Origin of the sequence: Caenimonas soli (assembly GCF_013155545.1) — a bacterium.
Classification (GTDB): domain Bacteria; phylum Pseudomonadota; class Gammaproteobacteria; order Burkholderiales; family Burkholderiaceae_C; genus Ramlibacter; species Ramlibacter soli.
In genome coordinates this window covers 275006-328794 of the sequence record NZ_JABJVV010000003.1, presented here as the reverse complement: position 1 = coordinate 328794, position 53789 = coordinate 275006, and the positions used below count along the sequence as shown (strand labels likewise).

The following is a 53789-nucleotide window of genomic DNA, read 5'->3' as shown; positions in this document are numbered from 1 at the left end:
CGGCTACGCCGACGTGCTGGCCGTCGCCTACGGCCATGCGATGAAGTACCGGCCGCAGGAGCCGCTGTGGGAGGGCCGCGACCGCTTCCTGCTGTCACACGGCCACTACGCCATCGCCTTCTACGCCGCGCTGATCGAGGCCGGGATCATTCCCGAGGCGGAACTCGAGACCTACGGCAGCGACGACAGCCGGCTGCCGATGTCCGGCATGGCCACCTACACCCCCGGCATGGAGATGTCGGGCGGCTCGCTGGGCCAGGGCCTGCCGATCGCCGTCGGCATGGCGCTTGCGTTGCGCCACAAGCGCAGCACCGCCTACGTCTACAACTCGATGTCGGACGGCGAGCTCGACGAGGGCTCCACCTGGGAGGCCGCCATGGGGGCGGCGCACCACGGGTTGTCCAACCTGGTCTGCCTGGTCGACATCAACAACCAGCAGGCCGATGGACCGTCCAGCAAGGTGCTGGGCTTCGAGCCGCTGGCCGACAAATGGGCCTCGTTCGGCTGGCACGTCCAGCGGGTGAACGGCAACGACCTGCAGGCCGTGGTGGCTGCATTCGACAGTGCCCGCTCGCCGCAGGGCGACAAGCCCAAAGTGATCCTGTGCGACACGCTGATGGGAAAGGGGGTTCCCTTCCTGGAGCAACGCGAGAAGAACCACTTCATCCGGGTCGACCCGCCCGAATGGCAGCAGGCCATCCACTACCTGGACCAAGCGCATACCGAAGGAGTCGCGCCATGAGCACCACCACCGAGAAGAAACCGCGGCTGACCACCTCCGCGATGATTGCCTCCATTGCCTCCGAAGGCCAGCGCGTCAAGGCGGCGCCCTTCGGCAAGGCGCTGGTCGAATTGGCCGCCACGCGGCCCGAGATCGTGGGGATGACGGCGGACCTCGCGAAATACACCGACCTGCACCTGTTCGCCCAGGCCTATCCCGATCGCTTCTTCCAGATGGGCATGGCGGAGCAATTGCTCATGGGCGCCGCCGGTGGCATGGCCAAGGAAGGCTTCATCCCGTTCGCGACCACCTACGCCGTCTTCGGCACGCGCCGCGCGTTCGACTTCGTGCACCAGGTGATCGCCGAGGAAAACCTGAACGTCAAGCTGTGCTGTGCGCTGCCCGGCCTGACAACCGGCTATGGCCCGAGCCACCAGGCCTGCGAGGACCTCGCCCTGATGCGGTCGATCCCCAACATGATGGTGATCGATCCCTGCGATGCGCTCGAGATCGAGCAGATGGTGCCCGCCATCGCCGCCCACCGCGGGCCGGTCTACATGCGGCTGCTGCGCGGCCAGGTGCCGCTGGTTCTCGACGAATACGGCTACCAGTTCGAGCTGGGCAAAGCTAAGCTGCTACGCGAAGGCAAGGACGTGCTGGTGATCTCGTCGGGCATCCTCACGATGCGCGCCCTGGAAGTGGCGAAGGCGCTCGCGGTTGATCAGATCGACGTCGGCGTGCTGCACGTGCCGACCATCAAGCCGCTCGACACGGAGACAATCGTGCGCGAAGCCGGGCGGAGCGGCCGGCTGGTCGTCGTCGCGGAGAACCATTCCGAGATCGGGGGCCTGGGCGAGGCGGTGGCCACCGCTTGTCTGACAGAGGGCGTGGCGCCCCGCTTCCGGCGCATCGCGCTGCCCGACGCCTTCCTCGACGCGGGCGCGCTGCCCACCCTGCATGACCGCTACGGCATCTCCGCCGAGGCCATGACCGCGACCATCAAGGGCTGGCTGCGCTAGAGGACTACCCGCCATGTCGAACCACGAGCTCGCCCCGCTTGCCAGCGCCATCCGCTTCCTCTCCATCGATGCCATCGTCCAGGCCGCCGAAGGGCACCAGGGCGTGCCGCTGGGCATGGCGGAGATCGCAACGGCGCTTTTCACGCGGCACCTGAAATTCAACCCGGCCGACCCCACCTGGCCGGACCGCGACCGCTTCGTGCTGTCCAACGGCCACGGCTCCATGCTGCTGTATTCGCTGCTGTACCTCACGGGCTACGAAAACATCTCGCTCGACGAGATCCGGCGCTTCCGCGAGCTCGGCTCGCGCTGCGAAGGCCATCCCGAATTGGATCCCGCGAGCGGGATCGAGGTCACCACCGGCCCGCTCGGCCAGGGCATCGCCAACGCGCTCGGCATGGCCGTGGCCGAGGCGTACCTCAACGCCCGCTTCGGACCCGAGCTGGTCGACCACTACACCTATGCGTTCGTGGGCGACGGCTGCCTGCAGGAAGGCGTCGGCCAGGAGATGATCTCGCTCGCCGGGCACCTGCGGCTGGGCAAGCTGATCCTGTTCTGGGACGACAACCGCATCACCGACGACGGCAGCACCGAACTGTCCATCAGCGAGGATGTGGCGGAGCGGTTCCGCGTGGCTGGCTGGCATGTCCTCGAAGTGGACGGCCATGACATCGAGGCGATTTCGCAGGCTACCTCGGCGGCGCGGTGGGACGCGCGTCCCTCGCTGGTCGCGTGCCGCACCGTCATCGCGAGCGGCATCGCGCGCCTGCAGGGACAGCGCGCCGGCCACAGCGGGCGGCTGTTCCCCGAGGACGCTGAGGCAGCGCGGGTCCAGCTGGGTTGGCCGCACGGCCGCTTCGAGGTGCCGGAGCCCGTACTGGGTGCCTGGCGCGACGCCGGACGGCGCAGCCGGGGCGAGTACGACGCGTGGCAGGCTCGCCTGGCCGCGCTCCCCGCGCGCGAACGGGCCGAGTTCCAGCGCGTCCTCGCGGGCGAACTGCCGGCAGGCTGGCGCGAAGTGCTGCACGAATACAAGCGCCGGGCGCCTGCGTCCGATGCAGCGCCGGGGGGCATCCTGATCTCGGCCGAGATCAGCGGGCTGCTCGCCGAGGTATTGCCCGAGCGCATGGTGGCCTGCGCCGACCTCGAAGCGCCCATGAGCCACAAACGCGGCCTGCGGGCGTTCACCCCGGACGACCGCACCGGCTCCTACGTTCATTGCGGCGTGCGCGAGCACGTCATGGGCGCCATGGCCAACGGCATGGCTGCGCATGGCGGCGTGATCCCCCTGAGCCTGACCTACCTGGCGTTCTCCGATTACGAGCGCCCGGCGATGCGTATGGCCGCGTTGATGGGGCTGCCGGTGAAGTTCGTCTTCAGCCACGACTCGATCGGCCTCGGCAGGAACGGGCCCACCCACCAGCCCGTGGAGATCCTGGCGTCGTTGCGCGCCATGCCCAACATGCTGGTGCTGCGCCCCGCGGACGCAGTGGAAGCCGCGGAGTGCTGGGAGGTCGCGCTCGAGCACCGCGGCGGTCCCGTGACGCTGGTCTTCGCGCGCCAGGCTCTGCCGCCGGTGCGAACCGCGCACGTGAGCGACAACCTGTCGCGGCGCGGCGCCTACGTGCTGGCCGAAGCGACGGGCGGAGCACGAGCAGTCACTCTCCTGGCGACCGGTTCGGAGGTGATGCTGGCGCTGCAGGCACGCGTGCTGCTTGAGGCCGATGGCGTTCCCACGGCGGTCGTGTCGATGCCCTGCTGGGAACTCTTCGATACCCAGGATGGAGCGTACCGCGCGACCGTCTTGCCGCCGGGCGGCACGCGTGTGGCGGTCGAGGCCGCGTTGCGCTTCGGCTGGGACGCCTATCTCGGTGAGCGCGGTGGATTCGTCGGCATGCAAGGTTTCGGTGCGTCCGGTCCCGCCGATGCGCTGTACCAAAAGTTCGGCATCACGCCCGCCGCCATCGTCGCCGAGGCGAAGCGTTGCCTCTCCTCAGGCTCCTGACTTGCAGTCAGTGGATCAGCATTCCGCATCGACCAGAGCGCGCATGCGCTGCCAGTGCGCTCCCTCCCAGAACACGCGCCCGCAGACCTGGCAGGTGCTGAAACTGTCGTAGAGCTCGCGCACGAGCGGCGGCAGAAGGTGCTCCACCTGTGCCTTGGCGACGGCATGCAGCGCCGCATTGCAGCCCGGGCAGAGGGTGAACGGGCGGGCGCTGCGCGCGAGTTGTAGCCGCTCGAAGACCTCGCGCAACTGCTGCTGCGGCCGCAGCGCGCGCACATAGCAGCCATGCGTGATGCTTCCCCGCTTAAGCAGGTCGCGGTCGCGCGTCAGCACGATGCGGCCCTGCGCCGCTGCCAGGCGCTCGATCTCGTCGTCGGCAAAGGCGTTGTCGTACAGAGTGTCGAAACCCATCATCCGCAGCAGGCGGGCAAGGGAGCCGAGGTGGGTGTCGGCCACGAAGCGAATGTCGCGCAGTGGCTGTTCGCGCACGCGCAGCAGCGGCTTGATGTCGAACGCCTCGAACTTGGGGTACACGGCCACGCGGTCGCCCTCGCGCAGGAGCGTGCCGAAACCGACCGACGCGCCATTGAGCAGGATCAACTCGACCTCGGTGTGCGGAACGCCGAGCGCCTCGATCATGTGCTTGGTGGTGGCGGCGCGGGCGCAGGGCACGGTGAACTCGCGCCGCCGCCGCTCGGGCGCGAGGAAATCGTTCAGCTCCTCGTAGAAGCGGAAAGTCGCCGTCACCATGCGAGGCATCAGGGTTCGCCGCCGGCCGCTTCCAGCCGCACCGGAATGCGTCGCCGCCCGAAGCCGCGCGAGAACGCGCCGAAGCACCCGGCCACGCGCGCGCCGCAATGCGGGCAGGACGCGCGGGCGTCGAGCGCGCATTCCAGCACCTCGTACCAGTCGCGCCGGATCAGCGGTTCGCCGCAGCCGGGGCAGTAAGTGGTGCCGCCCTCCACGTCATGCACGTTGCCGGTGTAAACGTAGTGCAGGCCGTTGGCGAGCGCGATGGCGCGGGCGCGCTGGAGCGTGGCGGGCGGCGTGGGCGGCCTGTCCAGCATCTTGTAGTCCGGGTGGAAGGCCGTGAAATGCAGCGGCACGTCCGGCCCCAGCTCGCTCGCCACCCAGCGCGACAGCGCTTCGATCTCGCTGGCGTCGTCATTCAGGCCGGGGATCAGCAGCGTCGTGATCTCCAGCCAACACGCCGTCTCGTGCCGCAGGTACTGCAGTGTGTCGAGCACCGGCGCGAGGTGGCCGCCGGTCTGCTGGAAGTAGAAACTCTCGGTGAAGCCCTTCAGGTCGACGTTCGCCACGTCCATCCTCGCGTAGAACTCGCGGCGTGGCTGCGCGTGAATGTAGCCGGCCGTCACCGCCACGCTGTAGAGGCCGAGTGCATGGCAGGCATCGGCGGTGTCCATCGCGTACTCGGCAAAGATCACCGGGTCGTTGTAGGTGAAGGCCACGCTCGCGGCGCCGCTGGCGCGCGCGGCTTGCGCGATGCGCTGCGGCGAGGCGGCGTCCATCAGCCGGTCCATCTCCCGGCTCTTGGAAATGTCCCAGTTCTGGCAGAACTTGCAAGCGAGGTTGCAACCCGCCGTCCCGAACGAAAGCACGCTGGAGCCGGGGAAGAAATGGTTGAGCGGCTTCTTCTCTATGGGATCGAGGCAGAAGCCGGAGCTGCGGCCGTAGGTCGTGAGCACCATCGCGTCGCCGACGCGCTGGCGCACGAAGCACATGCCGCGCTGGCCGTCGTGCAGCCGGCAATCGCGCGGGCACAGATCGCACTGGATGCGGCCGTCGTCCAGACGGTGCCACCAGCGAGCAGGGTGCATCGAAGGGGCTGACCGCCTGGAGTATCAGGACTTGCTCTTGGCGTCCGCTTTCGGCTGCGCCGCAGCCTGCTTGGCAGCGGTCTTGGCCTTGTCGTAAGACGCTTTCGCATCCTTCTTGCAGGTGGCCATAGCGGCGCCTTGCTGGTCCTCGCACTTCTCCTTGGCGACCTCATAGTCGCCCTCGGCCTTCATCAGCCGCACCTTCTCGTCCGCCTTGGCACCCGGCTTGTTCTTGGCGTCGAGCTCGGCCTTCGCGATCTTCTCCTTGGCCTTTGCCTCAGCTTGGCACACGTCCTTCGCGTTGGCCTTCATTCCATCGCAGGCCTTCTTGTCGGCCTTGGCTTGCGTCTCGATCTTGTCCTTTTCGGCTTTGTAGGCGTCCTTGCTCATCGCATCGGCGGCGAAGGCGCTGCCGCCGATGCCGAAGCCAATAGCGACAGCGACAGCGAGAGAGATAACGTGTTTGTACATGGTGGAGCCTTTCGAGTGGAGAAAAGTAACTGCACCATACCAACGCACCCAGGACCACATGCGCCGTCAGCGCGGTACGGCAGTCGTTGTCGGAGCACGATTACAAAGCTCGGCCTTAGATATCAACCGCCCGCCGGCCGAGCGGCCTCAGGCTTCGCCGGGCTTCCAGTCAGGGCTGTAACCGCCAAGGGCTGGGTGGTACATCTCGTCACCGTCATGCTGGGTGAACTCGACGTTGAGCTGGTGCTCCTGCAAGCCGAAAATGTCAATGCAGTGCTGGCAAAGCGCCTTTGCCAGCTCCATCCGCAACTCGGCGGGCCGGCCCCTGCGGATGTCCAGCATGAGCATCGAGACCGGGGCCGGTTCGTCGCCGACTTCGGGAATTCGCCACAGGCCGCCATCGCCCAACTCGCGGATGGCAACGCTGATTCGCCGGATGTCCACGGACATCATGCGGGCGTAAGTCTCACTCATCGCAGCGGCCAACCGCTGCTTGTCGCTGACGGAGTAGCTGCCGGTTACGTCTAGCTGAAGGTAAGGCATATGGACATGTGCACGTGGCCGTCCACTTTAACGGGAACAACGGGGTACTGGAGAAAACCACTCCCAAGATCTAGCATGGCGACATGCAAGCGGGCTACGTCACCCGGACAATGAGCCGCGACGAGGTCGCGCTCGCGATCGAGTGGGCAGCTCAGGAAGGCTGGAATCCCGGCCTGCACGACGCCGAGACCTTCCGTGCCGCCGATCCGCAAGGCTTCTTCGTCGGCACGCTGGAGGGCGAGCCGGTGGCCTCGATCTCGGTGGTCAAGTACGAGCCCGGCTTCGCATTCCTGGGCCTGTACATCGTGCGGCCGGAATGGCGCGGCCGCGGCCTGGGCTGGGCGCTATGGCAGCACGGGATGGCTTCCGCCGCGGGCCGGCAGATCGGGCTGGACGGCGTAGTCGCGCAGCAGCCCAATTACCGGAAGTCAGGGTTCGAGCTGGCCTGGCGCAACGTGCGCTACGAGGGTCGCGGCGGGACGCCCGCCCCCGACGACGCGCGGGTGGTCGACCTCGCCCGCGTGCCCTTCTCCACCGTGTGCGCCTACGACAAGGCGTACTTCCCCGCCGAGCGCACGGCCTTCCTGCGCGCCTGGCTCACACAGCCGGACGCCGCCGCGCGCGGCTGGATCGAGGACGGCCGGCTGCAAGGCTACGGCCTGGTCCGCCGCTGCCGCAGCGGCTGGAAGATCGGGCCCTTGTTCGCCGAACGAGAACGCATCGCCGAGTGCCTGTTCCTAGCCCTGTGCTCCCGGGCGGGCGCCGCGGAACCCGTCTACCTCGACCTGCCGGAGGCGAACGCGGCCGCGGTGGCGCTGGCGCAGCGCCATCACATGCGCAGGGTGTTCGAGACCGCGCGTATGTACACGGGCCGGCCGCCGGCCGTGACCATGCACGGCCTGTACGGGGTCACGACTTTTGAACTGGGTTGAAGCACCACACGCGAAATAAGCCTCAGCCCCGTCGTGCCGCTTCGATGGCAGCGATGTCGATTTTTCTCATCTGCATCATTGCTTCGAAGGCGCGCTTGGCCGCCGCGCGATCAGGATCGGCGATCGCCTCCGTGAGGGCCCGTGGCGTGATCTGCCAGGACAGGCCCCACTTGTCCTTGCACCAGCCGCATTCGCTTTCCTGGCCGCCGTTGCTGACAATCGCGTTCCATAGGCGATCAGTTTCGGCCTGGTCATCGGTCGCGACCTGGAACGAGAATGCCTCGCTGTGCGTGAACTCGGGGCCGCCGTTCAAGCCGAGGCAAGGGATGCCGATGACGGTGAACTCGACCGTCAAGACATCGCCTTGCTTGCCGGCGGGATAGTCGCCAGGCGCGCGAAGGATCACTCCCACGGCGCTGTCCGGAAACGTCTTCGCGTAAAACTGGGCGGCGTCCAAGGCGGTGCCGTCGTACCAGAGGCAGATCGTGTTTTTACTGATCATTTCGTCCTCCAACTCATGACAGGTACGGTTGCTCAGGCTGGCGCACTCGAGAGATAGTCTGCCACGAATCACAAGCGACCGGTTCTCGGCCGCAGTACTACTGGGTAGTGGCAGCGAGCGTCGACACCAGTTGCTTGGCCGCTTTGGTGGTGGCTGCCTTGCCGGTGATCGCCAGCGCCGGCCGATTCTTCAGGATCCGCTCGAAGACTGCCCGCACTTCGTCTGCCGTGATGGTTTCGATCACGGAGATCGTTTCCTTCGTGGACGTGACCATTCCGTGCACGAAGAGCTCTTCGACCGCGCGTTCCATGGTCGCGTAGGTTCGTTCCGAGGAACGCACGCGGGAAACCGCCAGCTGGTTCTTCGCCCGCTCCAAGTGCACCAGGTCGATCAGGCGCGCGTGTTCGCGCAGCAGTTCACCAGTGGCGGTCATCAATTGCTCGAGCTTGTCGGGGGTTGTGACCGCATGCACGAGGAAGTTGAACCAGACATCGCCGTTTTCCGTGCTCGACTCCGCCGTGTAGGCGAGACCGAGTCGTTCACGAATGGTGTCCGTCAGCGGCGCAGACATTCCACCGCCGAACAGGATCGCCGCCACCGATGCGACGAGTCGCCATCGCTGCTGCTGGATCTCTTCGGCCTTCGCTGGCGCAAGGGGGTAAGCCATGTTCACGAAGACCTGCGATACCTGGCTGAACCGCTGTCCCATGGCGCTGCCGATGTACGGTGCCGGCGCGGAAAGCGCCGGCGACATCCCGTTGGTGGATCGGGGCATGCCGGCAAAGAGTTGGCCGGCCTGAGCAAAGAAGGCTTCGACGTCGAAATTTCCCGCTGCGGCAACAACGGTCTTGTCGGCCACGTAGTGAGACTTCACGTGCACGATGAGGTCGTCCCGGGTAAAGCGTTCAATGTTCTGCACGGTGCCAATCACCGGCATACCCATAGCGTGGTCTCCCCAGATGGCGCGGTCCAGCAGCGCGCCGGAGCTCTCCTGCGGATCCTCGAGGTACTCGATGGCTTCCTGACGGATCACCTCCAGCTCCCGCTTCAGTTCGGCTTCAGGGAAGGTGCTGTTCAGGACGATGTCGGCCGTCATCTTCAGGAACTGGTCCACGTGATTGCCCAGACCGGTCATGAAGTAGCCCGTCGTGTCCTTGCTCGTGAACGCATTGACGTCCGCTCCCAGTCGCTCCGCATCCAGGTTGATCGCCTGGACGGATCGGGTGGTCGTGCCCTTGAAGGCCATGTGCTCCAGAACATGGCTGATGCCACTGGTCGCGGGCGTCTCGTCCCGGGAGCCCACCCGCAGGAAGACCCCGACGCTGGCGCTTTGTACATGCGGAAGGCGGATGGCCAGGAGGCGCACCCCGTTGCCGAGTGTCTTGAGAGACGAAGTAATAAGAGTCAAAGCGGACGAGGGCCTTCGAAGTATGGCAAGAGCGCCTTCGCAGCCTCGATGCGCAGGTGCAATTCTATGGTTCGATCATTCATGATCTCGAGCAGGAAGCGTCGGGGATCCGGACTATCGGTAGCCGCTGCCGGTGGCGCCTGAGCAGATCCCGGGGTATCGGCAGGCCTGAGCCGCTCCAATGCCCGCTTCAAGTCGGCGGGTTTCATGCTGTTGAGGCGAGACAACAGGTCTGCCTGCGCATCGGCACCAGGTGGAAGGTCAAGCCAAGGCTCGTCCGCGAACAGTGCTGCCAGGTCCGGCGCCACGAACGCCGACCACCGCCCGGCTGCCCGTTGGGCGGGAGGCAACACCTCGTGCTGCGCGTGCCCTGGCGCGGATGCATCCGCAGAAGGTTTCATTCCGATGTGCTCCTGCGGGATATCGCCGAGATAGCGCCTGCGTAACAAGTCAAGAAATGCAATTGCTTGCGCGACTGAAACGGACTCCGACAAGGAGAACCAGAGCTGGTAGCCGTCGATGCCGGAGACTGCGATCGAAGGGGCGGGCAGTTCCAGATCGACCTGAACGCCTCGCCATACCTTCGCGAGACCATCCCAGCTGGCGGGCCGTGCAAGCTCCAGCACCATCGCCCTCACCCGCCCACCGGGGCCGACGAGGCCAGGCTCTTCAGGATCAGCGGCTTCTCGCTCCATGTCAGGCGAGAGGTAGAGACGTTGCAACTCAGCTTGAAGTCTGTTCATTGCGTTCGACTCTACTCCGTCGAGGGCGGCCTCCGGCGGCTGACGAGCTGGCGTCCTTGCGAAGCGCGGCTTCGTCATGAATTACAACCGGGCCTGGACTTGGCGGCCGGACGTGGCAGACGCGTTCCTTGCACTGCGTGGCCTGGTCACCTCCACCTCGTCGCTGTCACCTCGCGAACAGGCGGTACTTACCTGCGCCACGGCGTCTACGCTGGGCGATTCGTACTGCTCGCTGGCCTGGGGGAAGATGCTTGCTTCGGCTGTCGATCCCTCTACCGCGGCCGCAGTGCTCAGCGCATCCTCCAGCGAGGCCCTCACGCCGCGCGAAGAGGCGCTCGCCGCGTGGGCGCGCAAAGTGGTCGGCAACCCCAACGGCACGACGGCGCAGGACGTGGACGCGTTGCGCGCCGCCGATTGCTCAGAAAGGGACATCTTCGAGGCAACAACCTTCATCGCCTTTCGGCTCGCATTCTCGACCGTCAACGACGCTTTGGGCGTCGAGCCCGATCGGCAGATCGCTGAAGCGGCACCGCCGGAAGTGCAGAACGCGGTGCGCCATGGGCGGGCGAGGGCAAGGCACGCAAGCCTCTACCCTGTCGATTGCTGAGCAGGCCGCCTGCCCCCAGCAGCCTGATGAGCACCTCTGGCTGACCACGTGTTGTGGCGAGTTCCTACAAGGCTGCGAGTGCAGAAAAACGCATGATGTCTCCTTTCACCTACCTCAAAGGGGCGAAAGCATGAAGACCTTGATCATTGCAGCAGCCACCGTGCTGAGCCTTGTCGGCTGCGCGGGCATGACGGGCGCCAGCGGTCCGCAACGCACGGTTGGCCAGGCCGTGGACGACGTGACCATCGGCACCAAGCTGAAGGCGGCCCTCGCGGCCGATCCGGAACTTAGCGCACTGAAAATTAACGTGGACACGACCCAGGGCAATGTTCGCCTTCGCGGCGAGGTGAAGAGCATGGCCCTGCGCCGCAAAGCCGAAGACACAGCGCGCAAGATCGAAGGCGTGAAGTCTGTCGATAACCAGCTGATGATCACGGGATGAGCCTCTAGGTGGCCTCGCCACTCACACGCATCAATCCGCGGTGATCTTCCCCGTCTCGGGCGTGTTGGCCTGTACTACGCCATGTGGCGCCAACAGATCGGCCAGCGCGAAGCTGCGCCGGCCGGCCTCGCGTGCAGCAGACCCTTCACTTCCGCGAAGAAACCTCTTGACTTCAAGTTGACTTGAACTTCTATAGTGCTGACACCGTAGTTCATCAACCCAGGAAGACCATGCCCCATACCCTCGACTCCTTCGCGGCGCGCGTCCGCGAGATCCTGCTGAAGGAAAACAACCCCGGCGGCCGCGAAAAAGTTGCCGCACTCCTGTGCGACGTGTTGAGGGATCGCGCATTCGTCGAAACCCTCTTCGACGAGACTTCGCCGGAACGCAAGGTGCTCTACGAGGACCCGCAGCTGGGCTTCTGCATCCTGGCGCACCGCTACACGGACGCCAAGGACAGCCCGCCGCATGACCACGGGCCTTCGTGGGCGATCTACGGCCAGGCCGACGGAGAGACAGTCATGAGCGACTGGACGCTGGTGGATGCGGCATCCCTCGACCACAAGGTGAAAGAGCTGCGCAAGTACACGCTCACGCCGGGACGCGCTCATGTGTACAACGAGGGTGACCTGCACGCACCCAGCCGGGCTGGGCCGACGCGATTGATCCGCATCGAAGGGACCAATATGGAGCGCGTAGCGCGACGGAAGTACGAACCCGTGCAAGAGTGATCTTCCTTCGTCTGACGAAGATCAAACACGGCGCTCCTAGCTGGCAGCACCATATTTGGGCTTCCGCCGCCGGCGGAGTGGAGCCCCAAATGGATGAACTACTGAGGCAGAAAATCCTGGCATTGATCGATGAGCACAGGATCATGACGATTGCGACGCTGCGCCCCGATGGGTGGCCGCAGGCCACGACGGTCGGCTATGTCAACGACGGCATGACGCTTTGGTTCCTCTGCGGCCTGGAAAGCCAGAAAGCGAAGAACCTGGCGCTAGACAGCCGCGTTTCGATCACGATCGACCACGACACGCCGGACATCATGGCGATTACCGGATTGTCCATGGCGGCGCGAACACACCGCGTCACTGACCGGGCCGAGGCCGAGAAGGTGCTGCGGATGCTGCCGCTCAAGTACCCCGACGCGCCGCCCGGCACCGCAAGCATGCGAATGCCCGCGCCCGAGGAGGTTGCTCTATTCCGGGTAGAGCCCGAGATCATCTCGGTGCTGGATTACACCAAGGGATTCGCCCACACGGACTTGGTAACCTGCTGAGAGAGCAGACGCAGGTCCGCTTCTGGGCCGATAACAGCCCACCTAGGTCCTGCCCCTGAGCGCGCAACGGTAGCACCCCGCGCCGGCAGATGCACAATGATGGCATCGATGAGCAATGCCACCGCCCCCATCTTGCCCTGGCTGTGGATCCCCATCGTGGTCGCTGCCGCCCTTGCGCAGACGGCGCGCAACACGGCGCAGCGCTCGTTGGTAGCGCAGGCCGGCACGCTGGGTGCGACGCTCTCGCGCTTTCTCTACGGCCTGCCGTTTGCGGCGGTCTGGGTACTAACGGTGCACCTGCTGCCGGGGACCGCAGCGGCCATCCCATCGTTCCACACCGGCTACTTCGGCTGGCTGATGCTGGGCGCGGTAGGCCAGCTCGCCGCCACCGCTTGCCTGCTGGCCGCCATGAAGCAGCGCAACTTCGTTATCGGGGTCGCGTACTCGAAGACCGACGCGCTGCAGGTGGCGCTGTTCGCCACCCTTTTCCTGCGCGAGCTGCCCGGCTGGATTACCGTGCTCGCGATGGTGCTCGCCACCGCGGGCGTGGTGCTGCTCTCGGTGCCGCCGAAAGCCGCCTCGGGTGGCGTGCGGGCCTGGTCCGGGCGCGCGGGATGGTATGGCCTGGCCTCCGGGGCCGGCTTTGCGTTCTCGGCGGTGGGATATCGCGGCGCGGCGCTGCAGCTGCCGGACGCATCGGCCTGGCTCATAGGCGGCTGGGGCGTGCTGTGGGCGCAGGCGGCGCAGTCGCTGATGCTGGGCGCCTGGCTCGCGTGGCGCGCGCCGCAGGCGCTACGCGCCACGGCCACGGCCTGGCGCATCTCGATCTTGGCTGGCGGCACAGGCGCGCTGGCCTCGATCGGCTGGTTCACCGCCTTCGCGCTCACCACTGCCGCCAATGTACGCACATTGGGAATGATCGAGGTCGTCTTCAGCTACCTCGTGTCGCACCGGCTGCTGCGCGAGAAGCTCTCGCGCGTGGACCAGGCGGGACTGGCGCTGGTGGGCGCGGGCTTGTTGGCCTTGTGCCTGAAGCTTTGATTTGCGGCGGAGATCACAGGAAAAGCGGGCGCAAGCGATCCGTGGCCATTACTCCGCAGCTTCGGCAGGCGCGACGGACGCACCTGCAATCCCGTGTCTTTTCATAGCTGCATCAATGAAGCCCTGGACCTTCATTTCTTCCACAAATGATCTCAGTGCTGCCAGGAAGGTGTCCACGACCGTGGGAGAGGTCGGCGCACGAACGATCTGCGCCGACTTGAGTTCCCGGGTCAGGTCCTCCGGCCGGATGTCCGGGCTTTCGCCGAGCAGCTCCGCGATCCGCTGAAACAGCACTTTCTTTTGTTCCACGGTGCGGGTGTTGTTCACGGTGATCTGGATGAACACGAGATCGTTGGGCGACCTGCTTCAAAGCTTCGACCGGCGGGAACTCGACACGGTGATCGTCCGCCTGCATGCCGGGCGGAGCGACGGGAAAATTCTTTGCGAAGAAAAATTCTGCTGGTTCGCAGCGCCCAGCTGGCAGCATCGCGCGGGCGAGCCCCTGCCGGTTGCCACGCTTGCCGAGCCCTGCGGCGTGCGTGTGATGGCCGGGCTCGGCGTTGCTGCATTGGCTCCGCGCATGCTGCCATTCGGCGCAGTTGACGTGGGCCCCAAGCTCGGGCTTCCCGATTTACCGCGCCTGCCAGCTCTGCTTCACTCAAGGGTCAAGGACGGCCGCCTTCAGGAGCGCGGTGCGAGGCTAGCCTACCGCAACCCCTCCCACCACTTCCGATTGTCCCCAGCGCCAGCACCACCATGGCCGGTACCGCGACCGCAATTCTTGATTCCCTTCGGGTCATGGCCCCTTGATCAGCATGAGCGCGTGAGGCAGCGAATAGGCCGACGGGATGAAATAGTCCATGGTCGCCCCCAGCAGCACTGCGCAGAAGAGTGCGCCGAGCAAAGGCTTCCAGGTCAGGCGTACCACTGCCGATAACCAGCCCTCGCGCACCACGCGAATCGCGGTTCGGGCCGAGACGTAGCTGAAGGCAAGTTCCACGGCAACGGTGAGCAAGGCTTCCCATCCGAAATAGAGCAATAGCAGGGAACCCGCGCCGAACAGCACAGCGAGGCCGATCAGGAATATGGCGACGACCGGCACCACGACAATCGCACCCTCGTCCGCGCCGGCTGCCACCTCCAACGCCCCCGTGGCGACCTCGCCGAGCACTTCGCCCGAATCGCCCGCCACCGAGAAATCGGCGGACGCGCCGCCGCCGCCGAAATCGCCGCCGCCGCCGGACTGGAACGCCGGGGCTTCGGGTTGCACGCGATCCAGGCCGACGGGCCTGCCGGAGCCGGGGACGGGGATGTCGCCCGGCAGGTCGAGGCCCGCTTCGTCCCGGCCCACCAGGACACCGGCCCACAGGCGCAGCACCAGCAGGTAGCCCAGGTAACCGACGCCCAGGGTGACGAGATAACGCAGCGCCAGCGATTGCGACCCCATCAGCAACTGCATATGGGCGGTTGCCCACATCAGCCCCAGCACCAACAGGCCGATGCACCAGCCATGCAGCCAAAGCCAATGGCGCTTGTGCAGATCGCGGGCGACGCTGCTTTCCCAAAGTCGAACCGATCGCCAGTTCGACAGGTTCTTCATTCCACGACGGCCGGCACCCGCAACGCCAGCCCGCACATCAGCTCGTACCCCACCGTGCCGCCGGCGCGCGCCACCTCGTCGATGGCCAGCACAGCGCCGTTAGCCGCCCGGCCCCACATCGTCACCTCCGCGCCGAAGCCGGCCTCGGGCACCGGCGTCAGGTCCACCGTGATCATGTCCATGCTGACGCGCCCGACCATGCGGGTGCGCACGCCGTCCACCAGCACCGGCGTGCCGGTGCTGCAGTGGCGCGGATAGCCGTCGGCGTAGCCGCAGGCCACCACGCCGATGCGCAGCGGCGCGTCGGCGGTGAAGCTGGATCCGTAACCCACCGTGTCGCCGGGCGCCAGTTCCTGCACGCCGATGATCCGTGTGGCCAGCGTCATGGTCGGCTGCAGATCCCAGTGCGCGATGTCGTGGTCGGGATAGTCCGGCGCGCTGCCATAGACGGCGATGCCCGGTCGGATCCAGTCGGCCCGCACGCCGGGCTCCGCGCCGAAGCGCAGGCTGGCGGCGCTGTTGGACAGCGTGCGCTCGCCGGGCAGGTCGCGCGTGATCTCGTCGAACACGCGCACCTGCTCGGCGATGCCCTTGGCACTGTCGGCATCGCTGAAATGCGTCATCAACGATATCTCGTCCACCTGGGGCAGCGCATCCAGCCGGGTCCAGGCCGAGCGGAAACGGTGCGGGGCAAAACCCAGGCGGTTCATGCCCGAATTCATCTTGAGGAAGACGCGGTGCGGCTGGTTTGTCTTGTGCATGGCCAGCATGTCGATCTGCTCATCGCAGTGCACCGTGTGCCACAGGTTCAGGCGCGAGCACAGCTCCAGGTCGCGCGGCTCGAACACGCCTTCCAGCAGCAGGATGGGCCCGCGCCAGCCCAGTGCCCGCACCCGCTCGGCCTCCTGCAGATCGAGCAGGGCAAAGCCGTCGGCGCCGCGCAATCCGTCGAACACCCGCTCGATTCCGTGGCCGTAGGCATTTGCCTTGACCACGCCCCACACCCTGGCATCGGGCGCGGCCGCGCGCATGCGGGAAAGGTTGTGGCGCAGCGCTTCGCCGTGGATGGTGGCCTGGATGGGACGGGGCATAACCCGATTTTGTCATTACCCCACGTGATATAACCCCTTGTCGCTTGGAGACAGTCCTAAAAATTACCGCCCATCAGCCCGCCTGATGCGCCACAGCCCAGACAATGAAGCGCGGTTTCTACACCCTCATGTCGGCCCAGTTCTTCTCGTCACTGGCCGATCAAGCGCTTTTCGTCGCAGCGGTTGAACTGATCAAGAGTGGCGGCGGAGCCGAATGGCAACGCGCGGCGCTGGTGCCGATCTTCGCCCTGTTCTATGTGATCCTCGCCCCCTGGCTGGGCGCCTTCGCCGACGCCCGGCCCAAGCGAAACGTCATGTTCGTCAGCAACGCCATCAAGGTGGTGGGCTGCCTGATGATGCTGTTCGGCAGCCATCCGTTGATGGCCTACGCCGTGGTCGGCCTGGGCGCCGCGGCTTACTCGCCGGCCAAGTACGGCATCCTCACCGAGCTCCTGCCGGCTTCGCAACTGGTCAAGGCCAACGGCTGGATCGAGGGCCTGACCATCGCCTCCATCATCCTGGGCATCCTGCTGGGCGGCCAGCTGGTGGGGCACGTGATTTCCACCCAATTGCTGGCGGTCGACGTGCCGTTTATCCAGACCGGAATCGATACACCGCCCGAAGCGGCCATCTTCGTTCTGATCTTCATCTACATGGTGGCGGCCTGGTTCAACCTGCGCATTCCGCTCACGGGCGTGGAGATGCGCCCCATGCCGAAGAACCCGCTGGAGCTGGTGCCCGATTTCTGGACCTGCAACTCGCGGCTGTGGCGCGACAAGCTGGGTCAGATCTCGCTGGCGACCACCACGCTGTTCTGGGGCGTGAGCGGCAACCTGCGCTACATCATCCTGGCCTGGAGCGCCGCGGCACTGGGCTACAGCACCACGCAGGCCTCCTCGCTGGGCGGCGTGGTGGCCATCGGCACCGCGGTGGGCGCGATCGTCGCCTCGGTGCGCATGCGCCTGGACGTCGCCACGAAGGTCATCCCCATGGGCATCATCATGGGCGTGCTGATCATCGTGATGAACTTCATCAGCAACGTCTGGGTGGCCGCGCCCTTCCTGATCCTGATGGGCGGGCTGGGCGGCTTCCTGGTGGTGCCGATGAATGCGCTGCTGCAACACCGGGGCCACAACCTGATGGGCGCCGGCCGGTCCATCGCCGTACAGAACTTCAACGAGCAGGCCTGCATCCTGGGCCTGGGCGCGTTCTACAGCCTGTCCACCGGCATGGGCATGTCCGCCTTCGGCGCCATCACCGCGTTCGGCCTGGTGGTTGCCGGCGTGATGTGGCTGATCATGCGCTGGCACCAGAACAATACGGTGAAGTACAAGGAAGAAGTCGACCACCTGCTGAAGATCGCCCGGCACGACAACCCGCATGGCTAGGGTGCCGGCCGGCGCGCTGCCGGCCCTGGCACTCGTCTTCAATGCCTTCATCTGGGGTGTGTCCTGGTGGCCGTTTCGGGTGCTCCAGGAGCACGGCCTGCATCCCTTGTGGGCGACCGCCTTCATCTACCTGGTGTCCCTGGCGTTGCTGCTGGCCTTCAAGCCCGATGCCTGGCGCGGCTTCGGCCGCCAGCCGCTGCTGTGGCTGTTGATGGCCGCGGCCGGCATGACCAACGTGGGCTTCAACTGGGCGGTCACCGTGGGCGACGTGGTCCGGGTGGTGCTGCTGTTCTACCTGATGCCGGCTTGGACTGTGGTGCTGGCCTGGCCCATGCTCGGCGAAAGGCCCACGCCCGTTTCAGCGATGCGACTGGCGCTGGCCATGGCGGGGGTGGTGATCGTGCTCAAGGCGCCCGGCTCGCCCTTGCCCGTGCCCGAGGGCGCAGCGGACTGGCTGGCGCTGGCGGGCGGCTTCAGCTTCGCCTTGACCAACATCCTGCTGCGCAAGCTCCAGCGCGTCCAGGCCGCGCCACGCATCCTGGCGATGTTCGGCGGCGGCGCGCTGATGGCGACGGGCGGGGGCTTGCTGGGCCTGACGCTGGGGGTCGTGGCCGCCCCGCCGCAACCGCAGCTGGCCTGGGCCGGCGTGGGCCTGGCGCTGAGCCTGGGCTTTCTGGCCAGCAACGTGGCCTTGCAATACGGCGCCTCGCGCATGAACGCACATGCCGCGGCGCTGATCATGCTGTCGGAAGTCGTGTTCGCCAGCCTGTCGGCGGTGGCGCTGGGCGCGGCGGAAATGAACGCCCGCACCTGGCTGGGCGGTTCGTTGATCCTGGCGGCCGCCGTCTGGTCGGCCTGGCCGGTGGAGGAAGCACAGGCGCCCGGCCTTGGCGCACAATAGAAATCATGAAGACTATCTACGACTTCGAGGCCCGGCAGATCGACGGCAAGACAGTGCCCTTGAAGAAATTCAAGGACAAGGTGCTGCTGGTCGTCAACACCGCCAGCGCCTGCGGTTTCACGCCGCAGTTCGGTGGCCTGGAGGAACTGCACAAAGCCTACGGCAAGAAGGGCTTGGTGGTGCTGGGCTTTCCCTGCAACCAGTTCGGCGCCCAGGACCCGGGCAAGGACGAAGAAATCGCGGAGTTCTGCCAGCTCAATTACGGGGTCAGCTTCCCGATGATGGCCAAGATCGACGTGAAGGGCCCGGACGCCGATCCGCTGTACCAGTGGCTCAGCGCCGAGGCGCCGGGCTTGCTGGGCAGCAAGGCGATCAAGTGGAACTTCACCAAGTTCCTGGTCGGCAAGGACGGCCAGGTGATCAAGCGCTACGCGCCTAACGATCCCCCCGCGGCACTGGCGAAGGACATCGAGAAGGCGCTCGCCGCTTGAGGCCTTAAGCCGCCCAGCCCTGCTCGCGGGCCCGCGTCTCGTTCAGCCGGGCCAGATCGGCCAGGGTGCGGCCTGGCTCGTCGCGAAAGCGGTCTTCCAGGCTGCGCACATAGGTCACCCGATCGACCCGGAAGCTGCGGAAATCGCTGCGCTGCTCGCACCAGGCCGCCAGCGTCCAGACCTTGCCCCAGTAGAAGCAGCCCAGCGGCCTCAAGGTGCGCTCGCTGGCTTTCTCGCTGAGGTCGCGGTAGTTGATGAAGACCTTGCGCCGCTCCTGCACGGCTTCGCGCAGCGTCTGCAAGGTGCGTTGCGCGCTTTCCGGCAGGCCGCCCTGCGGCGCGTACACGGCGAGCGCCTCGGCCGCCACCCGCGCATCGACCGGCAGCACCGACAAGATCTTGCCCAGCGCATCCTGCGCGCCCTGCGCCATTGCCGGATCGAGCCAGACCTGGGCCATGCGCACCGAAGCCACCAAAGCCTTGGCCTCGTCCTGCGTGAACATCATGGGCGGCAGGTCGAAGCCCGCGCCCAGGCGATAGCCCACGCCGGCCTCGCCCTCGATCGGAACGCCCTGCAGCTGCAAGTCGGCGATGTCGCGATAGATGGTGCGCTCGGACACTTCCAACCGCTGGGCCAGATAGGCGGCGGTGGTCAGCCGCCGCCCGCGGATCAGCTGGATGATGTGGAACAGGCGGTCGGCGCGGCGCATGGAGGGACGTTACTGTGCCGCGGGTCTCCTGACAAGGTGTTGTCAGGAGTCCGACAATGCGTCGTCCAGCACCTCGACCCAGTGCCGCACCGGCGTGGCGGTCCCGCTCTGCAAATGGGTGATGCAGCCGATGTTGGCGGAAATGATGGCCTGCGGCTGCAGATCAGCCAGGTGCCCGAGCTTGCGGTCGCGCAGCTCATGCGCCATCTGGGGATGCAAGACCGAATAGGTTCCGGCCGACCCGCAGCACAGATGCGACTCGTTCAGGGCCACACGGACCGTGAAGCCGAGCTGGCCGAGATAGCTCTCGACACCGCCGCGCAATTGCTGGCCGTGCTGCAGGGTGCAGGGTGGATGGAAGGCCAGCAATCCCGGCGCGGGCTTCACCTTGCCCAGCAATGCCGGCACCAACTCGGGCAGCAACTCGCTCAAGTCGCGCGTGAGCTCGCTGATGCGCCGGGCCTTGGATGCGTACTCCGGGTCGTGTTGCAGGTGATGGGCATACTCCCGCACCGTGACACCGCAGCCCGAGGCGTTCATGACGATGGCTTCGACGCGGCCGCTTTGCACATCGGGCCACCAGGCGTCGATATTGGCCCGCATCTGGGCCCGGCCGCCCTCCTGGTCGTTGAGGTGGAACTTGACCGCGCCGCAACAGCCCGCCTCGCGTGCCACCACGGTCTGTATCCCGGCCGCGTCGAGCACGCGCGCCGTCGCACTGTTGATGTTGGGGGCCATGGCCGGCTGCACGCAGCCGGCCAGCATCAACACCTTGCGCGCATGCTCGCGGGTCGGCAGGCGGCCGGCGTCCCGCCGGGGCGGCACCTTGTCTTTCAGCGCCTGCGGCAGCAAGGGACGCAGCGCCTGGCCCAGCCTCATCGCCGGGCCGAACAAGGGCGAAGTCAGGCCCTCCTTCAGGGCCCAGCGCAGCGCCTTCGAGCCGGCGCCACGCGGCACTTTCTCTTCCACGATCCGGCGGCCGATGTCGGCGAGGTGGCCGTATTCCACGCCGCTGGGACAGGTGCTTTCACAGTTGCGGCAGGTCAGGCAGCGGTCCAGGTGCAGCTGCGTCTTGCGGGTGGGCGCCTCGCCTTCGAGCACCTGCTTGATCAGGTAGATGCGCCCGCGCGGGCCATCGAGTTCGTCACCGAGGATCTGGTAGGTCGGACAGGTCGCGGTGCAGAAGCCGCAGTGCACGCACTTGCGCAGGATGGCCTCGGCCTCGCGGCCCTCCGCCGTGTCCTTGAATTCAGGGGAGAGATTCGTTTGCATGGCGGCTACATGTCGGGATACAGACGGCCGCGATTGAAGATGCCGGCGGGATCGAACTCGCGTTTGAGTTCGCGGTGGATTCGATCCAGCTGCGGCGGCAAGGGAGTGAACCGAAGCACGGCGCTGTCGCGCCCGCCGGCGGGAATGAACAGCGTGGCGTGGCCGCCGGCGCGCAAGGCCGCCTCGCGCAAGCGCGGCGCGTCGGCGGGTTCGGCGCGCACCCAGCGCTGGCCACCGTGCCACTCCATCAGGGGCGGTTCCGGCAGGTCGAGCGCCGGCGCGGTCTGCGGCACCGACAGGCGCCACAGATCGCGCTGCCCGCGCTCCTCGAACCAGGGCAGGCGCTGGTCGCGGCACAAGGTCCAGTCCGGCGCCACCTGGGCGTTGTCCTGGCGCTCGCCACCCAGCGACTTGCATGCAGCCTCGACGGCAGCGACGGCGCCGCGCAAGCGCAGGTACAAGGTCTTGAGCCCGGCGTCATCGACCCAGCAACTGGCGTTCAGCGGCAAGGGCCGGCCGCCCCAGTCGTTCAGCCGGCGCAGGGCTTCCGCCTGGCTCATCTCGAATTTGAGCGTGGCCTCTGCCGGCGCCACGGCCAGCACTTTCAGGCTGACCTCGACAATCAAGCCCAGGGTACCCAGCGCACCGGCCATGAGGCGCGAGACGTCATAGCCCGCCACGTTCTTCATGACCTGGCCGCCGAACGTCAGCGGCTCGCCGCGTCCATTGACCATGGTGAGCCCCAGCACGAAGTCGCGCACCGCGCCGGCGCTGGCACGGGCCGGCCCGCTCAAGCCCGCGGCGACCATGCCGCCCACGGTGGCACCGCCGGAGAAATGCGGCGGCTCGAACGGCAGGCATTGGCCGCGCTCGGCCAACACCGCCTCCAGCTCGGCCAGCGGCGTGCCGGCGCGCACGGTGACCACCAGTTCGGTCGGCTCATAACTGGTGATGCCGGCAAGGGGCCGGGTGTCCAGCAACTCGCCCCGCGCGGGTTCGCCGTAGAAATCCTTGCTGCCGCCACCGCGCAGGCGCAGCGGCGTGCCGCTGTCGGCAGCGGCGCGGATGCGCTCGATCATCGAATCAAGGATGAGGTCCATGCCGTCGATGGTAAGCGTCGCCCGGGCGCGGCCTGGTTGATCTTTTTGAAATCAGTCGCTGACGAAATTCACCGGCAGGCCCGGCACGCCGACCCGCGTCGCGATCACGCAGCCGGACAGCGGCAGTTCCTTCAGTTCCGCCTCGGAGCGGTTGTAGCTGGCGCTGGTCACGTACAAGGTCTTGAGGTCGTCGCCGCCGAAGCAGGGCATGGTGGGGCAGCGCACCGGCAGCGCGACCTCCTCCAGCAGTTGCCCGGCGGGCGAGAACTTGACCAGCCGCTGGCCTTCGAACATCGCCGCCCAGTAGTTGCCCTGGGCGTCCACCGTCGCTCCGTCCGGACGGCCGCCGTAACCCAGCTCGCCGGGCTTCCAGCCCGCCGGCTTGGCCGGAAACTCATGGAACACGCGATGCTTGCTCATCACATTGCTGTGGGCGTCCCAGTCCCAGGCATAGATGAGATGGTGGGGCGTGTCGGCCCAGTACACGGTGGACGCGTCGGGCGACCAGGCCAGGCCATTGGCGATGACCGCGTTGTGCGCCTTCAGCTCGATCAGGGGCTTGGCGCTGGAGTCGCGCAGGTCAATGGAATACAGCTCGGCCTTTCGGGCGTCGCGCGGCTCGTACATGGTGCCGGCCCAGAAACGCCCCGCGGGATCGGCCTTGCCGTCGTTGAAACGGGTGGTGGCGATGTCGTGGCTGAAACGGGCGACGAGGCGGAGCGGGCCGCCCCAGCTGCGCGCGCAGTAGATGCCGTCGCGCAGCGCGATGGCGAGGCCGCCGCCGCGCATGGGCGCGATGCAGCCCGGCTCCATCGGCACAGCCCAGCTTTGTACCTCACCGGTACCAGGGTCCACCCGGCGGATCTGCCTCGCGGGGATGTCCACCCAATAGAGCATGCGTTCCTGCGGATGCCAGAACGGCGATTCGCCCAATTGGTCCGGGGCGGCGACCACGGCGGTCCAGGAATTCATGCCCATGATTGTGCCTCGCCCGCGCCGATGAGGCCCGCCGCAGGTGCAAACCGGTAACATAAGCGCACGCTTGGAATGAAGGCAATGCCAGACAAACAAGAAACCCTATTGGACCCGGCGCCCGACCGACTGGTAGAGGCCGCACGTTATGCCCTGTTGCGGCGGCTGGCCTTTGCCATGCGGCACCATATGGTGGTCCACCTCCAGCCGATCGGCATGATCACCGAGGTGATGGAACGCCGGCTGCAGTCGGCTTCGCCCGACCTGGCGCAGATGCACGAGAGCATGACCAAGATCAACGGCTTCTCGCGCGCGGCCGTTCAGTCCTGCCTGGACGTCGTGTCCTGGCTGGCCCCCGAAAGTGGCGCCGTTGTCGCGCTGGACGAGGGCGTCGGCGAATGCATGGCGCTGCTGCGCAGCGGTTTCAACTTCCGCGGCTTCACGCTCAAGGATGAGGTGGGAAGCGTTTCCTTGCCGGTGGCGCGCGCGGGCTTGCGCAACGTGCTGCCGGCCTGCTTGCTGGCGCTGACCGACCGCGTGACTTCCCCCGCTGACCTGGTGGTATCGGCTCAGCCCGGCTCGGGGCAGGCGATGCTCACCGTGGCCGTCCGGCCCGGCCAGGGCTCGCCGGGTTTTGCCGGCGACGCACCCTACCGGCTGCTGGAGTGGCACGAGGTCGAGGCCCTGGCCCGCGCCGACGGCATCGCAGTCGACCGCAGCGGCGAGCAGGTCCGCCTCACCATCCCGGCCGCCTGAAAAAAAACGGCCCGCAGTGCAAGCACCGCGGGCCGAACATCCAAAGGAGACTTGCTGGTTATCCCGATGCCGGGTTATCGGTTGTAGGCGGTTTCGCCGTGGGACGAGATGTCCAGGCCTTCGCGCTCTTCCTCTTCGGAGACGCGCAGGCCGATCACCAGATCCACGATCTTGTAGGCGATGAAGGCGACGACAGCCGACCAGACCACCGTGGTCAGCACGGCCTGGAACTGGATCCAGACCTGGCCGCCGATCGAGTAGTCGGGGTTGACCTTGTTGGCCACGTAGTCGTACACGCCGGTGCCGCCCAGGGAGGGCGCGGCGAACACGCCCGTCAGCAGCGCACCCAGGATACCGCCGACGCCGTGCACGCCGAACACGTCCAGGGAGTCGTCGGCGCCCAGCAGGCGCTTCAGGCCGTTGACACCCCACAGGCAGATCAGGCCGGCCAGCAGGCCGATCACGAGCGCGCCCATCGGGCCGACGAAGCCGCAAGCCGGGGTGATGGCCACCAGGCCGGCGACGGCGCCGGAAGCGGCGCCCAGCATCGAGCCCTTGCCCTTGGTCAGCGCCTCACCGGAGATCCAGGACAACGTAGCGGCGGCGGTGGCGACCAGCGTGTTCATGAAGGCCAGGGCGGCGACGCCGTTGGCTTCCAGGTTGGAGCCGGCATTGAAGCCGAACCAGCCCACCCACAGCAGCGAGGCGCCAACCATGGTCAAGGTCAGGCTGTGAGGCGTGAGTGATTCCTTGCCGTAGCCGATGCGCTTGCCGATCACATAGGCACCCACCAGACCGGCGACACCGGCGTTGATGTGCACCACGGTGCCGCCCGCGAAGTCGAGCGCGCCCTTGGCCCAGAGCCAGCCGGCCGCTGCCGTGACTTTCTCCAGCGAAGCCGCATCGGTGATCGCGTCCGGGCCGTCCCAGTACCAGACCATGTGGGCGATCGGCAGGTAGCTGAAGGTGAACCAGATGGCCACGAACAGCAGCACCGCCGAGAACTTGATGCGCTCGGCGAAGGCGCCCACGATCAGCGCGCAGGTGATGGCGGCGAAGGTGGCCTGGAAGGCAACGAAGCTCAGCTCGGGAATCACGACGCCCTTGCTGAAGGTCGCGGCGATCGAGTCCGGCGTGATGCCCTTCAGGAAGACCTTGTCGAAGCTTCCCATGAACGGGTTGCCGGCCGTGAAGGCCACGCTATAGCCGTACAGCGTCCACAAGACGTAGATCAGCGCGGTGACCACGAAGACCTGCATCAGCACGGACAGCATGTTCTTGCTGCGGACCAGGCCGCCATAGAACAGGGCCAGGCCCGGGATGGTCATCAGGATCACCAGCAAGGTGGCCACCGTCATCCACGCGGTGTCGCCCTTGTTGGGGACGGCAGCGGGTGCGGGTGCTGCGGCGGCCGGAGCCGACGCGGCGGCGGCCGCGGCAGGGGCAGCAGCAGCCGGAGCTGCCGTGGCTGCCGCCGCGGGCGCCGCTTCGGATGCAGTGGCTGCCGGCGCCGCGGCGGGTGCCGCGGGCGCTTGCGCCAAGGCGGCAGCGCCGCCGGTCAACAGGCCCAGGCCCAGGGCCAGGGAGGCAAGAAGTTTTCTCATGTTCGTCTCTCTGTTGTGAAGGGGGTCGCTGTGGTTACAGCGCCTCCTTGCCGGTTTCGCCGGTGCGGATGCGCACGACCTGCTCGAGGTTGTAGACAAAGATTTTCCCGTCGCCGATCTTGCCGGTGCGGGCGGCCGCCTCGACGGCCTCGATCACGCGGTCGACCAACTCGTCGGCCACCGCCGCTTCGATCTTCACCTTGGGCAGGAAGTCCACGACATATTCCGCGCCGCGATACAGCTCGGTGTGGCCCTTCTGGCGCCCGAAGCCCTTGACTTCGGTCACGGTGATGCCCTGCACCCCGATGCCGGAGAGTGCTTCACGCACTTCGTCCAGCTTGAATGGCTTGATGATGGCCGTTACGAGTTTCATATCTGCTCCTTTGGAAACTTGCAGCTCAGAAGGTTTTCTTGAGGCCCACGACCAGGCCAGCCTTGCCGAGGTCCTTGGTGCCGCTGCCAGGCAACGTGGCGGGGAAGCCGAAATGGTCCTTCCAGTTGGTGCCGACCACACCGCCGCTCAGGACGAGGCCGCTGAAGTCCTTGGCAACCGTCACCGAGTAGTCCATGTAGGTGCCAAAGTTGCGGATCTTCTGCCAGCCGACGTGCGGCACGACGGACAGGCCATTGCCCACGTCGAAGGTGGCGCTCAGGTCCAGGTAGCCGCTGTTCTTGCTGTTGGGGGCGCCGAACAGCGTGGTGAGGGCGTGCGAGTACTTGACCGTGGCCGGGCCGGCGGAAACGGCGCCGTACAGCTCGAACGTATTGGCGTTTTCGCCGGTGGCGTTCTTGTAGTTGTTGTCGACGTACCAGTAGCCCAGGCCACCGACGTCGTACGAGAAGGTATCGGTGATGGAACCCTTGTAGCCGCCGTACAGGTCGACTTCGGCGGAACCCTTCAGGCCGGGAGCGGTGTCCTTGATCCAGCGGATCGTGGAGGCCCAGGTGCCCAGGTAGAAGCCGCTCTTGTGCGCGAAGTCCGCGCCGCCTTGCAGGGCCGGCTTCCTGCCGGACTGGGAAAGACCGCGATAACGGTAGTCGCTCACCACGCCCACGTTGTAGGACAGGGTGTAGTCCGGTTCCGGGGCCTTGGTCTGGGCAAACGCGGCGCCGGACACAGCCAGGGCAGCCAGAACCATCTTTTTGGTGATCTTGAGTTCCACTGAGTTCTCCTGAAGAAAAAATTTGAACTCAACCTAAGCAGGAGGCGTGCCATAAGTCACAAGACTGCCTTGGCAGTCCACGATGCATGGGCCGCTGCCGTTACTCAAGCACAGCCGTGGCGAAAACCGGCGAACGCACGCTCTTGGTGCGGAATGTCCTTGTTTTTCGCACCAGCTGCAAACATGCACCTGAATGGGGAGTAGATCTTCGATGAGCTTGTCTTTGGTGCAGAGTCGGGCGCTGCTCGGCCTTCAAGCCGCCGCCGTGACCGTGGAGGTGCATCTGGCCAATGGCCTGCCCTGCTTTACCTTGGTGGGGCTGGCCGACGTGGAAGTGAAGGAGGCAAGGGAGCGGGTGCGTTCGGCCCTCCAGAACTGCGGCCTGGAATTTCCGCACAACAAGCGCATCACCGTGAACCTGGCACCGGCGGACCTGCCCAAGGACTCGGGCCGCTTCGACCTGCCGATCGCGCTGGGCATCCTCGCGGCCAGCGGGCAAATCGATGCCGCGCGCCTGGCGGGCTGGGAGTTCGGCGGCGAGCTTTCCCTGTCCGGCGAGTTGCGGCCGGTGCGTGGCGCGCTGGCCATGAGCCTGGCCTTGCACACGGCGGGCGGCACGGCCAAGCTGGTGTTGCCGCCCGGCAGCGCGGAAGAAGCCGCGCTGGTGCCGCAGGCCCAGGTGTATCGGGCCAACCATCTCCTGGACGTGGTGCGCCAGTTCCTGCCGGGTCAGGAGCCGGATCCCGGCGAGGGCTGGAGCCGCGTGGTCGCGCAGCCCCAGGCGGCTTCGGCCGACTATCCGGATCTGGCCGACGTCAAAGGCCAAGCCGGGGCCAAGCGCGCGCTGGAAATTGCCGCGGCCGGCGGCCATAGCCTGTTGATGCTGGGCCCGCCAGGCTCCGGTAAATCGATGCTGGCCCAGCGCTTCGCCGGCTTGCTGCCGCCGATGACGGTGGAAGAAGCACTGCAAAGCGCCGCCATCGCCAGCCTAGTGGGCCAGTTCTCGCAGCAGCGCTGGGGCTTGCGGCCGACCTGCAGCCCGCACCACACGTCGAGCGCCGTGGCCCTGGTGGGCGGGGGCTCGCCGCCTCGGCCGGGCGAGATCTCGCTGGCGCACAACGGCGTGCGGTTCCTCGATGAATTGCCCGAGTTTCCGCGCGCTGCGCTGGAAGCCTTGCGCGAGCCGTTGGAAACAGGCCAGATCACGATTTCGCGGGCGGCGCGCCGGGCGGAGTTTCCAGCGCGATTCCAGTTCGTCGGCGCGATGAACCCCTGCCCTTGCGGCTGGCTGGGCGCCCCGCACAAGGCCTGCCGCTGCACGCCGGACCAGGTGTCGCGCTACCAGGGCAAGTTGAGCGGGCCGCTGCTGGACCGCATCGACCTGCATGTGGATGTGCCCACCCTGCCGCCCGAGCAATTGCTCACGGCGCCCGCCGGTGAATCGACCCAGGCGATCCGCGAGCGCTGCGAGGTTGCCCGCGACCGCGCCGTGCGGCGCCAGGGCAAGGCCAACCAGGGCCTGCAGGGCAAGGAGATCGACATCCACGTCGCACTCGACGACGCGGCAGGCAAATTCCTGAACATCGCAGCGGCGCGCCTGGGTTGGAGCGCCCGCTCCACCCATCGAGCGCTCAAGGTGGCCCGTACGATCGCCGACCTGGCCGGCTCGGCAACCACGCAAGTGGCACATGTCGCAGAGGCCGTGCAGTACCGCCGGGGATTGGCGCATCAAGCCGGTCGATGATGCGGGCCCGCCCATGATGAGATGGACGCCAAGGCCGCAGGCGCCTATTGTTGGTTCCTCGGCGACATCCAGGCTTAAAGGAAGGCCCCCATGAAGCTCTACTACCATCCCATCTCGACCACAAGCCGCCCCATCATGCTGTTTGCCGCGGAAAGCGGCATCCCGCTGGAGTTGCAGGTGGTGGACCTGTTCACCGGCGAACATATGCAGCCGCCCTACGCGGCGCTCAATCCCAATAAGCTGATTCCCACGCTGGAGGACGGCGACTTCATCCTCACCGAGAACTCGGCGATCCTGAAGTATCTGGCCGACAAGATCGGGTCGCCCGCCTACCCCAAGGATTTGCAGCGGCGTGCCCGTGTGAACGAACGCATGGATTGGACCAACACGCAGCTGTGCAGCGATCTGGTCTACGCCCTGGTGTACCCGCAGATCTTCGACACCCACAAGCGCCGCAGCGACGAAGCACAGGCCGCCACGCTGGAGCGCGGGAAAGCGCGGGCACAGGCTTGGCTGGAGGTTCTCGACAAGCACGTTCTCGGCCCAGGCAACAAGTACCTGTGCGGCCAGGAGATCACCATCGCCGACTACCATGCCGCGTCATACGTGGCGCTGGCCGAGGTGATCGGCAGCGACTTGGCGGACTATCCCAACGTCAAGCAGTGGCTCGGCCGCATGAAGGCGCTCAAGAGCTGGCCGAAGGTGTACGAGGTGATCGATGGCTATGCCGCGTCTTTCAAGGGCAAGGCCATGGTTGCGGTGTGACGCGAAAGGAAGCCCGCCATGATCCGCAAACTGCACCACAACGCCTACCGCTGCAGTGACTCGGAACAAACCCGGCGTTTTTACGAAGACTTCCTCGGCTTGCCTTTGGTCAAGACGCTGGAAATCAATGAGAGCAAGACCGGGCGCGCCACGCAGACGCTGCACACCTTCTACCGGCTGGCCGATGGGTCGCACCTGGCATTCTTCGAGTCGCGGGAGATGCCATTCGAGTTCAAGAAGCAGCACGACTTCGACCTGCACATCGCGCTGGAAGTCGACGCCGAGGACTTGCAGCCGATGTTGGCCAAGGGCCGTGAACTGAACATCGAAGTCCGGGGCCCCTCCGACCACGGCATGATCGACTCGATCTACTTTCGCGATCCCGACGGCTACGTCATCGAGCTGTGCGCCAAACGCGCCAGCCATGACGCGCTGATGGACCCGGCCCGTAACGGCGCACGTGACACGCTGCAGCGCTGGACCGCGGCCAAGTCCGACAACTCGACTTGAGGCGACGACAATCGGCGCATGACCGCCGAGCCAAACCCCCAGCCCACGCACAACCGTCGGCTGGTGGCCTGGCTGTCGGTGGGACAGTTGATCACCTGGGGCAGCGTGTTCTACACCTTCGCGCTGCTGATGGAGCCGGTAGAGCGTGAGCTGGGTCTGACCCGGGCCCAGTCATCCCTGGCGTTCAGCCTGGCCTTGCTGGCCGAGGGCGTACTGGCCTATCCGGTTGGCCGCTGGATCGATCGCGGCCATGAGCGTGCGGTGATGACCGGCGGCTCGCTGCTGGTGGGCCTGTGTCTGCTGCTGCACAGCGTGGTGAGCAGCGTGGCCGGCTTCTATGCGGCATGGATAGGCCTAGGCGCAGGGCTGGCCGCCACCTTGTACAACCCCGTGTTCGCCGTGGTCACGCGCCGCTTTCCCGACGACTTCCGGCGCGCCATCATTACGCTCACTTTTCTGGGCGGCCTGGCCAGCACGGTGTTTATCCCGCTGTCGGCCTGGTTGATCCAGTCGCTCGGTTGGCGCCACGCGCTGTGGGTGCTGGCCGCCTTTCATCTGCTGGTCTGCGCGCCCTTGCATGCCGTGCAGCTGCGCGGGGCTCCGCGGGCCAGGCCGGCGCGCGAATCCGCCGGGAGGCCGGCTTCCGCATCGCTGCACATGCGCAGTGCCCCCTTCCTGCTGGTCGGCGTTTTCGTGGTGGGCATGATGGCCGTGACGGCGGCGCTGCCTGCGCACATGATCAGCCTGTTGCGCGGCACCGGCCTGGCCGAGGCCTGGGTGATCGCCATTCCCGCCAGCATCGGCCTGATCCAGGTGCTGGGGCGGCTGCTGCTGTACTTCTTCGAACACCACTTCGACCTGCACCTGGCCAACCGCCTGATACCGATGCTGATCCCGCTGGGCCTGGCCGCACTCCTGGCCGGCGCCGGCCACCCCTGGGCCGCCCTGCTGTTCGTGCTGCTCTATGGCCTGGGCAACGGCATGATGACGATCGTCAAGGGCACGGCGATCGCGCAGTACGTCAGCCGCGACCATGTGGCCTCGCTCAACGGCGCGCTGGGCTTGCCCTCGGCGCTGGCCCGGGCGCTGGCGCCATTTCTGCTGGGCGTGCTGTGGAGCGCGCAGGCCGGCTACGCATGGGGCCTGTGGCTGCTGCTGGCCGTGAGCGTGATTTCGGTGCTGGCGCTGATGCAGGCCCAGCGCCGCGCCGTCAGGACTTGAGCAGGGTGTTGCCCGACACCTTGACCACTTGGCCGGCTTGCCAGGTGGGCTTGGCGGCCTGCTCGAAATTCCTTACCGTGCCGTCCTTTAGCTTGACGGAGGTCACCCAGACGGTTTTGCTGGTGACCTTCTTTTGCACCTCGTTGCCGACGAAGCCGCCCGCGACCGCACCGCCGACGGTGGCCACGGTGTTGCCCGTTCCCTTGCCGACCTGGTTGCCCAGCAGGCCACCGACCACGGCGCCGCCCACGATCCCGACGGCCCCGCCCTCACCCTTGCGCTTTTCTTCCCGCACGCTCTGGACCTTGCCGCAGTTGTCGCACAGCGCTGCGACCTTGAGTCGGTGGCCGAGGGCCCGGCCCGGAGGCTCCGCCGGCTGGGCGAAAGCACCTGCCACCGAGGTCAACAGCATGGTAGCCAGGAACAATTTCTTCATCGCGGTCTCCGTGGGTTATAGGCCTGCATAACGTCCGACGCAGGCCGCTCGCCGACAGATGAGCTGGTTGCGATGGAGCTTCTACGAACGCTTACAAGTTGGGCGCCAGCAGACGGCTCAATTGCGCAACATCGGCGCCGCGCCGCCGCGCCTGGTCGTTCAACTGGTCCTCGCCGATCTTGCCGACGTTGAAATAGGTGCAGTCCGGGTGGGCCAGGTAGAAGCCGCTGACGCTCGCGGCCGGCATCATCGCCAGGCTCTCGGTCAGCTCCATGCCGATGTCCTGCGCCTGCAGCAGCTCGAACATGTCGCGCTTGACGCTGTGGTCCGGGCACGCCGGGTAGCCCGGCGCGGGACGGATGCCGCGGTACTTCTCGGCGATCAGCTCCTCGATCGAAAGCGACTCCTGCGGCGCGTAGCCCCACAGGTCCTTGCGCACGCGATCGTGCAACGCCTCGGCAAAGGCCTCGGCCAGCCGGTCGGCCAGGGCCTTGAGCATGATCGACGAGTAGTCGTCCAGGTCATCGAGGAAGTACTTCTCCTTCTTCTCGATGCCGATGCCGGCCGTGACGGCGAACACGCCCACGTAATCCTTGGCCACGCCCTTGGGCGCGACGAAATCGGCCAGGCAGCGGCTGGGCCGCATCTTGCCCTCGATCTCCTGCTTCTCGGTCTGCTGGCGCAGGCCCCACCAGGTCATGGCCACCCGCTCGCGCGACTCGTCGGTGTAGAGCTGGATGTCGTCGTCGTTGACGCTGTTGGCGGGCCAGAAGCCCATCACGCCATTGGCCGTGAGCCAGCGGCCTTCGATCAGGCGCTTGAGCATGCGCTGGCCGTCGGCATAGACGCGGACGGCCTCGGTGCCCACCACTTCGTCCTTGAGGATGGCGGGGAACGGCCCGGCCAGGTCCCAGGTCTGGAAGAACGGGCCCCAGTCGATGTACTTGGCCAGCTCGGTCAGGTCGAAGTTCTTGAACACGCGGCGGCCCAGGAACTTGGGCTCGGGCGGCTGGTAGCCGGCCCAATCGATCGGCGTCTTGTTGGCGCGCGCCTTGGCCAGGGGCCACAGCGGCACCTGCTTCTTGTTGGCATGCTGGAAGCGGACCTTGTCGTAGTCGGCGTTGACCTCGGCGATGTACTTGGCGGCCTGGTCGGACAGCAGGCCCTGCGCCACGCTGACGCTGCGCGACGCGTCGGGCACATAGACCACGGGCCCTTCATAGTGCGGCGCGATCTTGACGGCCGTGTGGACGCGGCTGGTCGTCGCTCCGCCGATCAACAGCGGAATCTTCTTGATGCGGAAATGATCGTCCTTCTGCATCTCGCTGGCGACGTACTGCATCTCCTCCAGCGAGGGCGTGATCAGTCCCGACAGGCCGACAATGTCCGCACCCTCGACCTTGGCGCGCGCCAGGATCTCGTGGCAGGGCACCATCACGCCCATGTTCACCACCTCGAAGTTGTTGCACTGGAGCACGACGGTGACGATGTTCTTGCCGATGTCGTGCACGTCGCCCTTGACGGTGGCGATGATGATCTTGCCCTTGGCCTTGACGTCCTCGCCGGCTGCCGCCTGCTGCTTTTTTTCTTCCTCGATGTAGGGGATGAGGTGGGCCACGGCCTGCTTCATCACGCGAGCCGACTTCACCACCTGCGGCAGGAACATCTTGCCCTGGCCGAACAGGTCGCCCACGATGTTCATGCCGTCCATCAGCGGGCCTTCGATCACGTGCAGCGGCCGGCCGCCCTTGGCCAGGATGGCCTGGTAGGCTTCCTCGGTGTCTTCCGTGATGAAGTCGGTGATGCCGGCGACCAGCGCGTGCGACAGGCGCTGCTCGACCGTGCCGGCGCGCCATTCATTCCTCTTGCTGTCGTCCTTGGCGGCGCCCTTGGCCGACTCGGCGATCTCGACCAGCCGCTCGCCGGCGTCGGGCCGGCGGTTCAGCACCACGTCCTCCACGCGCTCGCGCAGTTCCGCATCGAGCTCGTCGTACACGCCGACCATGCCGGCGTTGACGATGCCCATGTCCATGCCGGCCTGGATCGCGTGATACAGGAACACGGTATGGATGGCCTCGCGCACCGGGTCGTTGCCGCGGAAGGAGAAGCTGACGTTGGACACGCCGCCCGACACCTTGGCGCCCGGCAGGTTCTGCTTGATCCAGCGCGTGGCGTTGATGAAGTCCACCGCGTAGTTGTCGTGCTCCTCGATGCCGGTGGCGATCGCGAAGATGTTGGGATCGAAGATGATGTCCTCGGGCGGGAAATCGATCTCGTCGACCAGCAGCCGGTAGGCCCGCTCGCAGATCTCGATCTTGCGCTCGTAGGTGTCGGCCTGGCCTTTCTCGTCGAAGGCCATCACCACGGCGGCCGCTCCGTAGCGCCTGACCAGTTTGGCCTGGTGCTTGAAGGCCTCCACGCCTTCTTTCATGGAGATCGAGTTGACGATGCCCTTGCCCTGGATGCAGCGCAGGCCGGCCTCGATCACTTCCCATTTGGAAGAGTCCACCATGATCGGAACGCGCGCGATGTCGGGCTCGCTGGCGATCAGGTGCAGGAAGCGCACCATGGCGGCTTTGCTATCCAGCATGGCCTCGTCCATGTTGATGTCGATCACCTGGGCGCCGTTCTCGACCTGCTGGCGCGCCACGGCCAGGGCTTCCTCGAACTGGCCGTTCAGGATCATCCGGGCGAAGGCCTTGGAACCGGTGACGTTGGTGCGCTCGCCGATGTTGACGAACAAACTCCCGGGCCCGATCGCGACGGGCTCCAGGCCGGACAACTTCATGGGGGGTACTTCAAGCTCGCGCATCTCTCACCTTGTTTCGGTACAGGTGAGCGCGGTTGGGATCCCAAGCCTGACGTTAGGCAAAATGCTTAATCGCTGCAGCGCTCCTTGGAATAGCATCGATTCTAAATGCAGCCCGCCCAGACCATCGCTACACCTGTTCCCGGCATGATAGGCCGCCTGCTCGGCAAAAAGGCTGCCGAGCCGGTCGATCCGCGCATCCGCGAGGAGCGGCTGCGCCAGATCGCAGGTTCCACGGCGGCGGATCGGGCGGCCGACATGCTGACGGCCCCCAGCGCCCTGATGCAGCTCAGCCACGACGAGGCCCGCGCCATCGTGGCTTATATGCAGCCGCGCCGGATTCCCGAGGGCACGACCTTCATCCGGGAAGGCGACACCGACAACACCGGTTTCATGCTGCTGGTGCTGGACGGCGAAGTCACGATAGAAACCATCGTGGTCAGCCGCACGGCGCCGATCACGGTCACGGTGCTCGGCCCCGGCAACCTGATCGGCGAAATGGGCCTGCTGGATGGGTCCCCGCGCTCGGCCTCCTGCACCGCGATGTCGGACCTGCGCTGCGCCATCCTCACCCGCGATGCCCTGAACCAGCTGCTGAGCGACGACCCGCGCACAGCCGCCAAGCTGATGATGGCGGTCTCGCTGCGCATCGCCCAGCGCATGCGCGAGAGCCAGGAAAAGCTCAAGCTCTACGCCCAGCTGACGCAGGCGATGAACGAAGAGATCAACGAACTGATGCCGCTCTGAGCCGCAGCAGCCGCGCCGCCTCTTGGTCGCGCGCATCGTCGATCTCGCGCAGCACACCCCCCATGTCCACCGGCCCGGCCTTCTTCTCGAAGCGGCCGGTCAGCGCCGACTCCGGGCTCAGCACGCCGCGCTCATAGAGCTGCCAGATCTCCGGCCCGTAGTGGGTTTCCAGCAGCTCCGGCGCGAAGCGGCCGAAGAAGGCCCGCAGGTTGCCGACATCGCGCAGCAGCATGCGGCTGGCGTGGTTGTTGCCGGCGGCGTCCACCGCCTGCGGCAGGTCGATGATCACCGGCCCGTCCGCCGCCAGCAGGATGTTGAACTCCGACAGGTCGCCGTGCACCACCCCGGCGCAAAGCATGCGCACCACTTCCACCAGCAGCGTGGCGTGGTGGACGCGCGCCTCTTCGGGCGAGAAGGTCACGTCGTTCAGGCGCGGCGCTGCATCGCCATGCTCGTCGGCCACCAGTTCCATCAGCAGCACGCCCTCCCAGAAGTTGTAGGGCTTGGGCACGCGCACGCCGGCGGCGGCCAGGCGATGCAGGGCATCGACCTCGGCGCTTTGCCAGGCTGCCTCTGCCGCTTCCCTGCCAAAGCGGGTGCCCTTGGCCATGGCGCGGGCCTGGCGGGTGTTCTTGACCTTGCGGTTCTCGGTGTAGTCGACGGCCTGGCGGAAGCTGCGCTGCGTGGCTTCCTTGTAGATCTTGGCGCAGCGCGTTTCCTCGCCGCAGCGCACCACGTAGACCTCGGCTTCCTTGCCGCTCATCAGCTGGCGCACCACGGTATCGATCAGGCCTTCTTCGACCAGGGACTGCAGGCGCTTGGGTGCTTTCATCCCGTATTGTCGCCCCCTGTCGGGCTGGCCCTGTTACCCACGGTTTGCGTGCACCGATACAGAATGAGGATCGCCGTTGTCCAGGAAGGATTTCCATGCCGTCGACAGTCCGCAAAGGCCAAGCGCCGCCGCCTCATCCGCGCGAAACTTTCAAGAATATCTTTTTCCAGAAGTTCTACGATCCCGCCTATGACAAGGAGCGCGCGGCGATCGACCGCCTGGAAGCCATCGCCTGGGACGCCTACCAGGAAGGCCGCAAGGCGCCCTACACGCGCAAGGCCGGGCCCGGATTCGCCGACCCGGATTACGACCTGTCGGTGGAGTGGATCGAGACCCGCCAGCGGCTGCAGGCGGCCCAGGCCCGCTGGCAGGAGGCGAGCACGCCCTCCCAGGTGCTGGTGATCGCCGGCGGACCGCGCAACGACGGCACCTGTCCCGGCGAAATCTCCAAGACCTGGCGGCTGGCCCAGTTCGCGGCCGAGGCCCTGCGCGCCGAAGCCATGCAGGTGGACCTGCTGGACCTGAGCCTGCTGACCTCGGACTATCAGCGGCACATCCATCCTTGCAAGGGCTGTGTGTCCACCGCCATGCCGCTGTGCCACTGGCCCTGCAGCTGCTACCCCAACCATGCGCTGGGCCAGATCGGCGACTGGATGGCGGAGATCTACGAGCGCTGGGTCTCGGCCCATGGCGTGTTGCTGCTGACGCCCACGCACTGGTACCAGGCGGCCAGCCCGCTCAAGCTGATGATGGATCGCCTGGTCTGCGCCGACGGTGGCAATCCGGACCCGACGCTGACCGGCGGCAAGGACCCGGCAAAGGCCAAGGCGGTCGAGCTGGAGGGCTGGCCCTATCCCAAGCACCTGGCCGGGCGGACCTACGGGGTGGTGGTGCACGGCGACGTGGCCGGCATCGAAGGCGCGCGCCGGTCGCTGTGCGACTGGCTGGACTGGATGGGGCTCATCGATGCCGGCCCGGCCAGCCGGCTGGACCGCTACATCGGCTATTACGAGCCCTACGCCACCAGCCACGAGGCGCTGGACGCCGACCATGCGGTGGCCGAGGAAGTCCGCAACACGGCCCGCGCGGTGGCCCGGGCCGTGCAGGAAGTTCGCAAGGGGACCTTGAGCACTCCGGACCGTGGGCTGCGAACGCCACGGCAGAAGTAGCGGTCACAGCGGCAGGTCGGCCTTCTTCAAGGTGCGCAGCACGAAGCTCGACTTGCTGTGGCGTATGCCTTTGATTTTGTACAGGCGTTCGCGCAGCAGTCGCTCGTAATCGCGTGTGTCCTTCACCGCCACCCGCAGCAGGTAGTCGTATTCGCCGGAGACCAGGTAGGCCTCGATCACCTCGGGAATCGCCGCCAGCGTCTCGCCGAATTTTTCCAGCGTGTTGTCGGTATGGCTGTCCAAGGTCAACTGGACCAGCACCGTGTCAGCCAGCCCGAGTCCTTGCGCATTGAGCCGCACCGTGTAGCCCTCGATCACCCCGGACTGCTCCAGTTTGCGGATGCGCTCCCAGCAAGGCGAGCTGCTCAGGCCGACGGCCTGGCCAATCTCCTGCAGGCTGGCCCGGGCGTTGGCCTGCAACACCTTGAGGATTTTTCGGTCGATTTGGTCCATGCAGATGGATTATCTGCTTGGTCACTCCATTCAGGAAATTTTCCTGCCTGAAGCATCAAAGGCCGAAAAAACGGAAAGACTTTCGCCACCGGGACGATCAAACTTGATGCACGACGGATGCGCTACCCGCGCATGCGGATGACAAGGCGCCAGCGGGTTACCGCCCGCTGGCGGCCCGACTCAATAGGTGACCCGTTGGGATCAGTAGCTTCGCGTCGCACCGGTCGGGGAAAAGGAGGAATACGTGGCGCGGATGCTGGCGAATATCTCACCGTTCGTCGAAGGCGTGTTCCCGGGTCAGCCTTCTCAGGCCGCTTCTTTATAGAAGAACGATTTCTGCAACGACCGGATGGGCAGCGGCTCGACCGCCTGGCGGATCGCGGCGATGTGCTCCGGCGTCGTGCCGCAGCAGCCGCCGACGATGTTCACCAGGCCTTCGGCGGCAAACTCGCGCAGCAGCCGCGCAGTGACGTCGGGCGTTTCATCGAAGCCGGTGTCGCTCATCGGATTGGGCAGCCCGGCGTTCGGGTAGCAGCTGATGAAGGTATCCGGCGCCACCTTGGCCAGCTCCTGGATGTACGGGCGCATCAGCGCCGCGCCCAGGGCGCAGTTCAGGCCGATCGCCAGCGGCTGCGCATGGCGCACGCTGTACCAGAAGGCCGTGACGGTCTGGCCGCTGAGGATGCGCCCGGACGCGTCGGTCACGGTGCCGCTGATGATGAGCGGCAGGCGCTCGCCTGACTTCTCGAAATACTCGTCGACGGCGAACAGCGCGGCCTTGGCGTTGAGCGTGTCGAAGATGGTCTCGACCAGCAGCAGATCGGAGCCGCCTTCCACCAGCGCCTCGACCTGCTCGTAGTAGGCCGAGCGCAGCTGCTCGAAATCGACGTTGCGGGCGGCCGGATCGTTCACGTCCGGGCTGATGCTGGCCGTCTTGGGCGTGGGGCCGAGGGCGCCGGCAACGAAGCGCGGCTTGTCGGGCGTCGAGAATTTGTCGCAGGCGGCGCGCGCCAGCTTCGCCGACTCCAGGTTCATCTCGCGCGCCAGGTGGCCCAGCTCGTAGTCGTCCTGGGCGATGCGCGTCGCGCCGAAGGTATTGGTCTCGATGATGTCGGTGCCGGCCGCGAGGTAGCCCTCGTGGATGTCGCGGATCACGTCGGGCCGCGTCAGGCTGAGCAGCTCGCCGTTGTTCTTCAGGTCCTTGGGGTGGTCCTTGAAGCGCTCGCCGCGGTAATTGGCCTCGGTCAGCTTGAAACGCTGGATCATCGTGCCCATGGCGCCGTCGAGAATCGCGATGCGTTGCTCGAGGATGGCCGGCAGGGCCTGGCCGCGGGTGTAGATGATCGGTTTCATGATGGCCTTATTGTAGATAACGCGGCCTTTTCCCTGGACAATACGGGCCATCTTGCTGCCACCGCCCTCCCCGCCCCGCTCCATCCTCCACGAAATATTCGGCTACGAACAGTTTCGCGGGCCCCAGGCGGCCATCGTCGATCACGTCATTGCCGGCGGCGATGCCCTGGTGCTGATGCCCACCGGCGGCGGCAAGTCGCTGTGCTACCAGATCCCGGCGATTGCGCGCCAGCGCGCCGGCCATGGCGTGGCCATCGTGGTGTCGCCCCTGATCGCCTTGATGCACGACCAGGTCGGCGCCCTGCATGAGGCCGGCGTCGAGGCCGAGTTCCTCAACTCGACCCTGTCGGGCGAGCAGGCCAACGCCGTGGAAAAGCGCATGCTGCGCGGCGACGTCACCCTGATTTACGCCGCCCCCGAGCGGGTGACCACGCCGCGCTTCCTGGCCCAGCTCGATTCGCTGTACGAGCGCGGCAAGCTCAGCTTGTTCGCCATCGACGAAGCCCATTGCGTCAGCCAATGGGGCCATGACTTCAGGCCCGAATACCGGGCGTTGACGGTGCTGCACGAGCGCTATGCCTCGGTGCCGCGCGTCGCGCTGACGGCCACGGCCGATGCCATTACCCGCGAGGACATCGTCGAGCGGCTGCAGCTGGAGCAGGCGCGCCAGTTCATCAGCAGCTTCGACCGCCCGAACATTGGCTACACCATCGTCGAGAAAAAGGATGCCACCACCCAGCTGCTGCGCTTCATAGAGCGTGAGCACGAGGGCGATGCCGGCATCGTCTATTGCCAGTCGCGCAAGCGGGTCGAGGAGATCGCCCAGACACTGAGCCAGCAAGGCATCCGGGCCCTGCCCTATCACGCCGGCCTGGACTCCGAGGTGCGGCAGGCCAACCAAGACCGCTTCCTCCGCGAAGAGGCGATCGTGATGGTGGCGACCATTGCCTTTGGCATGGGGATCGACAAGCCCGACGTGCGTTTCGTGGCGCACCTGGACATGCCCAAGAACATCGAAGGCTATTACCAGGAGACTGGCCGTGCCGGCCGCGACGGGCTGCCCGCTGCCGCCTGGATGGCCTACGGCCTGCAGGACGTGGTGAACCAGCGCCGCATGATCGACGAGAGCCCGGCCGGCGAGGACTTCAAGCAGGTGATGCGGGGCAAGCTCGATGCGCTGCTGGCGCTGGCGGAAGCAACCGACTGCCGGCGGGTGCGCCTGCTCGGCTACTTTGGTGAAGCCTCCACAGCTTGCGGCAACTGCGACAACTGCCTGAACCCGCCCGAAATCTGGGACGGCACCGATGCCGCGCGCAAGCTGCTGTCCACCATCTATCGGGTGCAGCAGCAAAGCGGCATCAGCTTCGGCGCCGGCCATGTGATGGACATCCTGCGCGGCAAGAAAACCGAGAAGGTGGCGCAGTTTGCCCATGACAAGCTCAGCACCTTCGGCATCGGCGCGGAGTTCAGCGAGGCGCAGCTGCGCGGCGTGCTGCGCCAGCTGATCGCCACCGGTGCGCTGGCCGTGGATGGCCAGGCCTTCAACACCTTGAAGCTCACCGACGGCTCGCGCGGCGTGCTCAAGGGCGAAACGCCGGTGCAGCTGCGCGAGTCGGTGTCGCTGCCGGCGGACTCACGCCGACGCAAGGGCTCCACCGCGAAAACAGCCCCCGCGGTGGCGGCCGGCTTGACCGATGCGGGCCAGGCGCGCTTTGCCGCGCTCAAGGCCTGGCGCGCCGAAGTGGCACGTTCCCACAACCTGCCGGCTTATGTGATCTTTCACGATGCAACGCTGGCGGCCATCGCCGCGCTGGCGCCGCAATCGCTGGACGACCTGCAGGGCATCAGCGGGCTGGGCGCGAAGAAACTCGAAGCCTATGGGGAAGAAGTGCTGCGGGTCGTGGACGGCGTGTCTTAGGTTTGTCATGCCGGACTCGATCCGGCATCCAGGTATTTGGCGCGCCGCCATGGATTGCGGGTCGAGCCCGCAATGACAGAACCCCGCTACTGCAAGAACCCGATGTTGCGCGCCTCGCGCACCTCGGGCTTGATGCGGTGCTCGGCCTCGAGCTGATCCAGGAACTCTTCCACGCCGAACTGCGCGTCCAGGATATCGACTTGGCGCTTCACGGCCGCGAAGTCGCCGGGGCATAGCTGCTCCAGCCGCAACAGGCGGGCCCGGGTCTGGTCCGTCAGCAAGGCCGCATCACCGCCCAGCGCTTCGGTCACGAACATCTTTTCGCGCTGTACCGCCGTCAGCGGCTTGAAGCGGATCTTGAAAGTGAAGCGCCGCAAGGCCGCCTGGTCGATGCGATCCATCAGGTTGGTGGTGCACACAAAGATGCCGTTGAAGCGCTCCATGCCCTGCAGCATCTCGTTGACCTCGGTCACCTCGTAGGTGCGCTGCGCGCCGCGCCGGTCCTGCAGGAAACTGTCGGCCTCGTCGAGCAGCAGCACGGCCTTTTCGTTCTCGGCTTCGCGGAACATGCCGGCCATGTTCTGCTCGGTCTCGCCGACATACTTGCTCATCAGGTCGCTGGCCTGCTTGATCAGCAGGGGCTTGTCCAGGCTCTTGGCGATGTGCTCCGCCAGCGCGGTCTTGCCGGTGCCGGGCGCGCCGTAGAAACACAGGGTGCCGTGGCCGCGCGCCTTGAGCGCCTGCACGATGCGCGGCACTTCGAAGCGGGTCTCCACGTTCAGCATGTCCAGGTCGTAGGTGGTGACGCTGCGGCGCTCGCCGGAGTCGTGGGCGCGGTTGCCCAGCGCCTGGTCCGAGTTGCGCAGCTGGCGCTCGATCAGGCTTTCCATCGAGCTGCCGTCCGCACTGGCCAGCCCGGCGAAGCGCACCGCGGTGCGGATCTGGGCCGGGGTTAGCCCCTTGCGCTCGGTCAGCTTGCCGACGAAGGCTTCCGACACGGTGACGCCTTCCAGCGTCTTGCGCACCAGCCCTTCGCGAGCGCCCGGCGGCGGCGACTTCAGTTCCAGGTGGTAGGCGAAGCGGCGGCGGAAGGCCGGGTCGATCTGCTCGATGCGGTTGGTGACCCAGATGGTGGGCACGGCGTTGGATTCCAGGATCTGGTTGACCCAGGCCTTGCCGCTGACGCTGCTGTTGGGCGGCGCCACCACCTGCTCGGCTCGCGCCATCAGCTGCGCGGCCTCGCTGGAGATCGGCGGAAACACGTCCTCCACCTCGTCGAACAGCAGGGCGGCTTGCGCGCTGCCCTTGAGGAACACCTGCGCGATCTGCAAGGAGCGATAGCGGTCGCGGCCGCTCAGCGAATTGCCGTCGCGGTCGGCGTACTCCACCTCGAACAGTTCCAGGCCGGCGGCCTGCGCCACCACCTTGGCCAGCTCGGTCTTGCCGGTGCCGGGCGGCCCATACAGCAAGACATTGACGCCCGCCTCCTTGCGCGTCACCGCATTGCGCAGCAGCGAGCACAGGACCTGCGCATCGTCTTCGACGAAACTGAAGTCATGCAGCGCCAGCGCGCTCTTGGCGGAAGGCCGCGTGAAGACGGCCATCAGCTCGTTCTGGTCGCGGTATTCGCGCATCAGCACCGGCGGCAGCTTTTCGCTGACCTTCATCAGGTCGGCCAGGTCGGTGATGTTGTGCTCGGAAATCAGGTTCTCGACCAGGCCGATGCGCTCCAGGCGCGAGCCGGCGCGCAAGGCCTCGCCGACCTCCACGGCGTTCACACCGGCGATTTCGGCGATGGCGGCGTAGGCTTCAGGCGCGTTGTTGACCTTGAACTCCACCAGGATGCTGCGCAGGTCGCGCTGGTAACGCGCCAGCGTGCCGTAAAGCAGCAGCGCGCGCTCCGCCTTGTTCAGCTGCAACAGGCCCGAGAGCGCGTCGATGTTCTTTTCCACCAGCGTCGAATGCTTCTTCAGCGCATGGGTCAGCCAGTCGCCGGTGACGGCCAGCACCGACAACAGGTCCTTGGGCTGGTCCTTGGCGTATTCATCGAGGTAGAAGAACAGGGTGCCCTCTTCGTACGGGCCGCGCCAGACACCGTGGCGATCGAGGAACTCCTGCGTGGACAGCGCCTCGTGGCCGCGCCAGAACTCGTTGTCCTTGCAGCGGCGGGCGAGGAATTCGCGCAGCCGCGCCAGAGCCGGAGCCGGCCACACCAGGTGGCGGCCGGCCAGTGACAGCAGGCCATTGAGGTCGCGCCGCACATTGAACTTGCCGCCCTGCTTGGCCGCCAGCGTCAGCACGAAATGCGAGCACATCAAGTCCAGCACCGGCGCCTCTTTCAGACCCGGTGAGGGAAGTACCTGCAGTTCAGCCGAACGCTTGACCATGGGGAAGGCCTCCAGGACCTATTGCGCTTGCTTACGATAACGCGAGTTGATGCTACATGGAAGTCGCTGATTGTGGGGAATCCCCCACTTTGCCGGGCTTTTACCGCGACAATTCCCGCCATGATCGAACTTGCCGACATCCGCGCCGCCGCGCAACGCCTGCAGGGGCAGGTCCTCGACACGCCTTGCGTGGAATCTCGCACGATTTCGCAGATCACCGGTGCGCAGGTGTTTCTGAAGTTCGAGAACCTGCAATTCACCGCCTCGTTCAAGGAGCGCGGCGCCTGCAACATGCTGGCACAGCTCAGCGACGAGGAAAAGCGCCGCGGCGTGATCGCCATGAGCGCGGGCAATCATGCCCAGGGCGTGGCCTACCATGCCCAGCGCCTGGGCCTGCGGGCGGTGATCGTGATGCCGCGCTTCACGCCGGGGGTGAAGGTGGAGCGCACGCGCAGCTTCGGGCCCGAAGTCGTGCTCTACGGCGATACCCTGGACGAGGCGCGCGGCCATGTGCTGCAGCTGGCTGAGCAGCAGCAGCTGACCTTCGTCCACCCTTACGACGACGAGGCCATCGTGGCCGGCCAGGGGACTATCGGCATCGAGATGCTGCAGGCCGTGCCGGAACTCGACACCCTGGTGGTGGCCGTGGGCGGCGGCGGCCTGATCGCCGGCATCGCGGTGGCGGCCAAGTCGCTCAAGCCCGGCATCGAGGTCGTCGGCGTCCAGGCGCTGCGCTTTCCCAACATGTTCAACGCCGTGAAGCATGCCTCGCTGCCCCAGGGCGGCAGCACTATCGCCGAGGGCATCGCGGTCGGCACACCCGGCAAGATCACCCAGGCCATCATCGAAAAGCACGTGGATGACATGCTGCTGGTGGACGAGGGCGATATCGAGCAGGCGATCGTCATGCTGCTGGAGATCGAAAAGACCCTGGTCGAGGGCGCCGGTGCTGCCGGGCTGGCGGCACTGCTGAAGCACCCCGACCGGTTCCGCGGCCGCAAGATCGGCCTGGTGCTGGGCGGCGGCAATATCGATCCGCTGCTGCTGGCGGCCATCATCGAACGCGGCATGGTTCGCGCCGGGCGGCTGGCGCGGGTGCGCGTGAGCGCGCGCGACGTGCCGGGCTCGCTGGCACGCATCACGGCCATCGTCAGCGAAGCGGGCGCCAACATCGACGAGGTCCACCACCAGCGTGCGTTCACCGTGCTGGCGGCGCAGAACGTGGAGATCGAGCTGGTGATCCAGACCCGCGGACGCGAGCATATCCAGGCGGTGCTGGCCGCCCTGCATGCCGGCGGCTTCCAGGCCCAGGAGCAGTGATGGACAAGGAAACACTTCTGTCGGCGCTGGCCGAGTACTTCGCGCCCTGGGTCCAGGCGCTGGGCCTGAAGGTGGAAGGTTTCGACGCCGACAGCGTCACCCTGCGCCTGCCGCAGAACGCCCAGCTGTCGCGCGTCGGCGGCATGCTTTGCGGCCAGGCCATGATGGCGGCAGCCGACACCGCCATGGTGCTGGCGCTCATCAACCAGTTCGGCCAGTTCAGGCCCTGCACCACCGTCCAGATGAACAGCAGCTTCCTCAAGCCCCTGTCGAACCAGGACGCGCTGGTCCAGGCCCGGGTGTTGCGCGCGGGCAAGGCGCTGGCCTTCGGCGAGATCGATATCCGCGGCGCCGACGACGGCAAGAGCGTGAGCCGCGCCAGCGTCACTTACGCCCTGCTGTAGGCGGCCTTGCTAAAATCGGCCCAGTACCAGAGGAAATCACCATGTCTACCCCCGAACCTCGCCACAGCCACGGCGAACACCACCCCGAGCCTCAGGACGGGGTTGAAGCCATCGTTCCGATGATGCCCCTCGTGCTGCCGGTCATGGGCGGCGTGCTGATGTTCCTGCTGGCCTTCATCGCCATCTACGTCGCCTGAAGCTCCCGCGCCGCAGCGTCCTTCTGCGGCATGATGTGGATCGCCTCCGGGGCGATCTGCAGCCGCAACCAGCGGCCCGGTCCGGCTTCGAGCGATCGCAGCTGGGCCGTTGACAGGTTCAGCGTCACGATTTCCTGCCCCAGGCCTTGCGGCCGCAGCGTGCACAGGCTGGTCTCGCCGAGCGCCAGCTGCTCGAACATTTCGCAGCGCAGCACGTTTTGCTGGGCTGGGCCGTCGGCCAGCAACTCCACATGGTCGCCGGCGATCACCCAGGTCACGGCCGCGCCGTCGGCGATCCTGTTCTTGTCGAGCACGCGCAGGCTCACCCCATCGGCCGGGCCCCAGTCCAGGCGGCCCCAACCGGGCTCCTGCTTGTGAAAGCGCCCGCGGAAATGGTTTTGTATTCCCACCAGCTCGGCCACCCGGGCGTTGCGCGGACTGGCAAAGACATGGGACGGCGTGCCGGTCTGCAGGGTTTCGCCGGCATCGAGGATCACCACCCGGTCGGCCAGCCGGCGCGCTTCCCCCAGGTCGTGGGTCACCAGCACCATGGGGGTGGACAAGCTCTCGCGCAACCCCGCCAGTTCGCGGTACAGCGCTTGCCGGGCCGGGGCGTCGACGGCGGAGAAGGGCTCGTCCAGCAGCAGCACCCGGGGTTGCCGTGCCAAGGCCCGGGCCAACGCCACACGCTGCTGCTGCCCGCCCGACAGCTCGGCGGGCCGGCGTTGCTCCAGCCCGGCCAAGCCCAGTCGTTCGAACAAGGAGTGGATCAGCTCGGAGGTCCCGCCCGCCGCGGCGATCCGCACGTTTTCGATGGCGCTCAGGTGGGGGAACAGGGCGTAGTGCTGGAACACCAGTCCCACCTGGCGCTGCTGGGGTGCCAGGTTCAGGCCACGTTCGCTGTCGAACCAGAGGTCCTCGCCAACGGAAATCGTCCCGTTCAAACTCTTGCTCTTCAGCAGGCCGGCGACCGCACGCAGCAGGCTGGTCTTGCCGCTGCCCGAAGGGCCGACCAGGGCCACCAGTTCGCCGGGCGCGCATTCAAAGCGCGCGTCCAACCTCATCGGCGTGGTGTTGTGCAGCGCGACGGCCAGGGTACCCACTAGCGTTCCTGCAAAGGCCGGCGGCGGTCGGCCGCGAACACCAGGGCCACCGCCGCCAACGAGCAGGCGACGAGGGACAGCGCCATCACATGCGCCGCGGCCAGATCGAAAGCCTGCACCCGGTCGTAGATGGCAATGCTCAGCGTCCGCGTTTCGCCGGCGATGCTGCCGCCGACCATCAGCACCACGCCGAATTCGCCCAGTGTATGGGCGGCTGTCAGCGCGACACCGCCCAACAGGCCGGGCCAGGCCAGTGGCAACTCGATCTTGAGGAAGGTGCGCCAGCCGCCCAGGCCGGAAACCCAGGCCGCTTCGCGCAGGGAGTTGGGGATGGCGGCAAAGGCTCGCTGGATCGGCTGGACCATGAAGGGCAGGTTCACCAGCAGGCTTGCGAACAGCAGGCCTTGGAAACTGAACACCAGCCGCAGGTCGAACTGCCGTGCCAGCCAGGCGCCCAGGGGCGAGCCCTGGCCGAACGCGATCAGCAAATAGAAACCGATCACCGTGGGCGGCAACAGCAAGGGGAGCATCAGCAAGGCCTCGGCCAGCGGCTTGCCGCGCCAAGAAGTGAGCGCCAGCCAGCGCGCCAAGGCAATGCCTGGCGGCAATAGCAGCACCGCCGTCAGCACGGCCAAGAGCAGCGATACGCGGGCAGCTTGCCAATCCATGAGCTGGATTGTGACTTCTCTTCTCTACTCGACGCCGAAGCCGTGCCGCCGCAAGATGGCCTTGGCGGGTGCGGACTGGAGATACTCATACAGCGCAGTTGCAGCCGGACCTGCCTGATTGAGCAACACCATGCGTTGCCGCAGCGGTGCGTGCAGACTGTCAGGCAGGGCGATGTGTCGGCCCAGGCCGGCCGACTCGTTGCCGATGAGCAGCGAAAGCGCCGTCAGCCCCGCTTGAGCCGAACCCGTCGCGACGAACTGGGTGGCCTGGGCAATGTTTTCCCCCAGGACCAGTTTGCTTTGGGCCGCTTCCCACAGGCCCACGCTCTGCAGGACCTCTCGCGCCGCCTTCCCATAGGGCGCCAACTCGGGATTGGCGATTGCGAATTTCCGTACGGAAGCCCAGCCGACCTTCAGCCCCTGCAATTGGGGATCGAGAGCAATTTCGGATTCTTTGGCTAACAGCAGCGCCAAACGCCCGTTGGCGTAGATCACGCCGCGATCGCGCGTGAGTCCCGCGTCCGCCAGCTTGAAGGCAAAGGCTTCATCGGCGGACAGGAACAGCTCTACCGGCAGGCCCTGCTGGATTTGGCGCACGAAGTTGCCCGACGATCCATAGGTGATGCTGAGGCGATGGCCGGTACTGCGCATCCAGGCCGGCGCTATCTCCTCCATGGCCCGCTGAACACTGGCGGCGACGGCCACCAGTGCCGGCCGCTGCTCCTGAGCGACCGCAGCGCCGGCGGCAAGCGCAGGCCAGCCGGTACCCAGAACCTTCAGCAGCGACCGTCGGCGCATTTTTTACCCCCAGCCCAGTTAAAGCTGAACTGCATAACCCTATGCAAGTTTTGCATTGTTTTCGCCCCCAATGGCGGCCAAGATGCGAACCGGTTTCATAAAATCGTCTTCCTAGCCGACCCGCGGATGTGAAATATCCCTCACGCACCCCCGCTGCCCATCAGGCGGCACCGCCCGTCGCCTCGGCCAAGCCCGATTTCAAAAGGCAGAGCTCTCGAGGCCCGAGCTCCTTTTTGAAACCAGGTTTAACTTTAGGAGCTTTGGATGAACTCTCCCGTGATGCAGGGGCTTAATTTGAACAGCCCTTCCTACGTGAAGAACGCGAAACTGATTGCCTGGGTGGCCGACATGGCCGCCCTGTGCAAGCCCGACAGCATCTACTGGTGCGACGGCAGCGAGGACGAATACAACCGGCTGTGCCAGCAACTGGTTGACGCGGGCACCTTCAAGAAGCTCGACCCCATCAAGCGGCCCAACTCCTTCCTGGCCTGCTCCGACCCGACCGACGTGGCCCGCGTGGAAGACCGCACCTACATCTGCTCGCAGAAAAAGGAAGACGCGGGCCCCACCAACAACTGGATGGCCCCGGCCGAAATGCGCGCCACCCTGCAGCCCCTGTTCGACGGCTGCATGCGCGGGCGCACCATGTACGTGGTGCCCTTCTCCATGGGCCCGCTCGGCTCGCCGATCGCGCACATCGGCATCGAACTGTCCGACAGCCCCTATGTGGCCGTGAACATGCGCATCATGACGCGCATGGGCCGTGCCGTGTACGACGTGCTGGGCGTCAACGGCGAGTTCGTGCCCTGCGTGCACACCGTCGGCGCGCCGCTGGTCAAGGGCCAGCAGGACGTGAAGTGGCCCTGCAACAAGACCAAGTACATCGTCCACTACCCGGAAACCCGCGAGATCTGGTCCTATGGTTCCGGCTACGGTGGCAACGCGCTGCTGGGCAAGAAGTGCTTCGCGCTGCGCATCGCTTCGACGATGGGCCGCGACGAAGGCTGGCTGGCCGAGCACATGCTGATCCTGGGCGTGACCAATCCTGAAGGCCGCAAATACCATGTCGCGGCGGCCTTCCCCTCGGCCTGCGGCAAGACCAACTTCGCCATGCTGATCCCGCCCAAGGGCTTCGAGGGCTGGAAGGTCACCACCATCGGTGACGACATCGCCTGGATCAAGCCCGCCGCGGACGGCAAGCTGTATGCGATCAACCCGGAAGCGGGTTACTTCGGCGTGGCGCCCGGCACCAACACCGACACCAATCCCAACTGCATGGCCAGCCTGGACAAGAATGTCATCTTCACCAACGTCGCGCTGACCGACGACGGCGACGTGTGGTGGGAGGGCATGGGCCCGGCGCCCGCGCACGCCATCGACTGGCAAGGCAACGACTGGACGCCCGAGATCGCCAAGCAGACCGGCGCCAAGGCCGCCCACCCCAACGCCCGCTTCACCGTGTCCGCCGTGAACAACCCGGCGCTCGACTCGGCCTGGGACGATCCCAAGGGCGTGGCGATCGACGCCTTCATCTTCGGTGGCCGCCGTTCGACCACGGTGCCACTGGTGACCGAGGCGCGCAACTGGGTGGAAGGCGTGTACATGGCCGCCACCATGGGCTCGGAGACGACAGCCGCCGCGGCCGGCCAGATGGGCGTGGTGCGCCGCGATCCCTTCGCCATGCTGCCGTTCACCGGCTACAACATGTCCGACTACTTCCAGCACTGGCTGGACCTGGGCAAGAAGCTGTCGGCCTCGGGCGCCCAGCTGCCGCGCATCTACACCACCAACTGGTTCCGCAAGGGCGACGACGGCAAGTTCGTCTGGCCCGGCTACGGCGAGAACATGCGCGTGCTCAAGTGGATGATCGACCGCATCGAAGGCAAGGCGCAGGGCCAGGAACATGTGTTCGGCGTGAGCCCGGCCTACGAGGAACTGAACTGGACCGGCCTCGACTTCAGCGCCGAGCAGTTCAAGACTGTCACCAGCATCGACAAGGCGGCCTGGCAGAAAGAGCTGCAGCTGCACACCGAGCTGTTCCAGCAGCTCGAATACCACCTGCCGCGCGAGCTGGGCGAGACCAAGGCGGAGATCGAGAAGCGGCTGGCGGCCTGATCCTTTCCCCGGCCAAAAAAAAGCCACCGGAGACGGTGGCTTTTTTGTTGAGTCGCGGCGAGGTCAATCGCGCCAGGGCCTGAGCTTGTAGGCGATCGGCGCCGCCGGCTTGCGGGGCTGGCCCGCCAGCAGCCGCTGCTGCGCGCGCTGGCGCGCCACCCGATACGACCAGGCGTCCAGCGCCTGGTGCAGTTGCGCCGGGATCAGGCGCAGCACCTGGGTCAGCCAGTTTCTCTGGGCAAGGGCGGCCATGGCGTGCCCCTTTCAGTAGTAGGACCTGACGTCGCGTGCTGCGTCGGCGCTCATGGCGCGGCTGATGTCGGCCATCACGCGGGCGTCGGTCAGCGCCACGTTCCAGAGCTTCTCGTCCTGGGCGGCCTGGTGGCGGGCGGCACGCCAAGCCTTCAGGCCAGTGCGCAGGCGGGCCGCCGTACGCTTGGCCGGCGTGGCCAACAGGGCCAAGGCGGCGAAAGCGACGGTCCACATCAGGATCCAGGCTGCCAGGAGGTGGCCTTCGGTCCAGGTGTCGATGACCTGGTTGGCAACGACCAGGACGGCCGATACGATAGCCGCGAGCAGCAGGCTGGCGACGGCCCGGGTGCCGTCGAGGCGGCTGGCCAATTGTTTGACGCTTTCGGCCACGCGCTCGGCGCGCACGATGCCGGGATGTTGGGTGGGATAGTCCACATGTGCAAAGCTGGTCATAGTTTCTTCCCCTTCTGAGTACGCCTGCAGCGAAATTGCCGCCTGCGTGAAGGCAATACTAGGGTTTTTACTGATATTTTGCCAATTTAGATTGGTGATGGCTATCATTCACCATGGTTATGAAAGCCCCCAACTTCAGGACGCTGGACCTGAACCTGCTGCGCGTCTTCGACGAGGTCATGACCGAGCGAAACCTCACGCGCGCCGCCCGCACCCTGGCCATGACGCAGCCGGCGGTGAGCAACGCGCTGAACCGCCTGCGCGAAGCGGTGGGCGACAAGCTGGTGGTGCGAAGCGGCTATGGCATCGAGCCCACGCCGCGCGCCTTGTCCCTGTGGCCCGCCATCTCCGACGCGCTGCGGCAGATGGAATCGTCGATCACCCCCGGCGACTTCGTCGCTTCCGAGGCCGTGAATACCTTCGTGCTAGCGATGGCCGACGCCACGGCCGCCGAGCTGATGCCCAACCTGGTGGAGATCATCGAGCGCGATGCGCCCGGAGTGTCGATGCGCGTGCTCCCGCTGACCACGCGCGACCCGCGCCCCCTGCTCGACGAGGGTCAGGTCGACCTGGCCGTGGGCTTCTTTCCGGCGGTGCTGGCGGATCTGACGGCGCAGGCCCAGCAAGGCGGCCTGGCGCCATTCGATCACCAGCGCTTGTACGCCGGCGAATATGTCTGCGTGATGCGCGAGGGCCATCCGCTGGCGCGCGGGCCGCTGACGATCAAGCGCTACTGCGATGCACGCCACCTGCTAGTGACCTTCTCCGGGCGCCCCTTCGGCTTCATCGATGAGGCCCTGGCTTCGCTGGGGCGCAAGCGCCGCATCGTGCTCACGGTGAACCAGTTCTTCACCGCGGGACGGGTCGTTGCCAGCTCGAACCTGCTCACCGTGCTGCCGCGCCACTTCGTCAAGGTCACGGGCATGGCGCACGAGCTGGTGCTGCGCGACCTGCCGTTCGAGGTTCCGCCGGTGCACGTCGATTCGCTCTGGCACCGGCGCCAGGGCCAGCGCAGCGACCATGCCTGGCTGCGGCTGGCCGTGGGAGCGGCGGCGCAGAAGGCTTTCAGCGGGGCGCGCAGCGATCGCTAGGGCTTGGTTTTGAAGGTGCGGGGAAAGACGGCGAACTGCTGCCGGTCGATGACCCCATAGCCCATGGCGGTTCGTCCGAACGGCCCGTCGACCATGCCTGCTTCCTGCAGAAAACCGGCGTCCAGCATCCGCTTCCTGAAGGCGCTTTTATCCAACGGGCGCCCGAGCACGACTTCGTAGACATGCTGCAATTGCGGCAAGGTAAAGGGCTCCGACAGAAGGAACGCCGGCAATGAGGTGTACTCGACTTTGCCGCGCAGCCTTTCCAGGGCAGCGGCCAGAATCTGCGAATGGTCGAACGCAAGCCGCTTGCGGGCGGCTTCGTCGACCTGTATCCACTGCGCGTCGGCAGCCCCGGTGTCGGCGCCCGCACGCTGGGGCGCATCGATCAACGCAAAGTAGGCGTGGGTAGCGGACCAGCCGCGTGGGTCCCGCTCGGCATCGCCCCAGCTACCCAGCTGTTCCAGATACGGCGTCCTCACACCGGTCTTCTCCCGCAGCTTGCGGACGGCGCAGTCCTGCAGCGAACGGTCCTTGGCGACATCGACGAATCCGCCCGGCAGCGCCCAGCGCCCAGGGAAAGGATCGCCGGGCTCATCGGGTCGCCGCACCAGAAGGATCTTCAACGCCTCGTCGAGCAAGGCGAAGATCAGTACATCCACGGTCACCAGGGGGCGTTTGAAGTCTGTTGTCATGGCTTGACTTTATCCTTCCAGGTTGTACTATACAACTCATATAAGTTGCACAGTACAACTCAGAAAGGAGGAAGACCATGTTCGGCATCCAGTTCATCAAGACCCAGCCCACCATCCATCTGATGCAGTTCCGCAGGGGCCGTGTCGTACGCGAGGGCGCCGGGCTTTCGTTCTTCTACTACGCCCCGAGCAGCAGCTTGGTGGCCGTGCCGATCGCCAGCCAGACAAGCGATTTCATGCTGGAGCTGGTCACCAGCGACTTCCAGAGCGTGACGGTACAGGGTGAGATCAGCTACCGTGTGCAGGACCCGCGACGCACCGCCGCGTTGATGGACTTTTCGCTCGCACCGAATGGCAAGGCGTACAGCTCCGAAGACCCGCAGCGGCTGGGCGACCGCGTGGCGATCCAGGCCAAGGTCGTCATCCAGCAGGCCGTGCAGGCACTGGACCTGAAGCAGGCGCTCAAGGCTTCGGCCACCATCGCCCGTGCCGCCCAGCAGCAACTGAGTTCCCAGGCCGAGATCGAGGCCCTGGGCCTGCAGGTCCTGGGTGTCTCCATCCTGGCGATCAAGCCCACGCCTGATATCGCACGGGCGCTGGAAGCGGAAGCCCGGGAGTCGAATCTCAAGGCAGCGGACGACGCCGTGTACCTGCGGCGCATGGCCTCGGTGCAGAACGAGCGCTCGATCCGCCAGAACGAGCTGGACACCGAGATCGCCGTCGAACAGAAGAAGCGCCAGATCCAGGAAACCCAGATGGAGGCCAAGGCAGCGGCCATGCGGCGGCAGAACGAATTGCGTGGCGAGCAGATGGGATCGGACATCGAACTCGAGCAGCGGCGCAAAGACCTCGTCGAGGGGCAGGCCGACAACACGCGCAAGCTGGCGGAAGCCGAAGCCCACAAGGTCAGCACGCTCATGCAGGCTCTCGAAAAGGCCGATCCGCGGGTGGTGCAGGCACTGGCCTCGGCCGGGATGCAGCCGGCACAACTGATTGCCCAGGCGTTCGGCGGCATCGCCGAGAAAGCCGAGCGTATTGGCCAGCTGAACATGTCGCCCGAGCTGTTGAATTCGCTGATGGCGACGGCAACGGTTCCAGCGATGCCGTCGTCGCGCAAGGGGGCAGCGTGAGCAGCGGCGCAGGCGCGGGCCGTCTTTCCGGCGGAGTGGGGCGCAAGGTGGTGCTGGTCACCCGGCGCACCCGCCTGGAAGAACTCGTCGTACGGCACAACACGCTGAGCCAGGCGAAGTTCTACGTGGAACACCTGGGCGCGGACTTCGGCGACTACCTGGCGGAGAACGAGGCCTACGCCCGAAGCCTGCGCATCGCGGTGGAGGCACTGGAAGCCTGGGGCCGCTACCAGATCCTGGACCGGCAGATGCTGCCCAATTTCGTGTTCGGTCCTTCCGACATCGTGGTGGCCCTGGGCCAGGATGGCCTGGTCGCCAACACCATGAAGTACCTCGAAGGGCAGCCCCTGATCGGCGTCAATCCCGAGCCGAGCCGGTGGGACGGCATCTTGCTGCCGTTCGAGCCAGCTGAACTGGGGACCGTGCTCCATGACACAGCCACCGACAAGCGGCCCGTCAAGAATGTGACCATGGCCGAAGCCAGGATGTCGGATGGTCAGACCCTGCGGGCGGTGAACGACCTGTTCATCGGGCCACGCAGCCACACCTCGGCCCTCTATGAACTGAGCCACGGCGACAAGACGGAGTTCCAGTCTTCCTCGGGGTTGATCGTCTCCACCG

At 66.2% G+C, this 53789-nt stretch carries 55 protein-coding genes, 2 pseudogenes and 1 riboswitch (2 of these 58 running past the window's edge); of the genes and pseudogenes, 28 read left to right on the top strand and 29 right to left on the bottom strand.

Translation table 11 applies throughout. The annotated features are described in order from the left end of the window. The 3 genes in view from HNE04_RS06820 to tkt are tightly spaced (at most 13 nt apart) and all read left to right on the top strand, a layout consistent with a single transcriptional unit that may run on beyond the window. A protein-coding gene (locus HNE04_RS06820; protein WP_172217756.1) for a transketolase crosses the window boundary here: on the top strand, positions 1 to 742 show its 3' portion. Its footprint begins 101 nt before the window's first position; only the last 742 of its 843 coding nucleotides appear in the window; its start codon lies beyond the left edge, outside the window; the stop codon is at positions 740 to 742. Then, positions 739 to 1740: a transketolase family protein gene (locus HNE04_RS06815; protein ID WP_172217755.1), complete on the top strand. Its 1002-nt coding sequence runs from the start codon at positions 739 to 741 to the stop codon at positions 1738 to 1740. Before HNE04_RS06820 ends, HNE04_RS06815 begins: the two co-directional genes overlap by 4 nt. 13 nt (positions 1741 to 1753) lie before the next feature. Next, positions 1754 to 3745 (top strand): transketolase, encoded by a 1992-nt coding sequence (tkt, locus tag HNE04_RS06810; protein ID WP_172217754.1) that lies wholly within the window; start codon positions 1754 to 1756, stop codon positions 3743 to 3745. A gap of 15 nt (positions 3746 to 3760) precedes the next feature. Here the strand turns inward: tkt and HNE04_RS06805 are convergent, their stop codons facing one another. The 4 genes from HNE04_RS06805 to HNE04_RS06790 all read right to left on the bottom strand — a co-directional run bounded on the left by HNE04_RS06805 (position 3761) and on the right by HNE04_RS06790 (position 6597). Then, entirely contained in the window at positions 3761 to 4495 is a 735-nt protein-coding gene (locus HNE04_RS06805; RefSeq protein WP_172217803.1) for a Mut7-C ubiquitin/RNAse domain-containing protein, read from the bottom strand. Between the two features lie 8 nt (positions 4496 to 4503). Beyond that, positions 4504 to 5583 carry an AmmeMemoRadiSam system radical SAM enzyme gene (gene amrS, locus HNE04_RS06800; protein ID WP_172217753.1) on the bottom strand — a complete coding sequence of 360 codons (1080 nt, stop codon included), beginning with the start codon at positions 5581 to 5583 and terminating at the stop codon, positions 4504 to 4506. A gap of 24 nt (positions 5584 to 5607) precedes the next feature. Continuing rightward, positions 5608 to 6054, bottom strand: coding sequence for a hypothetical protein (locus HNE04_RS06795; protein WP_172217752.1), 447 nt, complete (start codon positions 6052 to 6054; stop codon positions 5608 to 5610). A gap of 147 nt (positions 6055 to 6201) precedes the next feature. After that, a complete protein-coding gene (locus HNE04_RS06790; protein ID WP_172217751.1) occupies positions 6202 to 6597 on the bottom strand; it encodes a tautomerase family protein in 396 nt (131 codons plus the stop codon). Positions 6598 to 6680: 83 nt separating this feature from the next. Between HNE04_RS06790 and HNE04_RS06785 the strand changes: the two genes are divergently transcribed. After that, complete coding sequence (locus HNE04_RS06785) at positions 6681 to 7529, top strand: GNAT family N-acetyltransferase (RefSeq protein WP_172217750.1); 849 nt, start codon at positions 6681 to 6683, stop codon at positions 7527 to 7529. A gap of 22 nt (positions 7530 to 7551) precedes the next feature. On the opposite strand, the gene HNE04_RS06780 is transcribed toward HNE04_RS06785, so the two are convergent. The 3 genes from HNE04_RS06780 to HNE04_RS06770 all read right to left on the bottom strand — a co-directional run bounded on the left by HNE04_RS06780 (position 7552) and on the right by HNE04_RS06770 (position 10182). Then, positions 7552 to 8031: a VOC family protein gene (locus HNE04_RS06780; RefSeq protein ID WP_172217749.1), complete on the bottom strand. Its 480-nt coding sequence runs from the start codon at positions 8029 to 8031 to the stop codon at positions 7552 to 7554. 97 nt (positions 8032 to 8128) lie between these two features. Continuing rightward, positions 8129 to 9397: a M16 family metallopeptidase gene (locus tag HNE04_RS06775; RefSeq protein WP_328700274.1), complete on the bottom strand. Its 1269-nt coding sequence runs from the start codon at positions 9395 to 9397 to the stop codon at positions 8129 to 8131. 38 nt (positions 9398 to 9435) lie between these two features. Next, positions 9436 to 10182: a hypothetical protein gene (locus HNE04_RS06770; RefSeq protein WP_172217747.1), complete on the bottom strand. Its 747-nt coding sequence runs from the start codon at positions 10180 to 10182 to the stop codon at positions 9436 to 9438. 76 nt (positions 10183 to 10258) lie between these two features. On the opposite strand from HNE04_RS06770, the gene HNE04_RS06765 reads away from it, so the two are divergent. The 5 genes from HNE04_RS06765 (at position 10259) to HNE04_RS06745 (ending at position 13551) form a co-directional block, all read left to right on the top strand. Beyond that, positions 10259 to 10789 (top strand): carboxymuconolactone decarboxylase family protein, encoded by a 531-nt coding sequence (locus HNE04_RS06765; protein ID WP_172217746.1) that lies wholly within the window; start codon positions 10259 to 10261, stop codon positions 10787 to 10789. A 130-nt stretch (positions 10790 to 10919) separates the two neighbouring features. Then, positions 10920 to 11231: a BON domain-containing protein gene (locus tag HNE04_RS06760; RefSeq protein ID WP_172217745.1), complete on the top strand. Its 312-nt coding sequence runs from the start codon at positions 10920 to 10922 to the stop codon at positions 11229 to 11231. A 230-nt stretch (positions 11232 to 11461) separates the two neighbouring features. Beyond that, positions 11462 to 11962 carry a hypothetical protein gene (locus HNE04_RS06755; protein WP_172217744.1) on the top strand — a complete coding sequence of 167 codons (501 nt, stop codon included), beginning with the start codon at positions 11462 to 11464 and terminating at the stop codon, positions 11960 to 11962. An 89-nt stretch (positions 11963 to 12051) separates the two neighbouring features. Continuing rightward, entirely contained in the window at positions 12052 to 12510 is a 459-nt protein-coding gene (locus HNE04_RS06750) for a pyridoxamine 5'-phosphate oxidase family protein (RefSeq protein WP_172217743.1), read from the top strand. Positions 12511 to 12618: 108 nt separating this feature from the next. Beyond that, on the top strand, positions 12619 to 13551 hold the full coding sequence (locus HNE04_RS06745) for an EamA/RhaT family transporter (protein WP_235964824.1): 933 nt from the start codon (positions 12619 to 12621) through the stop codon (positions 13549 to 13551). Between the two features lie 48 nt (positions 13552 to 13599). On the opposite strand, the pseudogene HNE04_RS27980 reads toward HNE04_RS06745, so the two are convergent. Continuing rightward, a pseudogene (locus tag HNE04_RS27980) lies at positions 13600 to 13866 on the bottom strand (hypothetical protein); the annotation flags it as partial. A gap of 34 nt (positions 13867 to 13900) precedes the next feature. Between HNE04_RS27980 and HNE04_RS27970 the strand changes: the two are divergent. Then, positions 13901 to 14230: pseudogene (locus tag HNE04_RS27970) on the top strand (LysR family transcriptional regulator); the annotation flags it as partial. A gap of 117 nt (positions 14231 to 14347) precedes the next feature. Here HNE04_RS27970 and HNE04_RS06735 read toward each other — a convergent pair. Together HNE04_RS06735 and alr are read right to left on the bottom strand one after the other, a co-directional pair. Beyond that, positions 14348 to 15151, bottom strand: coding sequence for a hypothetical protein (locus tag HNE04_RS06735; protein WP_172217741.1), 804 nt, complete (start codon positions 15149 to 15151; stop codon positions 14348 to 14350). After that, positions 15148 to 16242, bottom strand: a complete 1095-nt coding sequence (gene alr / locus HNE04_RS06730) for an alanine racemase (protein ID WP_172217740.1) — start codon at positions 16240 to 16242, stop codon at positions 15148 to 15150. The genes HNE04_RS06735 and alr overlap by 4 nt, the downstream gene beginning before the upstream one ends. A gap of 104 nt (positions 16243 to 16346) precedes the next feature. Between alr and lplT the strand changes: the two genes are divergently transcribed. Genes lplT through HNE04_RS06715 form a run of 3 tightly spaced genes read left to right on the top strand, consistent with a single transcriptional unit; the run spans position 16347 to position 19022 of the window. Beyond that, entirely contained in the window at positions 16347 to 17630 is a 1284-nt protein-coding gene (gene lplT / locus HNE04_RS06725) for a lysophospholipid transporter LplT (protein WP_172217739.1), read from the top strand. Continuing rightward, positions 17623 to 18531: a DMT family transporter gene (locus tag HNE04_RS06720; protein ID WP_172217738.1), complete on the top strand. Its 909-nt coding sequence runs from the start codon at positions 17623 to 17625 to the stop codon at positions 18529 to 18531. The genes lplT and HNE04_RS06720 overlap by 8 nt, the downstream gene beginning before the upstream one ends. Positions 18532 to 18536: 5 nt before the next feature. Further along, positions 18537 to 19022 carry a glutathione peroxidase gene (locus tag HNE04_RS06715; RefSeq protein ID WP_172217737.1) on the top strand — a complete coding sequence of 162 codons (486 nt, stop codon included), beginning with the start codon at positions 18537 to 18539 and terminating at the stop codon, positions 19020 to 19022. A gap of 4 nt (positions 19023 to 19026) precedes the next feature. Here HNE04_RS06715 and HNE04_RS06710 read toward each other — a convergent pair whose 3' ends face one another. Genes HNE04_RS06710 through HNE04_RS06695 form a run of 4 tightly spaced genes read right to left on the bottom strand, consistent with a single transcriptional unit; the run spans position 19027 to position 23075 of the window. Next, the gene (locus HNE04_RS06710) at positions 19027 to 19731 is read right to left on the bottom strand and encodes a helix-turn-helix transcriptional regulator (RefSeq protein WP_172217736.1); all 705 of its coding nucleotides are present in this window, start codon (positions 19729 to 19731) and stop codon (positions 19027 to 19029) included. Between the two features lie 42 nt (positions 19732 to 19773). Beyond that, positions 19774 to 21003: a glycolate oxidase subunit GlcF gene (gene glcF, locus HNE04_RS06705; RefSeq protein WP_172217735.1), complete on the bottom strand. Its 1230-nt coding sequence runs from the start codon at positions 21001 to 21003 to the stop codon at positions 19774 to 19776. 5 nt (positions 21004 to 21008) lie between these two features. Beyond that, complete coding sequence (gene glcE, locus HNE04_RS06700; protein ID WP_172217734.1) at positions 21009 to 22103, bottom strand: glycolate oxidase subunit GlcE; 1095 nt, start codon at positions 22101 to 22103, stop codon at positions 21009 to 21011. Between the two features lie 51 nt (positions 22104 to 22154). Further along, complete coding sequence (locus HNE04_RS06695; protein ID WP_172217733.1) at positions 22155 to 23075, bottom strand: SMP-30/gluconolactonase/LRE family protein; 921 nt, start codon at positions 23073 to 23075, stop codon at positions 22155 to 22157. Between the two features lie 84 nt (positions 23076 to 23159). On the opposite strand from HNE04_RS06695, the gene HNE04_RS06690 reads away from it, so the two are divergent. Further along, positions 23160 to 23831, top strand: a complete 672-nt coding sequence (locus HNE04_RS06690) for a hypothetical protein (RefSeq protein WP_172217732.1) — start codon at positions 23160 to 23162, stop codon at positions 23829 to 23831. Positions 23832 to 23905: 74 nt separating this feature from the next. Here HNE04_RS06690 and HNE04_RS06685 read toward each other — a convergent pair whose 3' ends face one another. From HNE04_RS06685 to HNE04_RS06675, 3 genes are read right to left on the bottom strand one after another with little or no spacing between them, the layout of a single operon-like run. Continuing rightward, positions 23906 to 25435 (bottom strand): ammonium transporter, encoded by a 1530-nt coding sequence (locus HNE04_RS06685; protein WP_172217731.1) that lies wholly within the window; start codon positions 25433 to 25435, stop codon positions 23906 to 23908. 34 nt (positions 25436 to 25469) lie between these two features. Continuing rightward, entirely contained in the window at positions 25470 to 25808 is a 339-nt protein-coding gene (glnK, locus tag HNE04_RS06680; RefSeq protein ID WP_172217730.1) for a P-II family nitrogen regulator, read from the bottom strand. Positions 25809 to 25833: 25 nt separating this feature from the next. Then, a complete protein-coding gene (locus HNE04_RS06675; RefSeq protein ID WP_328700273.1) occupies positions 25834 to 26598 on the bottom strand; it encodes a TorF family putative porin in 765 nt (254 codons plus the stop codon). A 211-nt stretch (positions 26599 to 26809) separates the two neighbouring features. Between HNE04_RS06675 and HNE04_RS06670 the strand changes: the two genes are divergently transcribed. The 4 genes from HNE04_RS06670 (at position 26810) to HNE04_RS06655 (ending at position 30838) form a co-directional block, all read left to right on the top strand. Continuing rightward, positions 26810 to 28342 carry a YifB family Mg chelatase-like AAA ATPase gene (locus tag HNE04_RS06670; protein ID WP_172217729.1) on the top strand — a complete coding sequence of 511 codons (1533 nt, stop codon included), beginning with the start codon at positions 26810 to 26812 and terminating at the stop codon, positions 28340 to 28342. 90 nt (positions 28343 to 28432) lie between these two features. After that, the gene (locus HNE04_RS06665) at positions 28433 to 29107 is read left to right on the top strand and encodes a glutathione S-transferase family protein (protein ID WP_172217728.1); all 675 of its coding nucleotides are present in this window, start codon (positions 28433 to 28435) and stop codon (positions 29105 to 29107) included. Positions 29108 to 29125: 18 nt separating this feature from the next. After that, positions 29126 to 29617 carry a VOC family protein gene (locus tag HNE04_RS06660; protein WP_172217727.1) on the top strand — a complete coding sequence of 164 codons (492 nt, stop codon included), beginning with the start codon at positions 29126 to 29128 and terminating at the stop codon, positions 29615 to 29617. Positions 29618 to 29635: 18 nt separating this feature from the next. Further along, positions 29636 to 30838 carry an MFS transporter gene (locus HNE04_RS06655; RefSeq protein ID WP_172217726.1) on the top strand — a complete coding sequence of 401 codons (1203 nt, stop codon included), beginning with the start codon at positions 29636 to 29638 and terminating at the stop codon, positions 30836 to 30838. Here the strand turns inward: HNE04_RS06655 and HNE04_RS06650 are convergent. Together HNE04_RS06650 and metH are read right to left on the bottom strand one after the other, a co-directional pair. Next, positions 30828 to 31274 (bottom strand): glycine zipper 2TM domain-containing protein, encoded by a 447-nt coding sequence (locus HNE04_RS06650; protein WP_172217725.1) that lies wholly within the window; start codon positions 31272 to 31274, stop codon positions 30828 to 30830. The genes HNE04_RS06655 and HNE04_RS06650 overlap by 11 nt on opposite strands. A 91-nt stretch (positions 31275 to 31365) precedes the next feature. Continuing rightward, positions 31366 to 34062, bottom strand: a complete 2697-nt coding sequence (gene metH, locus HNE04_RS06645; RefSeq protein WP_172217724.1) for a methionine synthase — start codon at positions 34060 to 34062, stop codon at positions 31366 to 31368. 41 nt (positions 34063 to 34103) lie between these two features. Continuing rightward, positions 34104 to 34178, bottom strand: a riboswitch (S-adenosyl-L-homocysteine riboswitch). Between the two features lie 13 nt (positions 34179 to 34191). Between metH and HNE04_RS06640 the strand changes: the two genes are divergently transcribed. Then, positions 34192 to 34830: a Crp/Fnr family transcriptional regulator gene (locus HNE04_RS06640; protein ID WP_235964821.1), complete on the top strand. Its 639-nt coding sequence runs from the start codon at positions 34192 to 34194 to the stop codon at positions 34828 to 34830. On the opposite strand, the gene HNE04_RS06635 is transcribed toward HNE04_RS06640, so the two are convergent. Then, on the bottom strand, positions 34808 to 35662 hold the full coding sequence (locus tag HNE04_RS06635; protein ID WP_172217723.1) for a PA4780 family RIO1-like protein kinase: 855 nt from the start codon (positions 35660 to 35662) through the stop codon (positions 34808 to 34810). The two genes, HNE04_RS06640 and HNE04_RS06635, sit on opposite strands and share 23 nt — an antisense overlap. Before the next feature lie 95 nt (positions 35663 to 35757). Between HNE04_RS06635 and HNE04_RS06630 the strand changes: the two genes are divergently transcribed. Then, the gene (locus HNE04_RS06630; protein WP_172217722.1) at positions 35758 to 36831 is read left to right on the top strand and encodes a flavodoxin family protein; all 1074 of its coding nucleotides are present in this window, start codon (positions 35758 to 35760) and stop codon (positions 36829 to 36831) included. Positions 36832 to 36834: 3 nt separating this feature from the next. Here HNE04_RS06630 and HNE04_RS06625 read toward each other — a convergent pair whose 3' ends face one another. Continuing rightward, on the bottom strand, positions 36835 to 37284 hold the full coding sequence (locus HNE04_RS06625; protein ID WP_172217721.1) for an Lrp/AsnC family transcriptional regulator: 450 nt from the start codon (positions 37282 to 37284) through the stop codon (positions 36835 to 36837). 306 nt (positions 37285 to 37590) lie between these two features. Continuing rightward, the gene (locus HNE04_RS06620; RefSeq protein WP_172217720.1) at positions 37591 to 38637 is read right to left on the bottom strand and encodes a homocysteine S-methyltransferase family protein; all 1047 of its coding nucleotides are present in this window, start codon (positions 38635 to 38637) and stop codon (positions 37591 to 37593) included. 52 nt (positions 38638 to 38689) lie between these two features. On the opposite strand from HNE04_RS06620, the gene recQ reads away from it, so the two are divergent. After that, positions 38690 to 40555 (top strand): DNA helicase RecQ, encoded by a 1866-nt coding sequence (recQ, locus tag HNE04_RS06615; protein ID WP_207717464.1) that lies wholly within the window; start codon positions 38690 to 38692, stop codon positions 40553 to 40555. A gap of 86 nt (positions 40556 to 40641) precedes the next feature. Here the strand turns inward: recQ and HNE04_RS06610 are convergent, their stop codons facing one another. Continuing rightward, on the bottom strand, positions 40642 to 42942 hold the full coding sequence (locus tag HNE04_RS06610; protein WP_172217719.1) for an ATP-binding protein: 2301 nt from the start codon (positions 42940 to 42942) through the stop codon (positions 40642 to 40644). Positions 42943 to 43062: 120 nt separating this feature from the next. Between HNE04_RS06610 and HNE04_RS06605 the strand changes: the two genes are divergently transcribed. The 3 genes from HNE04_RS06605 to HNE04_RS06595 are packed head-to-tail and all read left to right on the top strand — an operon-like array spanning position 43063 to position 44863. Then, positions 43063 to 44262 (top strand): threonine ammonia-lyase, encoded by a 1200-nt coding sequence (locus HNE04_RS06605; protein WP_172217718.1) that lies wholly within the window; start codon positions 43063 to 43065, stop codon positions 44260 to 44262. Beyond that, positions 44262 to 44666, top strand: a complete 405-nt coding sequence (locus HNE04_RS06600) for a PaaI family thioesterase (protein WP_172217717.1) — start codon at positions 44262 to 44264, stop codon at positions 44664 to 44666. The genes HNE04_RS06605 and HNE04_RS06600 overlap by 1 nt, the downstream gene beginning before the upstream one ends. A gap of 41 nt (positions 44667 to 44707) precedes the next feature. Beyond that, complete coding sequence (locus tag HNE04_RS06595) at positions 44708 to 44863, top strand: hypothetical protein (RefSeq protein WP_172217716.1); 156 nt, start codon at positions 44708 to 44710, stop codon at positions 44861 to 44863. Here the strand turns inward: HNE04_RS06595 and HNE04_RS06590 are convergent. The 3 genes from HNE04_RS06590 to modA are packed head-to-tail and all read right to left on the bottom strand — an operon-like array spanning position 44851 to position 47339. Further along, positions 44851 to 45966, bottom strand: coding sequence for an ABC transporter ATP-binding protein (locus tag HNE04_RS06590; RefSeq protein WP_328700272.1), 1116 nt, complete (start codon positions 45964 to 45966; stop codon positions 44851 to 44853). The two genes, HNE04_RS06595 and HNE04_RS06590, sit on opposite strands and share 13 nt — an antisense overlap. Next, positions 45966 to 46634: a molybdate ABC transporter permease subunit gene (gene modB, locus HNE04_RS06585; RefSeq protein WP_172217715.1), complete on the bottom strand. Its 669-nt coding sequence runs from the start codon at positions 46632 to 46634 to the stop codon at positions 45966 to 45968. The genes HNE04_RS06590 and modB overlap by 1 nt, the downstream gene beginning before the upstream one ends. Positions 46635 to 46658: 24 nt before the next feature. After that, positions 46659 to 47339: a molybdate ABC transporter substrate-binding protein gene (gene modA / locus HNE04_RS06580; protein ID WP_328700271.1), complete on the bottom strand. Its 681-nt coding sequence runs from the start codon at positions 47337 to 47339 to the stop codon at positions 46659 to 46661. A gap of 357 nt (positions 47340 to 47696) precedes the next feature. Between modA and HNE04_RS06575 the strand changes: the two genes are divergently transcribed. After that, the gene (locus tag HNE04_RS06575; protein ID WP_172217713.1) at positions 47697 to 49547 is read left to right on the top strand and encodes a phosphoenolpyruvate carboxykinase (GTP); all 1851 of its coding nucleotides are present in this window, start codon (positions 47697 to 47699) and stop codon (positions 49545 to 49547) included. Between the two features lie 63 nt (positions 49548 to 49610). Here HNE04_RS06575 and HNE04_RS06570 read toward each other — a convergent pair whose 3' ends face one another. Together HNE04_RS06570 and HNE04_RS06565 are read right to left on the bottom strand one after the other, a co-directional pair. Beyond that, entirely contained in the window at positions 49611 to 49799 is a 189-nt protein-coding gene (locus HNE04_RS06570) for a hypothetical protein (protein WP_172217712.1), read from the bottom strand. 12 nt (positions 49800 to 49811) lie between these two features. Beyond that, positions 49812 to 50252, bottom strand: a complete 441-nt coding sequence (locus HNE04_RS06565) for a hypothetical protein (RefSeq protein WP_172217711.1) — start codon at positions 50250 to 50252, stop codon at positions 49812 to 49814. A 119-nt stretch (positions 50253 to 50371) separates the two neighbouring features. Here HNE04_RS06565 and HNE04_RS06560 point away from each other — a divergent pair, with 119 nt between their 5' ends. After that, positions 50372 to 51343 (top strand): LysR family transcriptional regulator, encoded by a 972-nt coding sequence (locus HNE04_RS06560; protein WP_172217710.1) that lies wholly within the window; start codon positions 50372 to 50374, stop codon positions 51341 to 51343. On the opposite strand, the gene HNE04_RS06555 is transcribed toward HNE04_RS06560, so the two are convergent. Then, entirely contained in the window at positions 51340 to 52038 is a 699-nt protein-coding gene (locus HNE04_RS06555) for an NUDIX hydrolase (RefSeq protein WP_172217709.1), read from the bottom strand. The genes HNE04_RS06560 and HNE04_RS06555 overlap by 4 nt on opposite strands. 77 nt (positions 52039 to 52115) lie before the next feature. Between HNE04_RS06555 and HNE04_RS06550 the strand changes: the two genes are divergently transcribed. Next, on the top strand, positions 52116 to 53168 hold the full coding sequence (locus HNE04_RS06550) for an SPFH domain-containing protein (RefSeq protein ID WP_172217708.1): 1053 nt from the start codon (positions 52116 to 52118) through the stop codon (positions 53166 to 53168). Continuing rightward, positions 53165 to 53789, top strand: the 5' portion of a protein-coding gene (locus tag HNE04_RS06545) for a diacylglycerol kinase catalytic domain-containing protein (protein ID WP_328700270.1). Its footprint extends 338 nt past the window's final position; 625 of the gene's 963 nt are visible here — the first part of the coding sequence; it begins with the start codon at positions 53165 to 53167; its stop codon lies beyond the right edge, outside the window. Before HNE04_RS06550 ends, HNE04_RS06545 begins: the two co-directional genes overlap by 4 nt.

What these genes read in the sequence shown, in the direction of transcription:
- HNE04_RS06815 (WP_172217755.1), top strand. Translation starts at nt 739, where the DNA reads ATGAGCACCACCACCGAGAAGAAACCGCGGCTGACCACCTCCGCGATG.
- tkt (WP_172217754.1), top strand. Translation starts at nt 1,754, where the DNA reads ATGTCGAACCACGAGCTCGCCCCGCTTGCCAGCGCCATCCGCTTCCTC.
- HNE04_RS06805 (WP_172217803.1), bottom strand. Translation starts at nt 4,495, where the DNA reads ATGGTGACGGCGACTTTCCGCTTCTACGAGGAGCTGAACGATTTCCTC.
- amrS (WP_172217753.1), bottom strand. Translation starts at nt 5,583, where the DNA reads ATGCACCCTGCTCGCTGGTGGCACCGTCTGGACGACGGCCGCATCCAG.
- HNE04_RS06795 (WP_172217752.1), bottom strand. Translation starts at nt 6,054, where the DNA reads ATGTACAAACACGTTATCTCTCTCGCTGTCGCTGTCGCTATTGGCTTC.
- HNE04_RS06790 (WP_172217751.1), bottom strand. Translation starts at nt 6,597, where the DNA reads ATGCCTTACCTTCAGCTAGACGTAACCGGCAGCTACTCCGTCAGCGAC.
- HNE04_RS06785 (WP_172217750.1), top strand. Translation starts at nt 6,681, where the DNA reads ATGCAAGCGGGCTACGTCACCCGGACAATGAGCCGCGACGAGGTCGCG.
- HNE04_RS06780 (WP_172217749.1), bottom strand. Translation starts at nt 8,031, where the DNA reads ATGATCAGTAAAAACACGATCTGCCTCTGGTACGACGGCACCGCCTTG.
- HNE04_RS06770 (WP_172217747.1), bottom strand. Translation starts at nt 10,182, where the DNA reads ATGAACAGACTTCAAGCTGAGTTGCAACGTCTCTACCTCTCGCCTGAC.
- HNE04_RS06765 (WP_172217746.1), top strand. Translation starts at nt 10,259, where the DNA reads ATGAATTACAACCGGGCCTGGACTTGGCGGCCGGACGTGGCAGACGCG.
- HNE04_RS06760 (WP_172217745.1), top strand. Translation starts at nt 10,920, where the DNA reads ATGAAGACCTTGATCATTGCAGCAGCCACCGTGCTGAGCCTTGTCGGC.
- HNE04_RS06755 (WP_172217744.1), top strand. Translation starts at nt 11,462, where the DNA reads ATGCCCCATACCCTCGACTCCTTCGCGGCGCGCGTCCGCGAGATCCTG.
- HNE04_RS06750 (WP_172217743.1), top strand. Translation starts at nt 12,052, where the DNA reads ATGGATGAACTACTGAGGCAGAAAATCCTGGCATTGATCGATGAGCAC.
- HNE04_RS06745 (WP_235964824.1), top strand. Translation starts at nt 12,619, where the DNA reads ATGAGCAATGCCACCGCCCCCATCTTGCCCTGGCTGTGGATCCCCATC.
- HNE04_RS06735 (WP_172217741.1), bottom strand. Translation starts at nt 15,151, where the DNA reads ATGAAGAACCTGTCGAACTGGCGATCGGTTCGACTTTGGGAAAGCAGC.
- alr (WP_172217740.1), bottom strand. Translation starts at nt 16,242, where the DNA reads ATGCCCCGTCCCATCCAGGCCACCATCCACGGCGAAGCGCTGCGCCAC.
- lplT (WP_172217739.1), top strand. Translation starts at nt 16,347, where the DNA reads ATGAAGCGCGGTTTCTACACCCTCATGTCGGCCCAGTTCTTCTCGTCA.
- HNE04_RS06720 (WP_172217738.1), top strand. Translation starts at nt 17,623, where the DNA reads ATGGCTAGGGTGCCGGCCGGCGCGCTGCCGGCCCTGGCACTCGTCTTC.
- HNE04_RS06715 (WP_172217737.1), top strand. Translation starts at nt 18,537, where the DNA reads ATGAAGACTATCTACGACTTCGAGGCCCGGCAGATCGACGGCAAGACA.
- HNE04_RS06710 (WP_172217736.1), bottom strand. Translation starts at nt 19,731, where the DNA reads ATGCGCCGCGCCGACCGCCTGTTCCACATCATCCAGCTGATCCGCGGG.
- glcF (WP_172217735.1), bottom strand. Translation starts at nt 21,003, where the DNA reads ATGCAAACGAATCTCTCCCCTGAATTCAAGGACACGGCGGAGGGCCGC.
- glcE (WP_172217734.1), bottom strand. Translation starts at nt 22,103, where the DNA reads ATGGACCTCATCCTTGATTCGATGATCGAGCGCATCCGCGCCGCTGCC.
- HNE04_RS06695 (WP_172217733.1), bottom strand. Translation starts at nt 23,075, where the DNA reads ATGAATTCCTGGACCGCCGTGGTCGCCGCCCCGGACCAATTGGGCGAA.
- HNE04_RS06690 (WP_172217732.1), top strand. Translation starts at nt 23,160, where the DNA reads ATGCCAGACAAACAAGAAACCCTATTGGACCCGGCGCCCGACCGACTG.
- HNE04_RS06685 (WP_172217731.1), bottom strand. Translation starts at nt 25,435, where the DNA reads ATGAGAAAACTTCTTGCCTCCCTGGCCCTGGGCCTGGGCCTGTTGACC.
- glnK (WP_172217730.1), bottom strand. Translation starts at nt 25,808, where the DNA reads ATGAAACTCGTAACGGCCATCATCAAGCCATTCAAGCTGGACGAAGTG.
- HNE04_RS06670 (WP_172217729.1), top strand. Translation starts at nt 26,810, where the DNA reads ATGAGCTTGTCTTTGGTGCAGAGTCGGGCGCTGCTCGGCCTTCAAGCC.
- HNE04_RS06665 (WP_172217728.1), top strand. Translation starts at nt 28,433, where the DNA reads ATGAAGCTCTACTACCATCCCATCTCGACCACAAGCCGCCCCATCATG.
- HNE04_RS06660 (WP_172217727.1), top strand. Translation starts at nt 29,126, where the DNA reads ATGATCCGCAAACTGCACCACAACGCCTACCGCTGCAGTGACTCGGAA.
- HNE04_RS06655 (WP_172217726.1), top strand. Translation starts at nt 29,636, where the DNA reads ATGACCGCCGAGCCAAACCCCCAGCCCACGCACAACCGTCGGCTGGTG.
- HNE04_RS06650 (WP_172217725.1), bottom strand. Translation starts at nt 31,274, where the DNA reads ATGAAGAAATTGTTCCTGGCTACCATGCTGTTGACCTCGGTGGCAGGT.
- metH (WP_172217724.1), bottom strand. Translation starts at nt 34,062, where the DNA reads ATGAAGTTGTCCGGCCTGGAGCCCGTCGCGATCGGGCCCGGGAGTTTG.
- HNE04_RS06640 (WP_235964821.1), top strand. Translation starts at nt 34,192, where the DNA reads ATGCAGCCCGCCCAGACCATCGCTACACCTGTTCCCGGCATGATAGGC.
- HNE04_RS06635 (WP_172217723.1), bottom strand. Translation starts at nt 35,662, where the DNA reads ATGAAAGCACCCAAGCGCCTGCAGTCCCTGGTCGAAGAAGGCCTGATC.
- HNE04_RS06630 (WP_172217722.1), top strand. Translation starts at nt 35,758, where the DNA reads ATGCCGTCGACAGTCCGCAAAGGCCAAGCGCCGCCGCCTCATCCGCGC.
- HNE04_RS06625 (WP_172217721.1), bottom strand. Translation starts at nt 37,284, where the DNA reads ATGGACCAAATCGACCGAAAAATCCTCAAGGTGTTGCAGGCCAACGCC.
- HNE04_RS06620 (WP_172217720.1), bottom strand. Translation starts at nt 38,637, where the DNA reads ATGAAACCGATCATCTACACCCGCGGCCAGGCCCTGCCGGCCATCCTC.
- HNE04_RS06610 (WP_172217719.1), bottom strand. Translation starts at nt 42,942, where the DNA reads ATGGTCAAGCGTTCGGCTGAACTGCAGGTACTTCCCTCACCGGGTCTG.
- HNE04_RS06605 (WP_172217718.1), top strand. Translation starts at nt 43,063, where the DNA reads ATGATCGAACTTGCCGACATCCGCGCCGCCGCGCAACGCCTGCAGGGG.
- HNE04_RS06600 (WP_172217717.1), top strand. Translation starts at nt 44,262, where the DNA reads ATGGACAAGGAAACACTTCTGTCGGCGCTGGCCGAGTACTTCGCGCCC.
- HNE04_RS06595 (WP_172217716.1), top strand. Translation starts at nt 44,708, where the DNA reads ATGTCTACCCCCGAACCTCGCCACAGCCACGGCGAACACCACCCCGAG.
- modB (WP_172217715.1), bottom strand. Translation starts at nt 46,634, where the DNA reads ATGGATTGGCAAGCTGCCCGCGTATCGCTGCTCTTGGCCGTGCTGACG.
- HNE04_RS06575 (WP_172217713.1), top strand. Translation starts at nt 47,697, where the DNA reads ATGAACTCTCCCGTGATGCAGGGGCTTAATTTGAACAGCCCTTCCTAC.
- HNE04_RS06570 (WP_172217712.1), bottom strand. Translation starts at nt 49,799, where the DNA reads ATGGCCGCCCTTGCCCAGAGAAACTGGCTGACCCAGGTGCTGCGCCTG.
- HNE04_RS06565 (WP_172217711.1), bottom strand. Translation starts at nt 50,252, where the DNA reads ATGACCAGCTTTGCACATGTGGACTATCCCACCCAACATCCCGGCATC.
- HNE04_RS06560 (WP_172217710.1), top strand. Translation starts at nt 50,372, where the DNA reads ATGAAAGCCCCCAACTTCAGGACGCTGGACCTGAACCTGCTGCGCGTC.
- HNE04_RS06555 (WP_172217709.1), bottom strand. Translation starts at nt 52,038, where the DNA reads ATGACAACAGACTTCAAACGCCCCCTGGTGACCGTGGATGTACTGATC.
- HNE04_RS06550 (WP_172217708.1), top strand. Translation starts at nt 52,116, where the DNA reads ATGTTCGGCATCCAGTTCATCAAGACCCAGCCCACCATCCATCTGATG.